The sequence below is a fragment of the Lysinibacillus sp. NPDC048646 genome (genome assembly GCF_050272295.1).
Taxonomy (GTDB): domain Bacteria; phylum Bacillota; class Bacilli; order Bacillales_A; family Planococcaceae; genus Lysinibacillus.
Map to the genome: position 1 here is coordinate 115,343 of NZ_JBNNLZ010000009.1, position 40,938 is coordinate 156,280.

At 39.1% G+C, this 40,938-nt stretch carries 33 protein-coding genes, 15 tRNA genes, 2 pseudogenes, 1 riboswitch and 1 other annotated feature (1 of these 52 running past the window's edge); of the genes and pseudogenes, 12 read left to right on the plus strand and 38 right to left on the minus strand.

The genetic code is table 11. The features are described from left to right. Positions 1-2,273 carry the 5' portion of a leucine--tRNA ligase gene (leuS, locus tag ACQKII_RS12135; protein WP_427459561.1) on the minus strand. Its footprint begins 145 nt before the window's first position, so only the first 2,273 of its 2,418 coding nucleotides appear in the window; it begins with the start codon at positions 2,271-2,273; its stop codon lies off the left edge, out of view. 91 nt (positions 2,274-2,364) lie between these two features. Beyond that, positions 2,365-2,578: a binding site (T-box leader), on the minus strand. A 242-nt stretch (positions 2,579-2,820) separates the two neighbouring features. On the opposite strand from leuS, the gene ACQKII_RS12140 reads away from it, so the two are divergent. Then, positions 2,821-3,390, plus strand: coding sequence for a transposase (locus ACQKII_RS12140; protein ID WP_427459563.1), 570 nt, complete (start codon positions 2,821-2,823; stop codon positions 3,388-3,390). A 75-nt stretch (positions 3,391-3,465) separates the two neighbouring features. On the opposite strand, the gene ACQKII_RS12145 is transcribed toward ACQKII_RS12140, so the two are convergent. From ACQKII_RS12145 to ACQKII_RS12155, 3 genes are all read right to left on the minus strand, one after another. After that, positions 3,466-5,202 (minus strand): SulP family inorganic anion transporter, encoded by a 1,737-nt coding sequence (locus tag ACQKII_RS12145; RefSeq protein WP_427459565.1) that lies wholly within the window; start codon positions 5,200-5,202, stop codon positions 3,466-3,468. Positions 5,203-5,307: 105 nt separating this feature from the next. Beyond that, positions 5,308-5,700, minus strand: a complete 393-nt coding sequence (locus ACQKII_RS12150; RefSeq protein ID WP_427459625.1) for an ArsR/SmtB family transcription factor — start codon at positions 5,698-5,700, stop codon at positions 5,308-5,310. Positions 5,701-5,834: 134 nt separating this feature from the next. Beyond that, positions 5,835-7,016, minus strand: a complete 1,182-nt coding sequence (locus tag ACQKII_RS12155) for an MDR family MFS transporter (protein ID WP_427459567.1) — start codon at positions 7,014-7,016, stop codon at positions 5,835-5,837. Positions 7,017-7,381: 365 nt separating this feature from the next. On the opposite strand from ACQKII_RS12155, the gene ACQKII_RS12160 reads away from it, so the two are divergent. Then, entirely contained in the window at positions 7,382-8,338 is a 957-nt protein-coding gene (locus ACQKII_RS12160; protein ID WP_427459569.1) for a TIGR01212 family radical SAM protein, read from the plus strand. Continuing rightward, positions 8,335-8,928, plus strand: coding sequence for a class I SAM-dependent methyltransferase (locus ACQKII_RS12165; RefSeq protein WP_427459571.1), 594 nt, complete (start codon positions 8,335-8,337; stop codon positions 8,926-8,928). The genes ACQKII_RS12160 and ACQKII_RS12165 overlap by 4 nt, the downstream gene beginning before the upstream one ends. 26 nt (positions 8,929-8,954) lie before the next feature. On the opposite strand, the gene ACQKII_RS12170 is transcribed toward ACQKII_RS12165, so the two are convergent. Together ACQKII_RS12170 and ACQKII_RS12175 are read right to left on the minus strand one after the other, a co-directional pair. Beyond that, positions 8,955-10,463: an alanine/glycine:cation symporter family protein gene (locus ACQKII_RS12170; RefSeq protein WP_427459573.1), complete on the minus strand. Its 1,509-nt coding sequence runs from the start codon at positions 10,461-10,463 to the stop codon at positions 8,955-8,957. Positions 10,464-10,592: 129 nt separating this feature from the next. Beyond that, entirely contained in the window at positions 10,593-11,399 is an 807-nt protein-coding gene (locus ACQKII_RS12175; protein WP_427459575.1) for an alpha/beta hydrolase, read from the minus strand. Positions 11,400-11,533: 134 nt separating this feature from the next. Here ACQKII_RS12175 and ACQKII_RS12180 point away from each other — a divergent pair, with 134 nt between their 5' ends. Then, positions 11,534-12,046, plus strand: coding sequence for a gamma carbonic anhydrase family protein (locus tag ACQKII_RS12180; protein ID WP_143995872.1), 513 nt, complete (start codon positions 11,534-11,536; stop codon positions 12,044-12,046). A gap of 103 nt (positions 12,047-12,149) precedes the next feature. Here ACQKII_RS12180 and metK read toward each other — a convergent pair whose 3' ends face one another. Further along, the gene (gene metK / locus ACQKII_RS12185) at positions 12,150-13,346 is read right to left on the minus strand and encodes a methionine adenosyltransferase (RefSeq protein WP_427459577.1); all 1,197 of its coding nucleotides are present in this window, start codon (positions 13,344-13,346) and stop codon (positions 12,150-12,152) included. Positions 13,347-13,676: 330 nt separating this feature from the next. Continuing rightward, positions 13,677-13,795, minus strand: a riboswitch (SAM riboswitch). 202 nt (positions 13,796-13,997) lie between these two features. Here metK and pckA point away from each other — a divergent pair. Beyond that, positions 13,998-15,584, plus strand: coding sequence for a phosphoenolpyruvate carboxykinase (ATP) (gene pckA, locus ACQKII_RS12190; RefSeq protein WP_427459579.1), 1,587 nt, complete (start codon positions 13,998-14,000; stop codon positions 15,582-15,584). A 46-nt stretch (positions 15,585-15,630) separates the two neighbouring features. Here the strand turns inward: pckA and ACQKII_RS12195 are convergent, their stop codons facing one another. The 4 genes from ACQKII_RS12195 to ACQKII_RS12210 all read right to left on the minus strand — a co-directional run bounded on the left by ACQKII_RS12195 (position 15,631) and on the right by ACQKII_RS12210 (position 18,945). Next, entirely contained in the window at positions 15,631-16,461 is an 831-nt protein-coding gene (locus ACQKII_RS12195; RefSeq protein ID WP_427459581.1) for an alpha/beta fold hydrolase, read from the minus strand. A 166-nt stretch (positions 16,462-16,627) separates the two neighbouring features. After that, positions 16,628-17,293, minus strand: a complete 666-nt coding sequence (locus tag ACQKII_RS12200) for a vWA domain-containing protein (RefSeq protein WP_427459583.1) — start codon at positions 17,291-17,293, stop codon at positions 16,628-16,630. A gap of 424 nt (positions 17,294-17,717) precedes the next feature. Further along, positions 17,718-18,494 (minus strand): alpha/beta hydrolase family protein, encoded by a 777-nt coding sequence (locus ACQKII_RS12205; RefSeq protein WP_427459585.1) that lies wholly within the window; start codon positions 18,492-18,494, stop codon positions 17,718-17,720. Next, positions 18,478-18,945 carry an NUDIX domain-containing protein gene (locus ACQKII_RS12210; RefSeq protein WP_427459587.1) on the minus strand — a complete coding sequence of 156 codons (468 nt, stop codon included), beginning with the start codon at positions 18,943-18,945 and terminating at the stop codon, positions 18,478-18,480. The genes ACQKII_RS12205 and ACQKII_RS12210 overlap by 17 nt, the downstream gene beginning before the upstream one ends. 479 nt (positions 18,946-19,424) lie before the next feature. Between ACQKII_RS12210 and ACQKII_RS12215 the strand changes: the two are divergent. Next, a pseudogene (locus tag ACQKII_RS12215) lies at positions 19,425-19,951 on the plus strand (IS3 family transposase); the annotation flags it as partial. Positions 19,952-20,084: 133 nt separating this feature from the next. On the opposite strand, the gene ACQKII_RS12220 reads toward ACQKII_RS12215, so the two are convergent. Then, positions 20,085-20,402, minus strand: coding sequence for a transposase (locus ACQKII_RS12220; protein ID WP_427459589.1), 318 nt, complete (start codon positions 20,400-20,402; stop codon positions 20,085-20,087). Between the two features lie 136 nt (positions 20,403-20,538). On the opposite strand from ACQKII_RS12220, the gene ytzI reads away from it, so the two are divergent. The 4 genes from ytzI to ACQKII_RS12240 all read left to right on the plus strand — a co-directional run bounded on the left by ytzI (position 20,539) and on the right by ACQKII_RS12240 (position 22,284). Then, complete coding sequence (gene ytzI, locus ACQKII_RS12225; RefSeq protein WP_427459591.1) at positions 20,539-20,685, plus strand: YtzI protein; 147 nt, start codon at positions 20,539-20,541, stop codon at positions 20,683-20,685. Between the two features lie 70 nt (positions 20,686-20,755). Then, a complete protein-coding gene (locus ACQKII_RS12230) occupies positions 20,756-20,917 on the plus strand; it encodes a hypothetical protein (protein ID WP_427459593.1) in 162 nt (53 codons plus the stop codon). Further along, positions 20,914-21,147: a membrane protein insertion efficiency factor YidD gene (yidD, locus tag ACQKII_RS12235; RefSeq protein ID WP_036130737.1), complete on the plus strand. Its 234-nt coding sequence runs from the start codon at positions 20,914-20,916 to the stop codon at positions 21,145-21,147. Before ACQKII_RS12230 ends, yidD begins: the two co-directional genes overlap by 4 nt. 108 nt (positions 21,148-21,255) lie before the next feature. Beyond that, entirely contained in the window at positions 21,256-22,284 is a 1,029-nt protein-coding gene (locus ACQKII_RS12240; RefSeq protein WP_427459595.1) for a metal ABC transporter solute-binding protein, Zn/Mn family, read from the plus strand. Here ACQKII_RS12240 and ACQKII_RS12245 read toward each other — a convergent pair. The 6 genes from ACQKII_RS12245 to ACQKII_RS12270 form a co-directional block, all read right to left on the minus strand. Then, complete coding sequence (locus tag ACQKII_RS12245; RefSeq protein WP_427459597.1) at positions 22,281-23,462, minus strand: transglutaminase domain-containing protein; 1,182 nt, start codon at positions 23,460-23,462, stop codon at positions 22,281-22,283. The genes ACQKII_RS12240 and ACQKII_RS12245 overlap by 4 nt on opposite strands. 145 nt (positions 23,463-23,607) lie before the next feature. Then, complete coding sequence (locus ACQKII_RS12250; RefSeq protein ID WP_427459599.1) at positions 23,608-25,062, minus strand: o-succinylbenzoate--CoA ligase; 1,455 nt, start codon at positions 25,060-25,062, stop codon at positions 23,608-23,610. 198 nt (positions 25,063-25,260) lie between these two features. Further along, positions 25,261-26,079, minus strand: coding sequence for a 1,4-dihydroxy-2-naphthoyl-CoA synthase (gene menB / locus ACQKII_RS12255; RefSeq protein ID WP_427459601.1), 819 nt, complete (start codon positions 26,077-26,079; stop codon positions 25,261-25,263). A gap of 64 nt (positions 26,080-26,143) precedes the next feature. Continuing rightward, complete coding sequence (menH, locus tag ACQKII_RS12260) at positions 26,144-26,953, minus strand: 2-succinyl-6-hydroxy-2,4-cyclohexadiene-1-carboxylate synthase (protein ID WP_427459603.1); 810 nt, start codon at positions 26,951-26,953, stop codon at positions 26,144-26,146. Beyond that, on the minus strand, positions 26,941-28,665 hold the full coding sequence (menD, locus tag ACQKII_RS12265; RefSeq protein WP_427459605.1) for a 2-succinyl-5-enolpyruvyl-6-hydroxy-3-cyclohexene-1-carboxylic-acid synthase: 1,725 nt from the start codon (positions 28,663-28,665) through the stop codon (positions 26,941-26,943). The genes menH and menD overlap by 13 nt, the downstream gene beginning before the upstream one ends. Continuing rightward, on the minus strand, positions 28,658-30,043 hold the full coding sequence (locus ACQKII_RS12270) for an isochorismate synthase (RefSeq protein ID WP_427459607.1): 1,386 nt from the start codon (positions 30,041-30,043) through the stop codon (positions 28,658-28,660). The genes menD and ACQKII_RS12270 overlap by 8 nt, the downstream gene beginning before the upstream one ends. A gap of 469 nt (positions 30,044-30,512) precedes the next feature. On the opposite strand from ACQKII_RS12270, the gene ACQKII_RS12275 reads away from it, so the two are divergent. Continuing rightward, positions 30,513-31,433: a 1,4-dihydroxy-2-naphthoate polyprenyltransferase gene (locus tag ACQKII_RS12275; RefSeq protein WP_427459609.1), complete on the plus strand. Its 921-nt coding sequence runs from the start codon at positions 30,513-30,515 to the stop codon at positions 31,431-31,433. Positions 31,434-31,471: 38 nt separating this feature from the next. On the opposite strand, the gene ACQKII_RS12280 is transcribed toward ACQKII_RS12275, so the two are convergent. The 4 genes from ACQKII_RS12280 to ACQKII_RS12295 form a co-directional block, all read right to left on the minus strand. Next, entirely contained in the window at positions 31,472-32,398 is a 927-nt protein-coding gene (locus tag ACQKII_RS12280) for a dipeptidase (RefSeq protein WP_427459611.1), read from the minus strand. Positions 32,399-32,453: 55 nt separating this feature from the next. Continuing rightward, complete coding sequence (locus ACQKII_RS12285) at positions 32,454-32,903, minus strand: TraR/DksA C4-type zinc finger protein (RefSeq protein ID WP_427459613.1); 450 nt, start codon at positions 32,901-32,903, stop codon at positions 32,454-32,456. 73 nt (positions 32,904-32,976) lie between these two features. Further along, on the minus strand, positions 32,977-33,738 hold the full coding sequence (locus ACQKII_RS12290; protein WP_427459615.1) for a MerR family transcriptional regulator: 762 nt from the start codon (positions 33,736-33,738) through the stop codon (positions 32,977-32,979). Positions 33,739-34,218: 480 nt separating this feature from the next. Further along, a complete protein-coding gene (locus ACQKII_RS12295) occupies positions 34,219-35,433 on the minus strand; it encodes a diaminopropionate ammonia-lyase (protein ID WP_427459617.1) in 1,215 nt (404 codons plus the stop codon). 53 nt (positions 35,434-35,486) lie between these two features. Between ACQKII_RS12295 and ACQKII_RS12300 the strand changes: the two are divergent. Beyond that, a pseudogene (locus ACQKII_RS12300) lies at positions 35,487-35,883 on the plus strand (ABC transporter ATP-binding protein); the annotation flags it as partial. Positions 35,884-36,146: 263 nt separating this feature from the next. Here the strand turns inward: ACQKII_RS12300 and ACQKII_RS12305 are convergent. The 16 genes from ACQKII_RS12305 to ACQKII_RS12380 form a co-directional block, all read right to left on the minus strand. After that, positions 36,147-38,933 carry an S-layer homology domain-containing protein gene (locus tag ACQKII_RS12305; protein ID WP_427459619.1) on the minus strand — a complete coding sequence of 929 codons (2,787 nt, stop codon included), beginning with the start codon at positions 38,931-38,933 and terminating at the stop codon, positions 36,147-36,149. Positions 38,934-39,464: 531 nt separating this feature from the next. Further along, positions 39,465-39,536 (minus strand) — tRNA-Glu (locus ACQKII_RS12310). Positions 39,537-39,538: 2 nt separating this feature from the next. Beyond that, a tRNA-Ser gene (locus ACQKII_RS12315) sits at positions 39,539-39,629 on the minus strand. A 13-nt stretch (positions 39,630-39,642) separates the two neighbouring features. Next, positions 39,643-39,719: transfer RNA gene (locus ACQKII_RS12320), tRNA-Asn, on the minus strand. Positions 39,720-39,723: 4 nt separating this feature from the next. Next, positions 39,724-39,800: transfer RNA gene (locus tag ACQKII_RS12325), tRNA-Ile, on the minus strand. Positions 39,801-39,803: 3 nt separating this feature from the next. After that, positions 39,804-39,877: transfer RNA gene (locus ACQKII_RS12330), tRNA-Gly, on the minus strand. A 5-nt stretch (positions 39,878-39,882) separates the two neighbouring features. Then, positions 39,883-39,958: transfer RNA gene (locus ACQKII_RS12335), tRNA-Phe, on the minus strand. A gap of 135 nt (positions 39,959-40,093) precedes the next feature. After that, a tRNA-Asp gene (locus tag ACQKII_RS12340) sits at positions 40,094-40,169 on the minus strand. 3 nt (positions 40,170-40,172) lie between these two features. Further along, positions 40,173-40,247 (minus strand) — tRNA-Met (locus tag ACQKII_RS12345). Positions 40,248-40,297: 50 nt separating this feature from the next. Continuing rightward, positions 40,298-40,390, minus strand: a tRNA-Ser gene (locus ACQKII_RS12350). A 15-nt stretch (positions 40,391-40,405) separates the two neighbouring features. After that, positions 40,406-40,482: transfer RNA gene (locus ACQKII_RS12355), tRNA-Ile, on the minus strand. Between the two features lie 7 nt (positions 40,483-40,489). Continuing rightward, positions 40,490-40,563 (minus strand) — tRNA-Met (locus ACQKII_RS12360). A gap of 27 nt (positions 40,564-40,590) precedes the next feature. Then, positions 40,591-40,666 (minus strand) — tRNA-Ala (locus ACQKII_RS12365). Between the two features lie 7 nt (positions 40,667-40,673). After that, positions 40,674-40,750: transfer RNA gene (locus ACQKII_RS12370), tRNA-Pro, on the minus strand. 9 nt (positions 40,751-40,759) lie between these two features. Beyond that, positions 40,760-40,836 (minus strand) — tRNA-Arg (locus ACQKII_RS12375). A gap of 18 nt (positions 40,837-40,854) precedes the next feature. Continuing rightward, positions 40,855-40,937, minus strand: a tRNA-Leu gene (locus ACQKII_RS12380). Between the last annotated feature and the right edge of the window lies 1 nt (position 40,938).

Below are 40,938 nucleotides of genomic sequence, written 5' to 3' on the forward strand. Positions count from 1 at the left end.
TTTGCACGTACTTTACCTGCTACTTGCACAGCTACTTCTACTTCGTCATCAACTAATTTTGACTCATCGTATGTTGGCCATTCTTCGTAAGAAATGGAGCCCTCGTGTCCAAGCAATTGCCATAATTCTTCTGCAACGTGAGGAACCATTGGCGCAAGCATCTTCACAAAGCCTTCTGCGTAAGCTGTTGGTACTACATCTACTTTATAACAATCATTAATGAATACCATCATTTGTGAAATAGCAGTATTAAAGCGAATACCTTCGTAGTCTTCCGTCACTTTTTTCACAGTTTGGTGGTATGATTTTTCAAGTGTCTTATCTTCAGAAGCTTGAACCTTCGCTGCTAATGTTCCTTCTTCTTCATTGACAAATAGACGCCAAATACGGTCTAAGAAACGGCGAGCACCATCTAATCCATTTGTTGACCACGCAACAGAGGCCTCAAGTGGACCCATGAACATTTCATATAGACGTAATGTATCTGCACCGTGAGAAGCAATGATTTCATCTGGATTTACGACATTGCCTTTTGATTTAGACATTTTTTCGTTACCTTCACCAAGAATCATCCCTTGGTTGAATAATTTTTGGAATGGTTCTTTCGTGTGTACCACACCTAAATCGTATAGAACTTTATGCCAGAAGCGTGCGTATAGTAAATGCAGTACTGCATGTTCTGCTCCACCAATATAAATATCAACTGGTAACCAGCGTTTTAGTAACTCTGGATCTGCAATTGCTTCCGTATTGTTCGGATCAATATAACGAAGGAAATACCAACTTGAACCTGCCCATTGTGGCATTGTATTCGTTTCACGACGCCCCTTCTTACCTGTTTCAGGATCTACAACATTTACCCAATCTGTAATATTGGCAAGTGGTGATTCACCTGTACCAGAAGGGCGAATATTATCTGTTTTCGGTAGCATTAACGGTAATTCAGATTCTGGTACTGGAGTTGTTGTACCATCTTCCCAATGAATCATTGGAATTGGCTCACCCCAATAACGTTGACGAGAGAATAACCAGTCACGTAGACGATAAGAAATTTTCTTCTCACCCACACCTTTTTCCTCTAACCATTCGATTGCTTTGTTGATTGCCTCAACTTTCCCAAGACCATCTAGGAAACCAGAGTTAATATGTTTACCGTCGCCAGTGAATGCTTCATTTTCGATGTCTCCACCCTCAAGCACTGCTTTGATGTCTAAACCAAATTCTTTGGCAAATTCATAGTCACGTTCATCATGTGCAGGAACCGCCATAATTGCACCTGTACCATATGTAGCAAGTACATAATCAGCAATCCATATAGGCATTTTCTCGCCGTTTACTGGGTTTACTGCATAGGCTCCAGTAAAGACACCAGTTTTTTCTTTGGCTAAATCTGTACGCTCTAAATCAGATTTTAGTTTTACTTTATCTAGGTATGCTTCAACCGCTTCTTTTTGGTCAGCTGATGTAATTTGTGCTACTAATTTGTGTTCTGGCGCTAATACTGCATAAGTAGCACCGAATAATGTATCTGGACGTGTTGTAAAGACAGTGAAGTTTTTGTCTGTACCATCAATGTCAAAAGTTACTTCTGCCCCTTCTGAACGACCAATCCAGTTACGTTGCATATCTTTGATTGATTCTGGCCAATCTACGTCTTCTAAGTCATCGATTAAACGGTCTGCATAAGCAGTAATTTTCAGCATCCATTGTTTCATTGGCCGACGTTCTACTGGGTGACCACCGCGCTCTGATTTCCCATCAATGACTTCTTCGTTCGCAAGTACTGTTCCTAATGCTGGGCACCAGTTTACAGCCACTTCATCTACATACGCTAAACCATTTTTAAAAAGTTGAATGAAAATCCATTGTGTCCATTTGTAGTATTCTGGATCAGTTGTGTTAATTTCTCGATCCCAGTCATAACTAAAACCTAATTCTTGAATTTGACGCTTGAATGTTGCAATATTTTTTGCAGTAAATTCAGCTGGGTCATTTCCTGTATCTAGTGCATATTGTTCTGCTGGTAATCCAAATGCATCCCAGCCCATAGGATGTAGAACATTGTAGCCTTGCATACGTTTGAAACGCGAAAGGATATCTGTTGCTGTATAACCTTCTGGATGCCCTACATGAAGACCTGAGCCAGATGGATATGGGAACATGTCTAATGCATAAAATTTCGGTTTATCCGTTTCATTTTCTGTTTTAAATGTTTTGTTGTCAGCCCAATATTGCTGCCATTTTTTTTCGACTTGTTGGTGAATAAAACTCACGTTATTTCCTCCTTTTATATGTGCAGTGTTACTTACTGTTAGAATTGACAAAATATTTAAAAAATAAAAAAACTCGCCCCTTCCTTTGTTAGAAAGGGACGAGAGAATTCGTATCTCCCGCGGTACCACCCAAATTAGTGATTACACTCGGCTCAAGCTTCCTTAACGCGGAAGGAACGGCACACGTGGATGATCACGTGAGCAGACTCAGCAGGCGAGTTCAATTTGCTTTCTTACTAGCTTCCACCAACCGCTAGCTCTCTAAAAAGAATGACAAATCTACTATTCCTCATCACTGTCTTTACATGTATTGCATTTATTCTAATGGAAAGTTCTAAAAAGCACAAGTGCTTTGGTGCCTGGCACGCACACAATTCGCACACAATTTGCGAAAAAAATTATTTAAGGTTTTTTTTATAGGGAATTCAATATTCACCTTGTTTTTCCATCATCAAAATAAAAATATTAATTACTTTTAAAACATGTGTGTAATTGACGAGATTTGTTATCATTTTTATGCTTAAGAAAACTTCTGGAGGGAAGGTCTATGGCTAGAAAAAAACGTCAGTGGTCTCCACATCATTACAATCATGTAGTGATGCGTGGTAACAATCGCCAAGCTATTTTTAACAGCGCTGCTGATTACCAAGCATTTTTTCGTGTATTGCAATATGCCCATCAAAAATATACGTTTAGTATCGTCGCTTATTGTATTATGTCTAATCACTATCATCTGCTTATCCGTTCACCTGAAGTACCTTTAGTGAAAGTTATGGCAATCATCAACCGCCGTTACAGTGATTACTTCCACAAGAAACATCAATATACTGGTCAGCTTTACGAACGTCGATATTTCGCAGAGCTTGTTCCCTCACCTATAGGCATGCTTACCGTAAGTCGCTACATCCATCGCAACCCCATCTCAACAAAGACGCCTATTGTTGACAAGATGGAATACTATCCCTACAGTTCCTATCACCACTATAAGCACGATAGTCCATCGCTCTACTCATTTCTTGATACGACCTTACTAAGAACCTATTCATCTCAAATCTCACCACTACGCTCACAATCCTATTGCCATTATTGTGAGCAACAACAAATTGAGCAATTGTAGCACTGAACATGAAAAAGCTCCGTACGAGGATTTCCATCATACGGAGCTTTTTTGAATTGTAGTAAATTGTCAGAATTATATGCGTGCCAGGCACTTCTTCGGCTCCGATAATTTTGTACATTCACGAAACGCAAAGTGCTTGCACCCTATACATTTATTTTCATCCAAATAACTTAGGCCATTGTCGATGGCTGCACCTGTATGATGATAGAAATTTTCTTCACCAATTTTTCCAAATAAACCGTTCCGCTGAAGTGCCACTTTCAATTCTTCTTGCACACCTGTAACTAAAACCGTGCCACCTCGCATTGTGAAATTTTCCACTATATTGCTAAAATAAGATTCACCTGTAGAATCCATGAAAGGCACCTTACTCATTCGTAAAATTATAACTTTTGGATGATAATGAATGGAATTTAAAATCGTTTGCTCAAAAGTTTGAGCTGCTCCAAAAAATAATGGACCTTCAATGGTGTATATACTAATTTGCGGACAATCATGTTTTTGGTTGACAATATTCGGTTGCACCTTGCCGCTCGAATTCGAATGATCTGGTAATACCTTCGATACAACAAGCATCTCACTCATACGTTTCGCAAACAATACAACCGCTAAAACAAGACCTACTTCAACAGCTAATGTTAAACTCGTAAAAACAGTCAGTAAAAATGTAATAATAAGGACAAGTGAATCTCCTGATTTCAATTTGACAATATGAGCAAAATGCTTTTGTTCACTCATATTCCAAGCAACAACCATTAAAACAGGCGCCATACTTGCCAACGGAATATGAGAAGCATAAGGGGCTAATAACAATAGCGTCACTAATACAAATATGCCGTGAATAATACCTGACACTGGTGATACTGCACCCGTTTTAATATTGGTAGCTGTACGTGCAATGGCTCCAGTTGCAGGAATCCCTCCAAACAAAGGTGTCACAATATTAGCGATCCCCTGTCCAACAAGCTCTCTATTGCTATTATGCTTGCTATTTGTCATACCATCCGCTACTACTGCTGATAATAGTGATTCAATGGCCCCGAGCATGGCAATGACAAATGCAGGTCCTATTAATAATTGAATACGCTCAAATGTAATTTCAGGAATCGAAAAATTTGGTAAGGTATTAGGAATTTGACCATAGGCTGTAGCAATTGTGGCAACTTGTTCTGAGAAAAAAAACGTTGCGATAAGTGTAGAAACAGCAATTCCAGCCAAGGCTCCTGGTACCTTTGGTAAAACTCTTGGTGTTACAAGAATTATCACAAGACAAATAATAGCTATTAAAATACTATATAAATTCGTAGTGCCTAGATGCATGACAAGTTCTTTTACGTTTGCAATAAAATACTCGTGCCGTTCAATACCCGTTAATCCTAAAAAATTGGCAATTTGACCCGTGAATATGATCACTGCAATACCAGCAGTGAACCCTATTGTGACAGGTCGTGGGATAAATTTTATGAGCGAGCCTAACTTAAAAATCCCCATTAAACATAAAATTATGCCGGCCATCAACCCTGCGATTAAAAGATTTTCATAGCCATAGGTGAGAACAATCCCTAAAAGAATAGGTACAAAAGCGCCTGTAGGTCCACCTATTTGATATTTTGAACCTCCAAATACGGATATGAGTATTCCAGCAATACATGCTGTATAAATTCCATACTCAGGTTTTACACCTGAAGCTATAGCAAATGACATTGCCAGTGGGATGGCAACAATACCAACAATAATACCTGACAGTAAATCTTTTTTAAAAAGACCCACAGAATACCCTTCAAGCCGCCCTGTAAACAGTGACTTCATAGTAAATCTTCCCTTCGAAATAATAAATTTCATCGAATCAAGTTAGCAAGACATACCTTTAATTAGATTTCAGGATACTTTCCCAGGAGATAACAGAAACATTTCTTATATAATCTCATCGTTATTTTCACTGATGGTCATTTCTTCTAATCTTGAAATTGTATTGACTAAATGATTGTTAAAAATTTTCTTTGCAACGTCTAGTAATTCAATAATCATAGGATCGCTCAAAGAATAGTAAACTTTTTTTCCCTCTTTCATCCCAAATACAATATTCTTCGCCCGTAATACACTTAGCTGTTGGGAAACAGCTGAGCCTTCTTTCTCCAGACAGCTTTGAATCTCATTTACACTTTTCTGTCCATCAACTAATAGTTCAAGAATTCTTATGCGTAATGGATGTGCTAGAGCTTTAAAGAAATCAGCTTTAAATTGTTGTAAGCCTTCTTCCACGTAAATCCCCCCATAATAACTGTACTTTGCGATTAGGCTTATCATTTTTATATATTCAAATATTTGAATATGTATGATTGTAATCTTTATCTCAGGTAATTTCAACTCCAAAATAAAAAAACGAAGGAAAAATCTGCTTCAGCACACTTTTTCTTCGTTTTAAACCCATTTTTTATTTATTAATCTATCACCATAGTATTATCTCTTTTTAACGGACGATCATACATGAGGCATGGAATAATCGCCATTAAAACGATGACGACTAATATTGATACGAGTGCAATCATACCGAACTGATCAACCATAATGCCACCGAATAAAGGCCCAATCATACGGCCGGCAGTTGCTGCACTATTAATAATTCCCTGATAGAAGCCTTGGCGCCCTTTTGGTGCAAGCTGATTGGCAATAGTCGGTAAAGCCGGCGTATAAAACATTTCGCCGAATGTTAATACAACCATTGCAGCAGCAAACATTTTAAAGTCACTCGCAAATGCAATAATTCCAAAAGAAATCGCAATAAGGATAACACCAAATACTAGTTGTGTTTTTAATTTATCTTCCCATCGCTTCACCAATGGTGCGATTAATGGTTGCGCAACAACAATTAGTAAGCCATTAATTGTCCAAAGTAGACTATATTGCTTTAAGCCCAGCCCTAGATCTTGAGTATAAGAAGAAATAGTTGCACTCCACTGTGAGTAGGCAATCCAACATAACACAGATGATGCACTAAGTATTAATAATGCATAGAATGGAGCTTTATTTGTAATGCGCTTACTTTCACTCACTACATTTTTTGGTGCAATGCTTCTCGCATCTAACCCTCTAAACGTCAGTAATGCTATAAAGAAAAACAATATATACATCCCTAAATTCACCATAAATACGTAGTCAAACTTATAATCAGCGACAATACCTGCAAGGGCAGGACCAACTGCCACACCTAAATTTTGTGCTAAGTAGATCGAATTAAACGCTTTTCGACCTCCTTCTGGCCAAGCAGCCCCAGCTAATGCGAACATGCCCGGAAAGACAATGCCCCCGCTAAAACCCAGAATTGTTAAGAACCACACATAATGTGGCCATCCATGCCAAATCGTAAGACCGATTAACGAAACAATCGTCAATAGAATACCCAGCATAATTGACTTATAGCCACCGATTCTATCAAATAAGTAACCGCCTAGTAGATTACCTAACACACCAGCAGCTGAATTCAGCATCAAAATAAAGCCAGCCATTGCAAGAGACTTGCCTAAATAGTCATGCATATATATGGCATTTAAAGGCCATAAAAAAGAGTTACCCGTTGTGTTCACAAGCATACCGATAATTAGAAACCAAACACTTTTTGGCATATCATGACCTCCATTATTTCGCCACTCTAAATAGTTAGTTTATGCCGAAAAATGAAATTGTACAAGGAAAATAAATTTACCTCTCATTCACAAAGTGAAACTTAATCGATGACGTTTTTTCATCACCACCGATTATTAGATGATGCTGCACAAATTACTGTCCTACATACGTTACACCAAAAGCTAGAGTACTAGTAGGTGTTCTTTCATCTGGTACTACAATTACTTAATCTCCGCCTTAAACGCCCTGTTTGTTCGTTGTTTGGAAGTGGGAGTCTTTGCAACCTCTCGTACACTATAAAATCATTACTTCATGACGGAAGCGTAAGCACATGATAATATATAGTGTTAGAGGAGTGAAATACATGACAGAAACTAACTTTCCTTTTCCTTCAGAGGGGAAAAGATACTATACATGGAATCGCTATTTACGCGATCAGTTTGGCCATAAAGTATTTAAGGTAGCACTTGATGCAGGGTTTGACTGCCCAAACCGTGACGGCACAGTCGCATTTGGTGGCTGTACATTTTGTAGTGCTGCAGGTTCAGGTGACTTTGCTGGGAACAAAGTGGATCCAATCGATGTGCAATTCGCTGAAATTCGTGACAAAATGCATCAGAAATGGAAGGATGGCAAATACATGGCTTACTTCCAAGCTTACACTAATACCCATGCCCCCCTTCCTGTATTGAAAGAGAAATTTGAAGCTGCATTAGCACAAGAAGGCGTCGTTGGGCTATCGATTGCGACACGCCCAGACTGTCTGCCAGATGATGTGGTTGAATATTTAGCAGAGCTAAACGAACGTACGTATTTATGGATTGAACTTGGCCTTCAAACCGTGCACGAAAAAACAGGAAATCTTATTAACCGCGCCCATGATTATGCCACATATGTAGAGGGTGTAGAAAAGCTTCGTAAACATGGTATTCGTGTTTGCTCCCATATTATTAACGGACTTCCTCTTGAGGACTATGACATGATGATGGAGACCGCTCGTGAAGTGGCAAAGCTCGATGTCCAAGGCATTAAAATTCATTTACTGCATTTATTAAAGGGTACGCCGATGGTGAAACAATATGAAAAGGGCATGCTCGAATTTTTAGATCAGGATGTTTATACGAAGCTAGTAGCAGATCAATTAGAAATCTTGCCACCAAACATGGTCATCCATCGTATAACAGGTGATGGACCGATTGATTTAATGATTGGACCTATGTGGAGTGTGAATAAATGGGAAGTATTAAATGGCATTGATGCAGAATTAGAACGACGAGGAAGCTGGCAAGGAAAATTTTTTAAGACTGAGGCCGTAAAATGAAGCTACAACGTGTTTTACAATATGCCCAGCAGCTATTAACGGAAGCTATTGAAGTTGGCGATACGGTAGTGGATGCCACTGCAGGAAACGGACATGATACTTTATTTTTAGCGCAGCTCGTTGGCGATGATGGACAAGTATTTGCCTTTGATGTGCAAAAAAGTGCTGTCGATGCAACACTCCATCGACTTCTCGATAACGCGCTAGAACACCGTGCTCTTGTATTACATACAGGACACGAACATGTGGCAAAACATGTGCAAAAGCCAGTAACCGCTGCTATTTTTAATCTTGGCTACTTACCTGGTAGTGATCACGACATCATTACAAAACCAAATACGACTATCTTAGCGATTACAGATTTACTTCAACTACTAAAAATAGGCGGTATTATTGTCCTTGTCATTTACCATGGTCATCCTGGCGGCAAAGAAGAACGCGATGCCGTTATTGATTATGTCAGTCATTTACCGCAAAAATATGTACATGTGTTAAAATACGAATTTCTAAATCAACAAAATGATCCACCATTTATCATTGCATTGCAAAAAATGAAAGAGCTACCTACCGATAAAAAAACGAGACTATGATGAAAGGGTCATAGTCTCGTTTTTCACTATTTATTTTTACGTTTTTCGTTGTAGTCTATCCAGAAATCTGCACCTTTTATACCTAGTTTACGAGGATCGAAGACAGGGTCTTTTCCTTCTTTTTTCTGTTTCTCGTAATCTTTTAATGCGACAATAGCAGGTTTCATAATGATTAAGATGGCGATAACGTTTACCCATACCATTAAACCTAAACCAACATCCCCCATCGCCCAAGCAAGATCGGATGTTCGAACGGTACCATAGAAAGCTGCTACTAAAATCGCAATTTTGGCTAGCCAAATAAAAATCTTCTCGGCTTTCCCTTTAAATAAATAGGCCACATTTGTTTCTGCAATATAGTAATAGGCCATAATTGTGGTAAATGCAAAGAAGAATAAAGCAATCGCTACAAATGGTGCGCCAAAGCCTGGTAGTGAGGATTCAACCGCATACTGTGTATATGCAGCGCCTTCTTTAATGCTTTTCGCAAACGTCATTTGTTCTTCTCCAGTTAGACCATTTTGATTGAATTCACCAATATGAATGAACGAAACCGTACCTTCTGCTGCTTTTTCATCTTGCACATTATACATACCAGTAAATAAAATCATAAATGCAGTAGCCGAACAAATTAATAATGTATCAATGTACACAGAAGCTGCTTGCACAATACCTTGTTTAGCAGGGTGTGAAACTTCTGCTGCAGCGGCTGGATGCGCACCAGTTCCCTGACCAGCTTCATTTGAATAAATACCTCGCTTAACGCCCCAAGCAATAGCTGAGCCAATAATCCCACCAAAGACTTCCTGAGCACCAAAAGCACTTGAGAAAATTAATGCAAATACAGTAGGCACTTCTGAAATATTCATAACAATAATAATGATTGCCATAATAATATAAGCTAACGCCATAAAAGGTACAATTATTTGCGCAGCATTTGCAATCGATTTAACCCCACCGATAATAATTGCACCTAATAACACAACAATAATAAGTCCAGTAATCCATGTCTCAATACCAAAAGCGTTTTCAACGGCACCAGCAATCGCATTCGATTGCACACCTGGCATTAATATTAACATTGCGATTAATGCAGCAATCGCAAAAATAATGGCAAACCATTTTTGGCCCATTCCTTTTTCGATATAAAAGGCTGGCCCTCCACGATATTCAGTTTCTTTCTCTTCTTTATAAATCTGAGCTAATGTCGACTCAACATATGCAGTGGCAGCACCGATGAACGCAATTGCCCACATCCAAAATACTGCTCCAGGACCGCCCATCCCGATTGCTGTAGCAGTACCTGCAATATTACCTGTACCTACACGACCTGATAAGGCAATTGACATTGCTTGGAAAGATGATATCCCTTTATCAGACTTTTCTCCTTTAAACATTAAGACAAACATATCTTTAATGTGTCGAACTTGTAGGAACCGCGTAATAATTGAGAAAAATAGTCCGATTAATAAAATACCATAAATAAACCACGGTCCCCATAAAATATCATTGAGTTTTCCAACGATAGCTTCCATTAAATCCCCCCAAATTTTGAATGTCCTTCCATTTAGAAATTATAGTATTACACTTTTCAGAAAATTACAACATTATTTTTCAAGTAACTATAGTCTAAAGAACCATTATTTATATTAGAGGGCAATCATTTATTCAATTATATATCCAATTCGACGAAGAGCATTATTGATAAAATCACGTATATAAACAAATATCTCTTCACGCTCTACCTCATGAAATAGATTATGATAGCACTTCGCCCATTCTTTAAATTGAAATTCAGTAAATTCCTGTTGATGTAGCCAAATACGTGTCTGTCTCGTTTCAGTAATGCCATCCTTTTCTCCTGTCATAACAAGCATTGGCATATTCGGAAACTCTGCCTTAGACATGATGACTAAATTGCGCATCATTTGTTGTAGTTCACGATACCATTTTACCGAGACAACTGACTTAAAGGGAAAATCATCTTTCATTTCATTCCTACCTTCCACATTGCGCGTCAATTTTTCAAATGTAATATCATGTGTTATTTTGACATTTGCCGTTAAGGCACTTAGGCTTGTTAAAGCATTAGACATTTTCCCTGGCAGTAACTTCAAGTTCAGCCAAGGTGAGGTTAAAACAATCCCTGCACACTCATATTTTCTTTTGTGCATCGTATGTAATACTAATGTTGCACCGAGGCCATGTCCTATTAAAAAAACAGGTAAATCATATGAAAAGGCATTTTCAATTAGATGCCTTGTATATTTATTATATTCTTTAAAGTCTTCATCATGGACACGCGCAAGTGTTGCGTTTGCGCCATGATTCGGTAAATCTCCCATGACTACGTGGAAGCCTTCCATTCTAAGTTTTTCTATAAGCCATGCATACCAGCGGTGATTTTCATAAGCACCATGAAGTATAGCAATCACAGCTTTAGCGTTTCCATCAGCTTCCCATTTCCACATTCACATAGTCCTCCTAAAAAATAGTTACACAATGATTATAACTAAATATATTTCACATTTTAATTTTATATTTCCAATAAGTTGCGTATTTGATACGATAATATTACATCAAAGAAAGAAAAGAGGCGATTTCTATGATCTATCCTTTTAAAGATAAATCACCAACAATCGATCCATCTGTTTTTATTGCCGACTATGCGACCGTTACCGGCGACGTTACGATAGGTGCTGAAACGACAATTTGGTTTAATACTGTTATTCGAGGCGATGTATCTCCTACGATTATTGGTAAACGCGTAAGTATACAAGACCTTTGTTGCTTACATCAAAGTCCAAAATACCCGTTAATTATCGAAGATGAAGTAACAGTTGGTCACCAAGTCACTTTACATAGCTGTACGATTCGAAAAAATGCCTTGATAGGGATGGGCTCAATTATTTTAGATGGGGCAGAGATCGGAGAGGGTGCATTTATTGGTGCTGGCAGTCTTGTACCTCCAGGCAAAGTCATTCCTCCTAATAGCTTAGCATTAGGACGTCCAGCAAAAGTTGTACGTGAATTAAATGCTGAAGACAAAGAAGATATGGAACGTATCGTTCGCGAATACGCAGAAAAAGGGCAGTATTACAAATCCTTGCAAAAATGAATTCTAATGAAAAAGAAGGGGTCTAAGAAATATTCTTAGTCCCCTTTCCTTTTAAGAAAGTATACCTTTATGAAAACATATCTATGCTTTTTTGAAAAGCGACTTATAGACTAGCTTTCTCTTTTAATGCGTCAGCCTTGTCAGTATTTTCCCAAGGCACGTTTAAGTCTGTACGACCAAAGTGACCATAGGCTGCAGTTTGTTTATAGATAGGGCGACGTAAATCAAGCATTTTAATGATACCAGCTGGACGTAAATCGAATAGCTCACGAACCCATTCTACGATGTCGCTTTCTTTTACTTTGCCTGTCCCAAACGTGTCTACTGCGATGGATACAGGCTGTGCTACACCAATGGCATAGGCAAGCTGTACTTCAACACGTTCTGCTAAGCCGGCTGCAACAATGTTTTTTGCTACGTAACGTGCTGCATATGCTGCTGAACGATCCACTTTTGTAGCGTCCTTACCAGAAAATGCACCACCACCATGACGAGCATAACCACCGTATGTATCGACGATAATTTTACGACCAGTAAGACCTGCATCACCTTTTGGTCCACCGATTACGAAACGGCCTGTTGGGTTGATGAAATATTTCGTATTAGCATCTAGTAATTCACTCGGAACAACTGGTGCAATTACTGATTCTTTTAAATCTGCTTGAATTTGTTCAAGTGTTGCTTCTTCATCATGCTGAGTTGAAATAACAATTGTATCCACACGAACAGGAACATTATTTTCATCATATTCAATCGTCACTTGTGTTTTACCGTCCGGACGTAAATATGCTAATTCACCTGATTTACGTACTTCTGTTAAACGACGAGACAATTTATGCGCTAAACTTATTGGTAACGGCATAAGTTCAGGCGTTTCGTTACAAGCGTACCCGAACATTAGCCCTTGGTCACCTGCTCCAATGGCTTCGATATCTGCATCTGTCATAGTACCTTCACGTGCTTCTAATGCTTGGTCAACACCTAGCGCTATATCAGGTGACTGCTCACCAATCGCCACTAGTACAGCTAGGTTTTCAGCATCAAAACCATATTTCCCACGTGTATAGCCAATTTCAGCGACAGTATCGCGGACAATGCCTTTAATATCTACATAAGTAGAAGTAGTAATTTCCCCTGCTACTAATACTAAGCCTGTTGTTACAGTTGTTTCACACGCTACACGTGCATTTGGGTCTTCTGCTAAAATGGCATCTAAAATGGCATCCGAAATCTGATCACAAATTTTATCTGGATGTCCTTCTGTTACACTCTCTGATGTAAACAGTCGACGGTTTGTCATTTGGTTTCCCTCCTATTACTCTTACAAATAGTATTTGCGAAATTAATACGGTACTCATTACCCACATGTCAAGTTCGCCCCTAAAGGGTTGAACTCCAAGCCGTTGTTGCTGTCGTTTCACTTTCGCACAAAAAAACAGTTGTTGCTGTCGTTTCACTTTCGCACAAAAAAACAGTTGTTGCTTTTAACACGAGGATTTCGAAAGATCCGTCATTATAATAAGGAAAGAAGTGCATATACTTACCTTTACATTCATTTTTACAAATAAAAAAATCCTTTTCTCACGTGTACTATACATGAGGAAAGGAATAATGACTTCGTAACCTTTCACTCTTATCGTTCAAGGGTTTTCCCCTTGCATCAGGTTGGCACCAACGCATGTCGTGAAATAGTTCATGCAGGTTGCCGGGTTTCACAGGGCCTGACCCTCCACCAGCTCGGGATAAGAGTATCCGTTCAATTTCTCATCTTACGTAAAAGGTAGAACGTTGTCAATCGTTTTATGTCGTTTTCTTGAAAAGTAATAAAATCACAAAAATAATTTCTGAATTAGTATAGATTATTTAAGCAATTGTGTTATACTATTTTTGAAATTAAGAAAAACTCCCTCGAACACAAGGGAATACTATAAAAAAGGATGGTATTTAATCGATGAATTCAGTAGAAATTGCAAACGAACTGAAGGAATTATTAAGCGGCGGGAACATTAACGTTCAACTTTCAGTACCACAATTAGTTGAAAAAGCTACATCTCGTGGTGAAGCAATGTTAACAGTAGATGGCGCAGTGCGTGCAGAAACTGGTAAATACACTGGTCGTTCACCTAAAGATAAATATATGGTAGAAGAAGCAGATACAAAAGATAAAATTGACTGGGGAAAAGTAAACCGACCAATTTCGTCTGAAGTATTTGACAATTTATATGTAAAAGTTGTCAAGTATTTAAAAGAACGTGACGAATTATTCGTATTCAAAGGATTTGCTGGTGCTGACAAAGACTCACAACTTGGCATCCAAGTAATTAATGAATACGCATGGCACAATCTTTTCGGTCATCAATTATTTATCCGTCCAACAAAAGAAGAATTAGCTTCTCATGTTGCTGACTTCACAGTTATCTCAGCTCCTAACTTCAAAGCAGATCCTGCAGTCGATGGTACAGCTTCTGAAACTTTCATCATTGTATCTCTTGAAAAGAAAATCATCCTTATCGGTGGTACTGAGTATGCTGGTGAAATGAAAAAATCTATTTTCGGTATTATGAACTACTTATTACCAGAACAAGGTATCCTTTCAATGCACTGTTCAGCAAACGTTGGTGAAGCTGGCGATGTAGCATTATTCTTCGGCTTATCTGGCACTGGTAAAACAACATTATCAGCTGATGCTGACCGCAAATTAATCGGTGACGATGAACATGGTTGGTCTGATAACGGCGTATTCAACATCGAAGGCGGTTGCTATGCAAAAACAATCAACCTTTCTGCTGAAAATGAACCAGAAATCTACAATGCTATTCGCTTCGGTTCTGTTTTAGAAAACGTAGCAGTTGACCCAGAGACTCGCGTATGTAACTATGATGACGGTTCTTTAACAGAAAATACTCGTGTTGCTTATCCAATCCAATACATCGAAAATATTGTTGATCCGTCTGTTGCAGGTCATCCAAAAACAATCGTCTTCTTAACAGCTGATGCATTTGGTGTATTACCTCCAATCAGTAAATTAACAAAAGAACAAGCAATGTATCACTTCTTAAGCGGTTTCACTTCAAAACTTGCTGGTACAGAACGTGGTGTAACAGAGCCAGAACCAGTATTCTCTACATGTTTCGGTTCTCCATTCCTTCCACTTCCAGCAACTGTGTATGCTGAAATGCTAGGTCAAAAAATTGATGAGCACGGTGCACAAGTATTCCTAGTAAATACTGGTTGGACTGGAGGCGAATACGGCACTGGTAGTCGTATGAAGCTTTCTTACACGCGTACAATGGTACATGCTGCAATCGATGGGAAATTAAACAACATAGAAACAATTCAAGATGCTGTATTCGGTTTACACATCCCAACAGCTGTTGAAGGTGTACCAACAGAAGTGCTTAACCCACGCGATGCATGGGCTGATAAAGCTGCTTATGATAAAAAAGCTGCTGAACTTGCTGGTCTATTCAACGACAACTTCAAGAAATTTTCAAACGTATCTGAAGCCATCACAAAACTTGGTGGGCCATTAAAATAAGTTAGACGCCAAGAGGAGACGAATACATTCGTCTCCTCTTTTTCCTTTATAATGATCTCACAAAATCATAAATAGCCTGATTCATATCTGGCTGTTTATCGCCTACCATGGAGTAATGATTGCTCGATGTTACAAACGTTTGAATATTTTTTGTATAGTTCACTGTATCTTGAAATAGCGGTTCTGCAAACAATGCAGGTAATGGGCCAATTGCACCGGTCGCCATCACTAAAAGCACAGGACTCGCAACTTTTGCTGCTATTGCCTTCGGATCATAATCTGCAAAACCTTGCAAATCCTCATTTATATTTTGGACATGCATTCTACTCTTCCAAATACCATCTATCTCGACAACCTCGTACAACACCGCTTGCTCAATCTCTTCAGACCATGTGATACCTAACATTGTATATAATTGCTGCATTTCTTGTAAGTACTGGTCCTTAAACAAATACGTTTTGTGCAGTCTACCAAGTGAGGGCTGTAGTATTGCACTAAGTGCAGGGTCAATTTTACATGCCCCATCTAAGTAAATTACTCCTTTCACATGTGGATGCTCACTAGCAATAATCGATGTGATAAATGCACCCATTGAATGTCCGATAAGTATCGGCTCGTTGATTGCTAGCTTTTCTAGTAATATGGATACATCTTTAGCATGTTGTAATACAGAACTCGTTTCTGATGGGTCACTTTCCCCTCGCCCTGCCAAATCCACAGATACCGTTTTAAAGTCTGCTTTTAACAACTGAACTAAATGATAAAAATTATGCTGATGTCCAGTTAAGCCGTGTAAAAATACAATGGTATTGTCTCCTTGCCCATCAAGTGTAACCGCCAAATCTCTTCCACCAACATCCACAAGTAATTGCTCCATTCCTTCACCCCTTCTAATAATAGAAAATTCTAACAAATTAATGATAGCACGAGAGAAAGCTAAATAAAAAGCGGAAGTACAAAATCTTTCTTTTACTATCACTGAACATAATTAAAGGCAGTCTCAAAAGACGATTTTCTTCGCTTCAACGGCTACCTTATCTTGGTTATATAATTCTTTTTTCTTTCGCACCTTTCAGCCACATTGGAAACTCATCAAGTAATTGCTCATATAAGCGTTCATCAGTTATCGTTTCCATACTATCTAGATGAAAGAAATTGGCGTTATCAATGAAGCGCCCCTCCATCGAATCTAGTTTACGTAAAACATCAAAGTTCGAATCCCCTATACCTACAAACTGCCAAAATAGCGGTTTAGTAGATGATTCTACAATGAAGCGTTTTATCCCATTCTTACATCCACCATCATTAATAAAAACAATAAATGCAGGATCTTGACTTGGCTCTTCATTCACATATTTTTTTATAACATCTTCCATAACAAGTGGCTCATCATTTCGCCCAAATTTATGTACACCTACATTATTTAGAATTTCACGCTCAACATATCCAACAAAATCTTTTTCTGTTACTGCTGGTAATCTTGAAAATTCATTATCATATACCCAGACATCCAATGCCCCGTCATCATCAAACTGACTCGCGACTGCAAGTACTCGTTCTACAGCTTCTTGAACGACTCCCTGACGATAAAGCTTACGCATAGAATCTGAAATGTCTAGTACTATTCCAACACGTGCTACAACTCCCTTTAAATTCTTTTTCTCTAATACGAGCTTAGCAGTTTGCTTTTTCAAATTAATGGAACTCACTTCACAACACCTCCAATAGTAAATATATTACAATTGAATTATATATCATTCCTATAAATTTGGAAATACACATTAATTTTCTACAAAAGAGGGGACTGTCCCAAAAGTCCTTCAAACAATAACAATCGTTTCCTATATGGCAAAAACCCGCTTCGCATTCCGCGGGCAAGGCACGAGCCACATCAGGGCAACAGTTTTTTTTGTGCGAAAGCGAAGCGTCAGCAACAGGTTTTTTTTGTGCGAAAGCGAAGCGTCAGCAACAGGTTGTTTTTTGTGCGAAAGCGAAGCGTCAGCAAGATAAATTGTCAAGGAGGACGTGACAATTTTAGCCTTCGTTCCCCATAATCTTCCTGTTGGGTCTCTGCCCTAGCTTTTCCAAAGAAGTCTACGACGATTTTTACTTTTTGGACAGCCCCCATACTATTTATTGTACCTTCATCCAATTACATAGCATTCGTACTACTAATCGATTCACCTCAGAAGGGAAAAAGTGTGTAAATTTTTCATAGTACCATGTCTCATAAATTTTTTGAGCGTCCTTTAAATAAAATTCTAGTTGTCTTGCATGTTCAATATCAACATTTTCATCGCGTAGTCCATGAATAATGAGGACAGGTGCTGTAATATGTTCGACCTCAAATAACGGGGTCCTTGCATCGTAAGCTTCAGGAGCACGATTCGGGGTGCCTCCTACAACACGCTTCATCATACGTCGCATATCTGTACGCTCCCAATATGTTGCGGTTGCATCAGAAACACCTGCCCATGTGACCACAGAAGTAATATCCTTTCGTAAAATGGCTGTCCAAAGTGCCATAATCCCACCACGTGAAAACCCAAATACATGGATATTATCATTACAAAATCGTTTTAATACATCTACACCATAAACGGCATCGAAACGATCTTGACCCGCAAATTCATCGCGACCTTCGCCACCTCTATTACCGCGATAATATGGCGCAAAGACGATAAATCCTTGTGCAGCAAACTGTGCCACTCGCGCTGGTCTGACCATGCCTATGTTTTGCATGCCACCTCGTAAATATAAAAAGCCATCATATGTACCACTTGCTTTTGGTTCAGCTAATAAGCCCTTCACTCGTAACCCCTGTGACATATATGTAATTTCAGTTAAACGAATAGCAGGATTGGGTGAAGGATAGGCACGTTTTCCCACTATTTCACCATTTGTTGTCATAACGCTTCACTTCCTCTAGCATTTTCTGCATGCCCTCATCCTTCATATGAAAGCTTAAGTTTGGATGGTTTGCAAATTCTTCATCGGTCAGCCACATCATACCTGATGTTTCTAAATCAAAGTCAATTTCCTCTTGACCTGCAAATCGTGCAGTGAAGACTGTTTTACAAAATAATATTTCATCATGAACAGCATATTCCGCAAACCATGTTAGATTTTTCACGTGTACACCTGTCTCCTCAAATACTTCACGTACGGCTGCTTCTTCTAATGTTTCGCCTGGTTCTAACTTCCCACCTGGAATTTCCACGCCACGACGTTTATGAATCGTACATAGCCACTTATTATCATGTTTTAAAAAGACGAGCACATGTTTAGGCTCCACCTTAAACTCACCTCTTGTAAAGCTTAAATCTACTTTGTGGCCATTCAAATCTATAAAAGAGAACACTGTTGTCAACTCCTAAATTTTTAATGTCTTTCTATATTATTCAATGCATCTATAATTTCATACACTGTGTCGAATCTTACTAAAAAGTTGTGACATTCTTCATTTGTGATGTTATAAAATCTCTGTTCTGTTTCTACTTAAATAAGAAGGAATCTCCCTCACGTTTGACATACCATAGAAGCACTTACGTTGCTCAATGAGGAACGTTCTTGTAAGGCGCATCTCCTTACTTTTAGTATCCCCTGAACTCACACCCTTGTTCAATTATTCATTTTACAGCCTATACAATTACTATCGATGAGGGATACATTTATTTTACTATAGTGTAATGATGTAACAACAATCAACCGATAAGATTTTGACAACCCACTCGCCAATTCAATTGAAAAAAGCGTGCTTCAAAACCTTTGAAGTCACGCTCAACTTAGCTATATTACTTGTTGACCATCAAAATAAACAGATGGATTTTTTACTACACACCCTACTATATCGCTGATAATTTAATTAAGCGTAATTTTGAGGCAAGTGCACCTTTACAAAAGCTCGTAACCGATATTACTTACTTGCCGTATGGTCAGAAACAATTGAATCTTTCAAGTATTCAAGACCTATATAATGGGGAGATTATCGCCTATTCGATCGGTGATTGCCAAGATACTGATTTTGTGTTGGATACCTTATCCCAACTAGGTACTTTACCCGAGGGATGTACCCTGCACAGTGGTCAAGGTTCAGTGTACACGTCTTATCGATATCAGCAAGCTATCAAAGGAAAAGGCATGATCATGAGCATGTCCCGTAAAAGTACGCCCGCTGATAATGCCCCATTGAATCGTTTCATTTTGCATTAAAATCTGAAACATTCTACATAGACGGTTTAAGGAGTACTACGACGGCAATCGTAGAACAAGCTGTCAAAGACTATATAAAGTATTATAACTATATCCGAATACAAGCGAAACTAAACAACCAGTCACCGGTAAAATACCGACAACTGGTTGGATGAATGCTTTTTTTACCTCCGTCTTATATACGGGAGTCAGTTCTACTTCAACTTTCTTGCTTTTTTAATTTTGCTGGATATCTAATAATCGTCCACAGCAAATAACATGAAGTCATTAAGAACGATAACTAAGTAGTTAGATACGTCTATTGAAATATGGTAGTTGTTCTACGAAAGCTTTTGTATCCGCGTCCCCATATTCATGCACAAGGGCATAAATTTTTTTCAAACGTAAATCAATGGCATCATTTTCCTGATCTAAATGATATGGTATATAAGGTAATTGCGCACGCCATGCATTTGAAATTTCTAGGAGCTGCATTTGCTGAAAGATTTTTTCAAAAACATCTAATGCTTGTCGATCAACATTAAGCTCAAAATTCCATTGACCTTCATACGGATTAGTATAATACGTTTTATTGGCAAGTGAAAAGTATACGCGTTGACGATCCATAACACGAAACACTCCTTTTTCCATAGTATGATGGCAAAAGAGTTATTTTATTCGTTGGAATGTCAAACTTCCTTCACAACTAAGTATAAAAATTCTTTTATAATAGTAATGATGAACAATGAACGGAGTGAATGCCATGAATTTAACTACTCTCATTATCGTAGCGATTATTATTGTGATTGTCATAACAGTTGCTACCATTTTAAGTGTCAATCGTGCTTATGCCTTTAAACATACAGTTGACGAAAAACCTAAGCAGAACGTACAGCATCATGATGACTAGTTCAATTAGTATATTTTCAAAAGCGAATCTCTTATAATGACAATATTAAATAGAATCTGGAGTGAGAACAATGGGTGTGCCATTACCAATTATTATTATGATCGCCATGATGATGCTAATGTTCGGGGTTTCTGTAATCGTTATCATGAAGAAAAAAGGAGACTTTTTCACACAAACCATCGATGCGAAGCCTGAAGAAAACAATACACAGCATAAGGATAGACAAGTATGAAATATCCCTTTATATGGCTCATTCAGTTATACAGAAAATTCATCTCACCAATGACGCCACCATCGTGCCGCTTTCATCCAACATGCTCTTCTTATGGTTTAGAAGCTCTTCAAAAGCACGGTGCCATTAAAGGACTAATCTTAACTGTTATACGTATTTTAAAATGCCAACCGTTCCATGCTGGTGGCTTTGATCCTGTACCTGAAAAATGGCCTTCGAGAAAGAAATAATTTTCGAAGGTCATTTTTTTCTTGTACTTTTTTTAGATGTGCGTTATTATAGGAACTGTTCAAAAAATAAATCGTAATCATTACTATTTGAAAGAGGTATCCTATTATATGAAAAAAATATTTTTATTTTTCCTAGTTACTGTTCTTGCTGTATTTACAGCAGCCTGTGGGGATAAGTCATCAACATCCAAACAGTCAGAAACAAAAGATACATTGTCCATTTACACAACGGTTTATCCACTCAGCTATTTTACTGAGCGAATTGGTGGCGATTCCGTTGAAGTGTCGTCCATTTATCCTCCTGGTGCTAACGAGCACACATTCGAACCTACTCAAAAAGATATGATGCACTTAGCAGATGCAGATTTATTTTTCTATATTGGGCTAGGTCTTGAAGGCTTCGTCGAAAACGCGAAAAAAACATTAGCTAAAGAAGATGTGACAATGGTTGCTACGGCAGATCATGTATCCGATGAAAAACTAGCTGTCAGCACTGGTCACACACATGATGAAGAAGGCGAAACTACTCATGAACACGACCATGCTGCCACTGAAGAAGAGCATGCACACGAGGAAGAAGGTCATAGTCATGAGGATCATGATCATGGTGATGTCGATCCCCATGTATGGCTATCTCCTGTGATTAGCCAAGATTTAGCACTTGCCATTAAAAATGCATTAGTTGAAAAAATGCCAGCACAAGAAGCAACATTCACAGCTAATTACGAAGCATTAGTAAAAGAGTTACAAGACTTAGATAGCGAATTTAAAACAATGGCTGAAAAGGCCGGGGAGAAAACATTCTTCGTCTCACATGCAGCATTCGGTTATATTGCTGGTGAATATGACTTAACACAAGTTCCGATTGCAGGTTTGAATTCACAAAATGAGCCTTCTCAAAAGGAATTAACTGCGATTGTTGCTAAAGCTAAAGACTTGCACATCCACTATATTTTATTTGAGCAAAACGTATCTTCTAAATTAGCAGAAGTGATTCAAAAAGAAGTTGGTGCGGAATCACTTATTCTGCATAACTTAAGCGTTTTAACAACTGATGATGTAAAAAATAAAGAAACATACTTCACGCTCATGCACAACAATATGGAAACTTTAAATACAGCATTAAACGCGCATTAACATGCACGTGAGAAAGGAGGTGCCCCGAAAGCAAGATGGGCCACCTCCTTTATTATGACTAATTTCTCTTGTGGCATACTTTTTTCCGATCTGTGTATACTTGTTAACACAAGATGAGCAACTTCAACTTCTTCTAATGTTGGAATTGCTGGTAAGTAAGCTAACGTTCTTTCAAAAATAATTTGCTTATTCATGTCGTATGGAACCATCTGTATAGGTTTGTCACTATGTGTATACCTTTTTTCTAAGTGACTAGGCTGTTCTTCTAATTGCATCGTGTAAAGTTTATTTTGCCCTAAAATAGACAGGCCACGGTCATTATTTAAGCTACTATAAGCTACAGGTATCGTCATTACTTCAACCTTACTGTCCTGCTGCAAAACAGTATAGTCTTCACTTGTTGCTGCTGGGTAACTTGCATAATCCCATATATGATCCTGTGCTAACTGCCTATCTGACAGTAGAAAATAGTTGTAACGCACTTCGCCTTGACGATCAGGCAATGGATCATCCCATGTAACGTCAATATGATACCATGCCTTTTCTAACTTCACTAATACCCATGCATGAAGTTGATCTCCTACTTCTCCCGTTACATATTGCACCTCAAAACCTAGCATCTCTAACATCCGAAAAAGCACTAAAGCATATGCTTGGCAAACCCCTTTGTTTTCCGTAAGCAATGTGTAGGGAGAGTATTGACTTCCTTTCGTTTCCTTCGAGTATTCCGAAGTGAGGACAATAAAATCATGTGCAGCCTGTAATTTCTTCAATTCGCTTAATCCATGCATAGGCGCAATAATATCCGTCAATGTCCGCTCTACAAAATCCTCCTCATCCTGAGAAATATGATAGGTAAATTGAAATTCAATGACAATATTATTGGCATAGCCATCATACTTCCATCTAAAACTAGAAATATTGGCATAATAATAAGGGTCCTTTATTGCATGTTTTATAAGCTCTGTTAGTTCATCTTTCAATGCTGAGGTATCACCTGTATAACGTATATCAAACTCAGTAGCAAATTGCTTTACTTCCTTTTGAATCTGATCTTGTAGTGTCTCTATTGTATTAGCTGTTGCAATCGTTTTTTGTTCATAATTTGCGAATACTTGCACATGACTCATTTGTAGAACAAATAATATAATGATGACATTATATATATATTTTCTCATCTGAGTCAGTCTCCTTTACTAAATAGTTTATGCCGCTCGATACATATTATGTTAATTTATTATTAAATTACCCTAAATAATTGGTGTATAAAATGAAACTGCAATCTAAAGAGACTTTGAATAAACAACAAAAGAAGCCATCATTTTAATGAAGGCTTCTTTCATGTGGAAGTAATTCCACTAATTTTCTTCGTAGCAGCTTTTTGGCACCATTGCGTGGGAGTTCATCGATAACGATGATTTCTTTAGGTACTTTATATTTAGCGAGGTTATTTTGACAAAACGCTTGTAATTGCTCAATTGATACTTGTTCCTTCAAAACGACAAACGCTATTGGTACTTGGCCCCATTGATCATGATCAATGCCACAGACCCCCGCTTCCTGTACAGCAGAATGAGCCAAAAGTACATTTTCAATTTCGGCAGGATAAATATTTTCCCCACCAGAAATAATTAAATCAGCACGACGATCTACAACAAACAAATAGCCATCCTCATCCAAGTAACCAACGTCGCCTGTATGGAGCCAGCCCTCTATGGTAGAACTTTTTTGCGCAAAACGACCAATATAACCTGGTGTTACATGTGGCCCACGTATACAAATTTCCCCTTCTCCGTGTGCATTTGGCTCTAAGATTTTAATTTGATTGAAAAATAATGGCTTCCCTGCTGAACCAATTTTATGCAGAGCATCTTCGCTTGCAAGTGTAGCGGTTTGCGACGAAGTCTCCGTCATACCATATGTTTGCGCTACTGCAAGATGTAAAGCTCTTGCACGCTTTAAATAATCCATTGGTACAGGGCCACCACCAGCCAGTATCATTTTAAAATGCGGCGAAGCTTGTGCACTTCTCTGCTCAAGAGCAGATAGAATTCGTTCTAGTGTCACAGCAACCACCGACATATAAGTCACAGATCCATCAATAATATTTTGAGCGATAGCGTCCACATCAAAATGTTCGTAAAGCTGCACTTTATTGCCGTACAGTAACGACCGAACTAAAATAGAAAAACCACTTATATGAAAGAGTGGCACAGCACATAGCCATGTATCATCAGCTTGTAAACCTAAATTCAGTACAGAGGCCGTTGCACTTGCCTGATGATTCCCAACTGTTTGACGAACCCCCTTTGGGAAGCCTGTAGTCCCAGATGTATACATAATTGATGTAGTTTGTGCTAAAGACCATTCTTTCGCAATATCAACGGCTTGCTCTGTACTTTGCTCAACAGCAGAAAATAAATGATAAGCTAAGGAATCTGTCGGTATTTTTTCTGCATCTTCATCTGCCACGATTACCGTTACAGCTTCCGAATCTTCTAGTTGATAAGCAATTTCTGACTTTGATAATCTACGATTTAGCATCACCATTTCACATTGCAAATGCATACATGCGTACATCATTACAATAAGCCCGGATGTGCTCGGCCCCATGATAGCAATTCTATCTTTTTGTTTGACACCGAGCGCTGTTAATTGACGTGCACGTTTCATGGAAAGCTCATTTAATTCTTGAAACGTCCAAGTTTGTCCTTCATATGTGAGAGCGCTACGTAACGGCGTTAAATATGCGCGCTGTAAAAGCCAATTTGGATACATCTTTGTTCCCTCCGATCATTCACAATCTAAATCTTACCGCTTTTTGATGTAATCCGTCTATCCATCTGTTTTTTATCCTTATCCATCACTTTAAAAGATTCTATCCATCACTTTTCACTTTCTATCCTTATCGACCAACAAATACATAAAAAAGCTCGCATCTACTATGAGATACGAGCCGTTAATAGATCTAAATAATCAAGGGAATCTTGGGAATTGACCGAAGTCTGGTTGACGTTTTTCTTTGAAAGCATCACGACCTTCTTTTGCTTCATCAGTCGTGTAGTAAAGAAGTGTTGCGTCGCCAGCCATTTGTTGAAGCCCTGCTAAGCCGTCTGTGTCTGCGTTCATCGCTGCTTTTAAGAAGCGTAGTGCAGTTGGAGACATTTGCAGCATTTCTTCACACCATTGAACAGTTTCGTCTTCCAATTGCCCATAAGGAACAACTGTGTTAACTAGTCCCATATCAAGTGCTTGCTGTGCATCATATTGACGGCAAAGGAACCAAATTTCACGCGCCTTTTTATGACCAATGATACGTGCAAGATAGCCTGAACCGTAACCAGCATCGAATGAGCCAACTTTTGGTCCAGTTTGTCCGAAACGAGCATTGTCAGCTGCGATTGTCAGGTCACATACCACGTGTAGTACATGGCCTCCACCGATTGCATAACCTGCGACCATCGCTACTACTGGTTTTGGAATCACGCGGATTAAGCGTTGTAGGTCAAGTACGTTTAAACGTGGGATTTCATCGTCCCCTACATAGCCACCATGCCCGCGTACCTTTTGGTCTCCACCTGAGCAGAAGGCATGTTCCCCTTCTCCTGTTAAAATAATGGCACCCACATTTTTGTCATCACGCGCGCGTGAAAATGCATCGATCATTTCCATTACCGTTTTTGGACGGAATGCGTTGCGAACTTCAGGACGGTTAATCGTTACTTTCGCGATACCGTTATAGAACTCATACTTAATATCTTCGTAAGTATGTAAAGTAGTCCATTGACGTGTCATTGTATTGCCTCCTCATTAATCAAATTCGCCTCGAAACAAGCGAGACGTTAACGTAATAATAACATTACGTTAAATTCTCCATAACTATTGTAGCAAACTCAGCGGGATTTTCCACATGAATTGCGTGTCCAACGTCATTTACTGTCACATGTTGCGCATTTTTTAATAACGCTTTCATTTCTAGTGCAATTTGACAAAATTTTTCGTCAAGTGCGCCAGTAATAAGCAACACAGATAAATCCATTCGTGCTAAAAAAGGCCAATTTGAAGGTTGTTTACCAGTTCCTATTCCGCGTAAGCTGCCGACTAAACCACTTTTCCTTTGGGTGAGTCGCTCTGTTCGAATGGCTTCTCGTGTCATTGCAGATAATCGTTTCTGCGAGTCAAATAAGGGGGTATTTTCCCAATCACTAACAAAGGATTCCACACCATTAGCTGCAATTTTTTCAGCAAGCATATAATCTCGCTCACAGCGCTCCAGACGTTCTTTAGATGTCCGTAAACCTGGAGAAGCGCTTTCTAAAATTAGCTTCTCCACACGTGCTGGATGAGTAATTGCATATGATAATGCAATACGTCCACCCATTGAATAACCTAACAACGTAAATTTTTCTAGCTGTAATTGAAGGAAAATCTCCTCTAGATCATACAGTTGTTCAAGCATGGAGAAGCGGTTCATTTGCTCAGGTACAGCCGTTTGTCCATGCCCTATCAAATCAATTGCCACAACACGCATATTTGGCATTGCATTCGCTAAATTTCGCCACGTCTCCGTACTTCCGGTAAAACCATGCAAGGCAACGATCGTTTGCTGTGCTTCCTCATTCCATATATCTATGTGCGTCTCAATGCCTCGAATCTTTAGCTTTGCCATGCTTTTAACCCTGCATTAATGAGATTCCAAAGCGCACGATGGGCATAGACATTTTCTTCTCTATCCGTAAAAATTTCTAGTAAACGTAACGGACGTTTTTTCACTATGTTAAATTTCGAAAATAGCTCCGAAATTTCCTCTACGCGGATATATTCCATATCATACATATGTGCAATAGCACGGAATTCAAGTGCCGTTGGTGTGCCAAATAAATCTTCATAATGTGCTTCTACTGTTGATTGTGGGAGATAAGAGAAAATGCCCCCACCATCATTATTCATAACAATAATGGTCATATTGCATTGTTGGTAGCGCGATGCTATGAGCCCATTGACATCGTGTAAAAACGCTAAATCACCAATGAGAAGATAGGTTTCACGGTCATTCACCTGACTAATGCCCATTGCTGTGGATACAACACCATCTATACCATTTGCCCCACGATTGGCAAAAATACGAAGATCTTTCGTCGTTTTCATTAAAAATGTATCAATATCACGAATTGGCATACTACTGCTAACGAAAATATCACTACCATTAGGGATTAACTCTAGTAAACGACTCACCATCGCGCCCTCATCAATTGCTCCTGCTGTATAGTGTTCAATATACTCCAGTGCTATATCATTGGCATCTTGCCACTCTACTAAATACTCCGCTTCTAGCGCTGTTTCAGGAATACCTAACTGTACGAGCCAATCACCAATACTCGCATGAATAAAGTGAGTCGATACACCTGTAGAATCTCTGAACATCGGATCTTCATCCACAACTATATAAGCTTGTGGCTGTGACTTCGAAATAAATTGCATCATAAATTTCGATACAGGCTGTGAACCTAAACGTAACACCGTTTCTGGTTCAACAAGTGCTTTAAATTCTTCACTTTTCATAATCGCATCATAAGCTGAAATGATGTATGGTAAACAATCTTCTGGCACAGATGTCCGCATATTTGATAAGCTCTCCACAATAAACGGCCATTTCAATTGACGGACAAAGTCCCATAAAATTGTTAAATCTGTCCCAAGTGCAAGCTCACCGATAACTACAAAGCCTCGTTTTGTCGTGCGTAAAATTGACGCTAGCTCCTGCTGTGTTGCCACGGAAGGCTTTAACTCAGCAATGCTACTTTGCTTAAATGATGCTTCAGGCAATTCTTCACGAAAATCGATCAGCAATGGCTCACGGAACGGTACATTAATATGCACAGGTCCCGACGGTGCACTTGTCGCTATGGCAACTGCCCGAGCAAGGTGACGCTCAATAAATGGCAGTGTCGGTGCAGCGTCATCTGGCAGCGGGAAATCAACACTCCACTTTACATGTGTGCCATATAAATTTGGTTGATTGATCGCTTGAGGTGCCCCTACTTCTCGTAATTCGTGCGGACGATCTGCTGTCATTACGATTAATGGTACACGTGCATAACTTGCCTCTACAATCGCTGGGTAGTAATTCGCTGCAGCTGTACCTGATGTACATAATAAGACAACCGGTTGTGCTGTAGCTTTAGCAATACCTAGTGCAAAAAATGCGGCAGATCGTTCATCAACTTGGCGATACATTTTAAGCTGCTTTGTTGATGCAAAAGCATAAGCAAGTGGTGTCGAACGTGACCCCGGGCTTACGACAACATTTCGTACACCAGCTTGTACTAGTGATGCGACTATTTTATAAACATAATCAGTTAGTATCTTCCGTTCACTCATGTAATTGTCCTCCTAACGCACGAAGCATCGGACGGAATTTCACTAACGTTTCATCATATTCAGATTGTGGTTCTGAATCAGCTACTATACCGCCACCTGCATATAAATAAGCTTTATCATTTATTAATGCTGCCGAACGAATAGCGACCGCAAATTCACCGTTCCCCTCTGCATCCATCCAACCGATTGGTGCAGCGTAAAGCCCACGATTCATCGGCTCATATTTACGTATAGCTGCCAACGCTTCCTGTCTCGGCACACCACCTAAAGCAGGAGTTGGATGCAAATACTTCGTCAATTGCAAAATAGTTGCGCCATTATTTAACTGTCCTTCAACTGGTGTATATAAATGTTGAATATCTCTAATTTTTAGTAAGCGTGGACCATTTGGTATTTGCACATTGATACAGTTTTTGCGGAAAATATCTGCAATCATATCCACAACATATTGATGCTCGCCGCCATTTTTCGGATCATTTAATAAGCTTTGTCCATAGGCTTCATCTTCATCAGCTGTTTTACCACGTTTAATCGAGCCCGCCACACAGGAGGAATAAGCATGACCATTTTCAACTTTCACTAGGCGTTCCGGTGACGCACCAAAAAACAATAATTCGTGACGCTCTAATCCGAATAAATAACTTTCTGGCTGTTCGTGAATGATTTGCGATAGTATTTGTGGTGATGCTACCTGCTCTTTAAACTGTAGTGCAAGTGATCGTGCAATAACCACTTTGTCGGCTTTCTTCGCCTTAATCAATGCTGTCACTTGGTCAATCGACGCTAGATACGGCTTCTTATACGGCTCGAAATAACTTGTCATTTCAGGTTTTGAATACGTTTTCAGTTCTTTTACCTGCGCGGCGTGAATTAAATGATCACGCTCTTTACGTAGTGCTTCGAATTGTTCTTCTGCCTGCTTTTCTTTTGTCATAAGATGTATGCTCACATACGCTTTGTCATCACGCAAAACAAGCTGATAAGTTGCCAGTGCAAAATATGCTTCAGGAAAGTCCGTCCACTCCCCATCCACATTATTTTGCGGATCAAATGTAAAGCCACCAAATAAAATGGGCTGTAGCTCAGCCTGCCCTTTCACACATTTTTTTGTTAAATGCTTCCACTCCGCCTCTACTTCGTCAAAGCGATCATTTTTTGCGTTATTTTGAATCGTATGGGCATGTCCTAATCCCACTAATGTCATTGTTTTTTCTCTATTTTGCCAATAAAATCGTTCACCTTTATAACGCTCCTCACCTGCTGCATAAAATGCTAGCGCCGATAAGCGACTTACTTCGATTGTTTCCATATAAAAATGAAGGTTTTGGCCCAAAGAGTCCACTTCTATTTCTGTGGCTTGGTACCACTTCTGTTGCATGAAAATTACCTCCGTTGTTGCAATGTACATAATCAATCAAGCCTCGTTGTCATTGTATCTGTCATTTTTCTTTCAGACAGATATACAATACTGCCAGATGTTGAATTGTCCTTTGACCTGCAAAATGTTGGTCAAGTCGGTATAGACACAGCACTTTACAAATTAACGATATCACTCTGTTAGTTTGCCATTGTAGTTATCGCTGAAAGTACAACACATCTGGAACAGTGCCGAGCTATACCATCATTCAGTGACGTTTGTACATCCATTGAATCATGTTTAATGCGCTAAAATAGCCGTCTTTCACTATTTGACGGCCCTATTCTTATATTTCCAGTTCATAAATGCATGTTCTATTGTATCATTTTTTTCAAGTGAACAGTATGTAATAAGCTGTGAACCTATCCATTTTCTCTTTCTTCGTATAAAATAAGAAGAGTCTACAATAGTTAAAGGAGAGAAAGACCTTATGACCAAAGTCATTGAAGCTGATAGGGGTTTTAAAGTTTGGTGGCATCTAACACGTCCACATACTTTAACCGCTTCATTCGTTCCAGTATTTTTAGGAACTGCGATTGCACTCGCAATTGATAAAGAAACCATTAATTTCGGACTATTTTTTGCTATGCTTATCGCAAGTATGCTTATTCAAGCAGCAACCAATATGTTCAACGAATACTATGATTACAAACTAGGACTTGATAATGAACACTCTGTTGGTATCGGTGGAACGATCGTCCGTCATGGTGTTCAGCCAAAAACGATTATGATGATTGCCTTAAGCTTTTATGCAATAGCAATGCTTCTTGGCGTTTATATTTGTGCCTCAACCTCTTGGTGGCTTGCTGCCGTAGGACTCGTTTGCATGCTTATTGGTTTTTTATATACTGGGGGACCGTATCCTATTGCCTATTCACCATTTGGAGAAATTATTTCTGGCGCTGTTATGGGAATGGGTATTGTCTTAATCGCCTTTTATATTCAAACGCTTACAGTAACACTTGATGCGATTTTACTCTCAATACCAAGTATGATTTTAGTAGGTGGCATCATGCTTTCCAATAATATTCGTGACATCGTTGGCGATACGGAAGGTGGTCGTAAAACACTTGCCATTTTAGTAGGCCGTGACCGTGCTATTTCTGTATTATCTGGCTTTTTCATCGTTTCATACTTATGGGTACTTGCATTAGTAGCAATTGATGGTATTACTTTTTGGGCGCTTATTATTTTCCTAAGTGTACCGAAGCCGCTTCGTGCAATCCAAATTTTCCGCGATAAAAAAGAAGCCAAAGAAGTAATGCCTGCGATGAAGTATACAGCGCAAACAAATACAATTTTTGGCTTCCTTTTAGGAGTCGGTCTACTGATAAATTATTTTTTCTACTGATGAAGTAAAATTTCAGGTGTGGTAAATGTGCGGTAACCTTAACGGGTTGCTGCCTTTTTCATATATTGACGAATATTTGCACTTGCAATACCGCGGACCTCTTCGTCTGTAAAATGTGCTCGTAAAGCTTCCAATAAATTTTGTACCTCCCCAGCATGTGCTAATCCCTGAACTGTACGGTCAATTCCGTCATAGTCTGAACCTAAGCCGATATGTTCAACTCCTACTAGATTCGCTAGATGTTTCACATGTGTAACTAAATCATCTAATGTCGCGTTTTCGCCGATAAAATCAGGAAAGTACACTACATGGATATGGCCACCATGCGCTACAAGTGCCTTGGCTTGCGCATCTGTTAAATTACGTGGATGGTTACAAAGCGCACGCGCATTGCTATGACTGGCGATAATATGCTTTGCAAATGGCAAGACATCCCAGAAGCCCTGCTCATTTAAATGAGATACATCTATAATAATATCCCGCTTATTTAGTAAATTCACGACTTCTTTTCCAAATGGTTTTAAGCCAAGTTTGGCATCTTGATCTGCACCATAGGCCACAGCATTTTCCTCATTCCAAGTGAGCCCTACAAGCTTCACACCTGCATCTATAATGGCAGACAGCTTCGCTAAGTCCTCACCGATAGGACTACAGCCTTCTAAGCTTAAAATAGCACCTATTTCATGTGGAGCTAATGTATCTAATTGTGACCATTCTGTAATATGCACCATACCTTCAGTTTGTAAAACATGCGTATGGAAAGCTTCAATTTGACGCATAACTTCTAAAAATTTCAAGCTCTGCGGGATGTCAGGTTGAATAAAAATAGCAAATACTTGTGCTTTGACCTGCCCTAATTGTAGCCTTTCTTTGTTTGCATGCAAACGTACATCATCTGCAAATTTTGCGATTTCTAGCTCTGTTAATTTCATTAGTACATCGCAATGTAAATCTATAATTTCCATGTCCTCACCTCTTACAGCTATTATACTGCTCACGGACAGGAATGCTTAAATTAATTTAGCTTTTATCAGAGAGTGTATCCGAAGAGCCAAACGCTTCAACCTCTTCGAAATCATCCGATTTTGGTGATGCTGATATTACTTCTTCTTCTACTGGTCTTAAGTCCTCCTCTTTTTGCTCCGCATGCTCTACACACGTCAATGCTTTCGGCATAGCTTCTAAACGTCCAAGTGGAATGTCCTCTCCACAGACACTACATTTGCCGTATGTCCCATCTTGCATTGCTTGCAACGCACGTTTAATCTCCTCAGCATCGTCACCTCGGTGCTCATCGATCGCCATTTCAGTTAGTTGATCTGTTAAATCACTCGCATTGTCCGCTGGATGATTATCATAATTAGATAATTCGGTCGCTTCTGGTCGCTCTGATTCCTCAAGCTGTTGCACTATTTCCTGCAATTCTTGTTCTAATTGTTTCTTTAACTTTTCCTTCACTTGTTGGTTCAAAAAAATCTCCTCCTCATGCTTTCATTTTTTCCTAAATTGATGTTTCTAAAACATAAGCATGACAAGAGATTATTTATTTTTGTGCATATACCATTATTACATCATGTAAAAATTGCGTTGCCCCCGCTGTTACTCGCTCATCATAGTAGGCTGTGAAACGCTCATCAGCGACATACATCTGCGCTAAACCAGCATGTGCCTCCTTTGAATACTGCGACCATGAAAAACATAGCCAACGCTTATGAAGCTCTGCTACCTCCATAGCTACATCATTCTTTGTATCGCCGATTGCCATTGCCTCTTTTAAGCGCTCAAATAATTGCTGTTCTAGCTGCTGCATAGCTGTAAATTGTTCCTCCGTCATATTCTTCAACTTTGCATTTGATGCCTCTACCGTGTCATCCCCATATTTTTCACGAATTTCTTCACCATATTGCTTTTCATTGTCGTTCATTAGCTTATCTTTAAAGCCTTTAAATTTCTCTTCGTTTGTCATTGGATATTCCTCCTCTAATGATTGAATTGTTTTTTCTACTGTCTGTAATAATTTTTCAAGTTGCTCTTGTTGTTGAAGTAAAGCAATGCGATGCATCTCAAGTGCCTCCTTAGGCTGAAAATCAGGCGCATGAATTATTTCCTGAATCGTAGCCAGCTTCATAGCTAATGCTCTGTAAAATAAAATTTGCTGAAGTAAATCGACCTCATTTTGTCCATAAAATCGATACCCTGCCTCGTTTGTTCTTGCCGGCTTTAGCAAATCAATCTCATCATAATACCGTAACGTCCTCGTACTGACGCCAGACAAATTAGCTAGTTCTTGTATCGAGTATTCCACCACTTTCACCTCCACTACCCATACTCTAAACCTTTACGCAACGTCAAGGTCAAGAGAATAAATGAAAATACAAATAAATTTTTTAGACAAATCCAGTTACCTAATTGACGAGTAGTGTGCATTTAAAATTTCCCCTATCAAGATACATTGCCAGCATTAAAATCACTTAAAAATGAGATTGGGACAAAACTTTAAATTTTAAGAAAGAGGAGCAAAGTCGTTATTAAATTTTCGCTATCTAAAATGAAGGAAAATTTAGACGTTCTTCCTTTTGGAATAAATAAAATTTAGAAGAGAGCACTAGTTGATGGTAGCGAAGGCGGCGACTCTTGGGGGGGTAGCGTGACGCCTGAGACTACAGGCTCAGGCAACGCCCCCGGAAAGCGTCCGCCGTAGCGGACATCAACGCTTACAGCAAAAAAGTGTTAGATCGACAGCAGTCAATCTAACACTTTTTCTCTTTTGTCCCAGCCTCTCCTATTACAATTTTGCATAATCTCCGTGCCACATAATGTTGCGGTAGTTTTCTACATCCGTATCACCTTCTGTATTGAAAAACAATACACGGGAATGCTTATCTATTTGTAAAGTATGCCTTAGCTCTGTGTAATGGTCATTTGTCATCAATTCATAAAAACATCCAAAAGGGGCCGCTCCCGATTCCCCAGCAATGATACGACTATCTTTTCCAATTGCATTACCTAAGACTCTCATACCAGTTGCAGCGACACTCTCGTGACAGCACATCCCTATCTTCGTATAGGTTTTTAAAATTTCCCAGGCCATTGGATTTGGTTCTCCACAAGCTAGTCCTGCCATAATAGTTTGCATGTCTCCTCCAACCGTTACAAAATGCGCATCGCCTTGTTTAAAGCTTTCATAATAACAATTTGCCGCATAAGGTTCGACGAGAACAAACGTAATTTCTTGTGCATAACATTGCGTTAAATAAGCTACGACTGCACCTGCAAAAGACCCTACGCCCGCTTGTAAAAATACATGGGTAGGCGCCTTTTCCAGTTGCTCGACCACTTCTTTTACTAACGTTGTATAGCCTTGCATAATCCACAGGGGAATTTCCTCATAACCTTTCCACATCGTATCCTGTATAATGACCCAGTCGTTGTCTTTCGCAAGATTTGAGGTATAACGAACCGTATCGTCATAGTTCATAGATGTTATTTCTGCATAAGCGCCTTCATTCTTAATATTTTGTAAACGCTCTTCTGCACTACCCGCAGGCATATAAATTCGTGCTTTAAAGCCAAGCTCTCTAGCAGCCCAAGCCACCCCACGCCCATGATTGCCATCCGTTGTTGAAATAAACGTTAAATCCCCAAGCTGTTCTTTTACTTCAGGAGATTTTAACTCTTCAAACGACAGCTCATCAATATTTTTATCTAACATCTTAGCAACGTACTGTCCAATTGCATAAATGGCTCCTAACACTTTAAAGGCATTTAAGCCAAATCGATAAGACTCATCCTTCACAAAAATATGACGAACTCCTACAAATGAAGCTAAAGTATCTAAACTACGTAAAGGTGTATTTTCAAATTTCTCATATGTAAGATGAAATCTCTCAACACGATTCACTTGCTCCTCCGTAAAATTATGTAGCAGCGGTACTACTTGTTCTAGGTTCTCCTGTAAATGATATTGCTGATTGCGAGCCCACATTATTTTGTCGTTCATCTATATCCTCCTACTAGTTGTTCTATCATCATCTTAGCTTAAATAGTTAACAAGATAAACCCGTTGATGAGCTCTCTGATGGTCAACGACAACGAGCATGGATTGGCGATGACACTTGCACAGAATACAGATATAATCCTATTAGATGAACCAACAACTTACTTGGATTTAACACATCAAATAGAAGTACTCGATTTGCTTTTCGTTTTAAATCAGTAACAAAATCAGACAATTATGATGGTCCTTCATGATATTAATCTTGCCTGTCGCTATGCTAATCACATCATTACTGTTCGTGACCGTGCAGTATTTAAACAAGGAAAACCTGAAGAGATCATGACTACCTCGTTGGTGAAGCATGTATTTGATCTTGAATGTCAAATGACCGCTGACCCGATTTTTGGTACACCATTATGTAATCCTTTTGGTAAAGAGCGTAGAATCTTTTAATTTAAATCATTGTATCTAGTAGGTTATCGTCATTTTCAAAAGCAAAAGGAATTTTTTTGTTCCCCCAAAATTAAGTATGAGGTTGAAAAAGTGTACATAAGTATGCTCAATGTTATGGCCCCTGATAGATGTAAAATATTCATTAAAAAATACAGTAGATAAAATTTATATCTACTGCATTTTAGTATGGCCCACGTCAGGCCATTTATCTTTTAGGAAAACAAACACATGTCATAAGAAATACTTGGTTTAATCCCTATTATTTATCTTTGTACTGTAATTGTTTGTGAAGTGAAATCTAACTTATTTCCATTATAATCTGTAATAGCATTACGTGGTGAAGCTTGAATCGTAACATTTCTACCGTTTTCAAAATATCCATTCTGAGATATTGTAATCAGCACTCTATCATTGCCTTGAGCATAGGTACTTGCTGCTACCGAAGAACCATTCACAATAATATCAAAGTCCATACTATTAACGTTTATTACTGGCTCACTGAAAACAAGTTCTAACGTTTGTGAATTGCTAACATTCACATTCACAACCTTTGGTGCAATATTTTCTTTAAGATTAACTGTAGTTCGCACCTCATCGAATGATTCCATAGAGTTTGCTGCTCTTAAGCCTTTAATCGTGAAATTTCGTGTACCATTAAAATAATTCGAATCTTTTTTTACTGTAAGCTTAATGCGATTTAAATTGGATGCCTCTACAACTGCACTTTCTACTTGCGCGTTATCAATAATGTAATTTTGCACGTTTTGAGCAAGTGCTGGATCAACAGGATAATTGAAATTTAAATAAACAATATTATTATCTTTAATAGAATAATCTGTCGCAGATGTTTGAATTGGATTGTACTGCGTTAATGTCAGTTTATTACCATTAACACTTAAATCACCGTTACGTGTAAATTTTACATTTTGCACTTCATTGATAGGCACACCGTATAAATTTGTAACATTAAATAAAGTTAGTTTGCCATCGTAAATAGCTCCCTTTGTATCATAAGGGCCTAGCAGACCTGTAATTTTAACACGTAATTTTGTAGGCTGATCTTTTACGCTATGAATATCGCTTTGAGATCCTCTTGATACCTCATACAAAATGTGGTTATTCATATAGCTTCCAGTAAATGATGCTTTTGCATATGCACCTAACTGTACTGGCTTATCAAACGTTAATTGTAAATATTCTACATTATCCTCGTAAACTATTTCAGAATTCATTAGGACAGGCGCTCTGTCATCTTTTATAAAGTTATATACAGTTGAGAATGTTGCCGTTTCACCTGATAAGTCAGTAATGACACGGCTAGAAGCTGTCCCAATCGTTGTAATGCCTTGAAGTGTACTTTTTGGATCAACCGTCACATTGATTAAACGACCATTTTTAGGATCTTTCTCTACTTTATTCACGGAAATTGAAGTCTGTCCGTTTTTAATTAAAAGATCATATGCATAAAGTGGTTGAATCTCTTCTGAGAATAATAACTGGAATGTATTTGGACCAGTTTGTGTGACAGAAGATAGTGTTGGCGGAATACCATCCTTATCCCCTTTTTTCACTGTTACAGTTGCAGGGTTTGGTGAAATTATATTCCCTGACAAATCTGTAGCCGCTACAAATGTAATCTGCATAGCTGTACCTGCTGTTAAATAACTACCATTCACTGTTGCCGCTGATAAATCAAAGGTTGCTTCAGTTGCGTTTTGTTCAATACTTCCTACTACATTCATTACCTTTGTTCCATTTGGTAATGTGAATTGAATGCGTTCATTTGGAAATGCTGCCATTGGCTTAGAAAACTGTACTTTTACGATTGAAGAGTTGTTTCCTTGCGTTGTTCCCAGAATAGTAGGTGGTTGTGTATCTCCAGCAATGACAAAATTCGCATCTACTCTTTTAAGCAGTAAGCCCTTTTCAGATTTGATGTTGTTTAACACATAACGATGTGTGCCTTTTAATGGCTCATTTACTGTAAAGATGATTGATTTTCTATCAGCACTGATTTCTGTTTTCACAACTGATAATGCTCTTAAAGTATCCACATTAGAGAAAGTCGCAATATTATCCTGTAATTTTCCATCTGTTTTTAAGACAGAGAGTGGGTCAATTGCTAGGTTGAAAACAACTTTGATCTGAGAGGCATTGATTCCCTCAATGGATTGCACCTTCAGCTCATTGACTTCATATGTAACAACAGCTGAATAGGATTTATCATTAATTTTAAAATCTACCTTTGTTTCCACATTTTCAGTAAGTGGCGTTGCTAATGTTACCTTATGGCTTGTCCCATCTGTTAATGTAACCTGTAGTGTATTGGCATCTACAACTTTAACTGTTTGGATGAGTAAAGGTACTTCATGTTCTTTTAGCATATCAGTGACATTTGTCATAGTACGATGTAAAAAAGATGCAAAGTGACCACGTGTTAATGTGTTGGTTGGATTAAATGCCTTAACATTTGTAATCTTTGCATACTCTAGTGCAATAATTGCCTCACGATTCTCTGTTGAGGACGTATTTTTTAAATCTGTAATAGAAGATTTATAGTTTTCTTCTTTATACTTCGCAATTAAATCGATATCGTATACTGTTTCAATAGCACGTACTAAGTAAGAAGCCATTTGTTCACGTGTAATATTCTCGGAAGGTGATAATTTGTTATTAGTACCTTTGGAAATACCTGTATCGTATATAAGTGCTGCATATTGTAATAATTCTTTATCTTTTGTAGATGCTGGCTGCAAGTCTGTAAAACGTACTTTTTTATTGTAATCTGCTGGCACTTGATAGTGTTCCGATACAAGCCATTTCCCTAAAAATTTTGTGACATTGCCACGCGTAAGGGGTGCGTTTGGTCTAAATGTACCATCAGTATATCCACCTACAATTTTTGCATCCGCTAGTGCCAAAATCCCCTCTTTATGGTCACTCTTTGCAATATCCGTAAAGGAGGCTGCACTTGCAGTAGGAATAACAGCTGCCGCAACTAATACAGCAGATGCTGTACTCACAATCCATTTACTTTGTTTCTTTTTCACATTAATAACCTCCTACTAATTCTATTCATCTCTATTATAAAAGAAAAATAGATTTATTCCAAAGGATATACCAATATTATAGAAATTTACCATGGAATATTTGACTAATTACTAGTAAACAATTAGCAAATTGAAATTATTTTTAGATGAATTGACAGAGAAGATGATTATAAGAATGAATTTTTAATAGACTCATGATTAAACAATATTGAAAAGCTTTAAGTGAAAGAAGAGGTCGATTCAATACAGTGTACTCTACTAACATGTGCCTATCATCAAATCATGGAAAAGATTCTTGACTGTAATCAAGTCTTAGAAGTAACGATTACTTCGTCGTGGGTACTAGCAACACAATTTTGATAAGATCTATGAAGAAGAATTAAAAAGCTTTACAGGCGTTTAATAACTGAATAAAAATATGTGTTGGGTGGAAACAACAAACGAGGCGTTTATGGAGCTACTGTTGTATTAGATTTAAAAAGTATCAAAAAAAACACAGTAGATGTAAAAAACATCTACTGTGCCTTAGTATGACCCCTACGGGATTCGAACCCGTGTTACCGCCGTGAAAGGGCGGTGTCTTAACCGCTTGACCAAGGGGCCAATGGCGGAGAAGGAGGGATTTGAACCCTCGCGCCGGTTACCCGACCTACACCCTTAGCAGGGGCGCCTCTTCAGCCTCTTGAGTACTTCCCCGTAAATAAAAAAATGGCTCCGAAGGCAGGACTCGAACCTGCGACAACCTGATTAACAGTCAGGTGCTACTACCAACTGAGCTACTTCGGAATAATGGTGGGCCTAAATGGACTCGAACCATCGACCTCACGCTTATCAGGCGTGCGCTCTAACCAGCTGAGCTATAGGCCCATTTGGAGCGGGTGATGAGAATCGAACTCACGACATCAGCTTGGAAGGCTGAGGTTTTACCATTAAACTACACCCGCATTAATGGTGGGTCAGGACGGAATCGAACCGCCGACACTTAGAGCTTCAATCTAATGCTCTACCAACTGAGCTACTGACCCATTCGTTCCATGCTAAGCTGCAAATCTCTTTGTCAGACACTCTCGTTCATTCAGTCACGTTCTTAAGTACGCTCCTTCATTCACTCGTTTGCTTCTTCGACCTTTTTGCTTATCATGAACCTCTTATTTAAAAAATGGCGGTCCCGACCGGGATCGAACCGGCGATCTCCTGCGTGACAGGCAGGCATGTTAACCGCTACACCACGGGACCATTTGGTTGCGGGGGCCGGATTTGAACCAACGACCTTCGGGTTATGAGCCCGACGAGCTACCACTGCTCCACCCCGCGACAACATTATTTATACCGAGTTTTTAGAACACCATTTATAAAATACAAACTGGAGGAGGTAGAGGGATTCGAACCCCCGCGCGGTGTTACCCGCCTGTCGGTTTTCAAGACCGATCCCTTCAGCCAGACTTGGGTATACCTCCGTAACAATATATAAATGGTGGACCTTGCAGGACTCGAACCTGCGACCGGACGGTTATGAGCCGTCTGCTCTAACCAACTGAGCTAAAGGTCCTTTAAGATGGCGGCAGAGGGAGTCGAACCCACGACCTTTCGGGTATGAACCGAATGCTCTAGCCAGCTGAGCTACGCCGCCAGGATCTTTATACTGGTTATAATTTTATGGTGGAGCCTAGCGGGATCGAACCGCTGACCTCCTGCGTGCAAGGCAGGCGCTCTCCCAGCTGAGCTAAGGCCCCAATGAAATGGTCGGAATGACAGGATTCGAACCTACGACCCCTTGGTCCCAAACCAAGTGCTCTACCAAGCTGAGCTACATTCCGAAATATATATGGCGCGCCCGGCAGGAGTCGAACCCACAACCTTCTGATCCGTAGTCAGACGCTCTATCCAATTGAGCTACGGGCGCTAATTACTAAAATAAAAATGGTGCCGAGGGCCGGAATCGAACCGGCACGGTAGTCACCTACCGCAGGATTTTAAGTCCTGTGCGTCTGCCAGTTCCGCCACC

Excerpts from the sequence above, each read along its gene's own strand:
- ACQKII_RS12180 (WP_143995872.1), top strand. The coding sequence starts at position 11,534 with ATGATCTATCCTTTTAAAGATAAATCACCAACAATCGATCCATCTGTT.
- ACQKII_RS12250 (WP_427459599.1), bottom strand. The coding sequence starts at position 25,062 with ATGTATCCAAATTGGCTTTTACAGCGCGCATATTTAACGCCGTTACGT.
- menH (WP_427459603.1), bottom strand. The coding sequence starts at position 26,953 with ATGGCAAAGCTAAAGATTCGAGGCATTGAGACGCACATAGATATATGG.
- metK (WP_427459577.1), bottom strand. The coding sequence starts at position 13,346 with ATGACAAACCGTCGACTGTTTACATCAGAGAGTGTAACAGAAGGACAT.
- ACQKII_RS12195 (WP_427459581.1), bottom strand. The coding sequence starts at position 16,461 with ATGGAGCAATTACTTGTGGATGTTGGTGGAAGAGATTTGGCGGTTACA.
- ACQKII_RS12150 (WP_427459625.1), bottom strand. The coding sequence starts at position 5,700 with ATGATAAGCCTAATCGCAAAGTACAGTTATTATGGGGGGATTTACGTG.
- ytzI (WP_427459591.1), top strand. The coding sequence starts at position 20,539 with ATGAATTTAACTACTCTCATTATCGTAGCGATTATTATTGTGATTGTC.
- ACQKII_RS12245 (WP_427459597.1), bottom strand. The coding sequence starts at position 23,462 with ATGAGAAAATATATATATAATGTCATCATTATATTATTTGTTCTACAA.
- ACQKII_RS12270 (WP_427459607.1), bottom strand. The coding sequence starts at position 30,043 with ATGCAACAGAAGTGGTACCAAGCCACAGAAATAGAAGTGGACTCTTTG.
- menD (WP_427459605.1), bottom strand. The coding sequence starts at position 28,665 with ATGAGTGAACGGAAGATACTAACTGATTATGTTTATAAAATAGTCGCA.
- ACQKII_RS12275 (WP_427459609.1), top strand. The coding sequence starts at position 30,513 with ATGACCAAAGTCATTGAAGCTGATAGGGGTTTTAAAGTTTGGTGGCAT.
- ACQKII_RS12175 (WP_427459575.1), bottom strand. The coding sequence starts at position 11,399 with ATGTGGAAATGGGAAGCTGATGGAAACGCTAAAGCTGTGATTGCTATA.
- ACQKII_RS12230 (WP_427459593.1), top strand. The coding sequence starts at position 20,756 with ATGGGTGTGCCATTACCAATTATTATTATGATCGCCATGATGATGCTA.
- ACQKII_RS12240 (WP_427459595.1), top strand. The coding sequence starts at position 21,256 with ATGAAAAAAATATTTTTATTTTTCCTAGTTACTGTTCTTGCTGTATTT.
- ACQKII_RS12165 (WP_427459571.1), top strand. The coding sequence starts at position 8,335 with ATGAAGCTACAACGTGTTTTACAATATGCCCAGCAGCTATTAACGGAA.
- ACQKII_RS12145 (WP_427459565.1), bottom strand. The coding sequence starts at position 5,202 with ATGAAGTCACTGTTTACAGGGCGGCTTGAAGGGTATTCTGTGGGTCTT.
- pckA (WP_427459579.1), top strand. The coding sequence starts at position 13,998 with ATGAATTCAGTAGAAATTGCAAACGAACTGAAGGAATTATTAAGCGGC.
- menB (WP_427459601.1), bottom strand. The coding sequence starts at position 26,079 with ATGACACGTCAATGGACTACTTTACATACTTACGAAGATATTAAGTAT.
- ACQKII_RS12205 (WP_427459585.1), bottom strand. The coding sequence starts at position 18,494 with ATGACAACAAATGGTGAAATAGTGGGAAAACGTGCCTATCCTTCACCC.
- ACQKII_RS12220 (WP_427459589.1), bottom strand. The coding sequence starts at position 20,402 with ATGGATCGTCAACGCGTATACTTTTCACTTGCCAATAAAACGTATTAT.
- ACQKII_RS12160 (WP_427459569.1), top strand. The coding sequence starts at position 7,382 with ATGACAGAAACTAACTTTCCTTTTCCTTCAGAGGGGAAAAGATACTAT.
- ACQKII_RS12295 (WP_427459617.1), bottom strand. The coding sequence starts at position 35,433 with ATGAACGACAAAATAATGTGGGCTCGCAATCAGCAATATCATTTACAG.
- ACQKII_RS12170 (WP_427459573.1), bottom strand. The coding sequence starts at position 10,463 with ATGGAAGCTATCGTTGGAAAACTCAATGATATTTTATGGGGACCGTGG.
- ACQKII_RS12280 (WP_427459611.1), bottom strand. The coding sequence starts at position 32,398 with ATGGAAATTATAGATTTACATTGCGATGTACTAATGAAATTAACAGAG.
- ACQKII_RS12140 (WP_427459563.1), top strand. The coding sequence starts at position 2,821 with ATGGCTAGAAAAAAACGTCAGTGGTCTCCACATCATTACAATCATGTA.
- ACQKII_RS12155 (WP_427459567.1), bottom strand. The coding sequence starts at position 7,016 with ATGCCAAAAAGTGTTTGGTTTCTAATTATCGGTATGCTTGTGAACACA.
- yidD (WP_036130737.1), top strand. The coding sequence starts at position 20,914 with ATGAAATATCCCTTTATATGGCTCATTCAGTTATACAGAAAATTCATC.